The sequence below is a fragment of the Paraburkholderia sp. genome (genome assembly GCF_047605525.1).
GTDB lineage: Bacteria > Pseudomonadota > Gammaproteobacteria > Burkholderiales > Burkholderiaceae > Paraburkholderia.
Genome location: NZ_JASGFN010000007.1, coordinates 229,584 through 283,324, shown reverse-complemented (window position 1 = coordinate 283,324; position 53,741 = coordinate 229,584). Strand labels below are relative to the sequence as shown.

The window sequence follows — 53,741 nt, the reverse complement described above, 5'->3', positions numbered from 1 at the left end:
TAATCGTATGCGTGGTCGAGACGGGAATACCGAGCCACGACGCGGTAAACAGCGTGAGCGCGCCGCCCGACTCCGCGCAGAACCCGCCGACCGGCTTGAGCTTCGTGATCTTCTGACCCATCGTGCGCACGATACGCCAGCCGCCGAACAGCGTGCCCAGACCCATCGACAGATAGCAACCGCCGATCACCCACAGCGGCGGCGCGTCCGCGTTCAGCGACGCAAAACCGGTTGCGATCAGCAGCATCCAGATGATGCCGATGGTCTTCTGCGCGTCGTTGCCGCCGTGACCGAGGCTGTACAGTCCCGCGGACAGCAGTTGCAGACGGCGGAACCGGCGGTCGACCTTGCTCGGCGGCGTGCGGAAATACAGCCACGACACCAGCAGCATGAAAAACGACCCGAGCACGAAGCCGAGCAGCGGCGAAATGAAGATGAACGCGACGGTCTTCATCAGGCCGTCCCAGTTCAGCGAGCCCCAGCCCGATTTCGCGAGCGCCGCGCCCACGAGCCCGCCGATCAGCGCGTGCGACGAGCTGGACGGAATGCCGTAGTGCCATGTGATGATGTTCCACGCGATCGCGCCGACCAGCGCGCCGAAGATCACGTAATGGTCGACGATGTTGGGATCGATCGTGCCCTTACCCACCGTTGCGGCCACCTTCAGGTGGAACACGAAATAGGCGATAACGTTGAACGCCGCGGCGAACGCCACGGCCTGCTGCGGCTTCAGCACGCCGGTCGACACGACCGTGGCGATCGAATTCGCCGCGTCGTGAAAGCCGTTCATGAAATCGAACATCAACGCGATGGCGACCAGGCCGGCAACGACCCAGATAGCGAGTTGTATCGATTGCATTATGCGTTTTCCAGCACGATGCCTTCGATGATGTTCGCCACATCCTCACACTTGTCCGTGATCGTTTCGAGCAGTTCGTAAATCGCCTTGAGCTTGATCAGGACCTTGACGTCGTCTTCCTCGCGAAACAGCTTCGACATCGCCGCGCGCAGCACGCGGTCGGCCTCCGATTCGAGCCGGTCGATTTCCTCGCAGGCCTTCAGAATCTGGCTCGCCTGCTTCATGTCCGACAGCAGGCTCACGGCGAACTGCACGCGCTCGCAGGTCGCCGTGCAGATATGCGCGAGCTGGCTCGCCTCCGACGTGACGGACTGCACGTCGTACAGCGAAATAGCGGTGGCGACGTCCTCCATCAGGTCGAGGATGTCGTCCATTGTCGTGATCAGCTTGTGGATCTCGTCGCGGTCGAGCGGCGTGATGAAGGTCTTGTGCAGCAGGTCGATGGTTTCGTGCGTGAGCTTGTCCGCGGCCTTTTCGGCTTTCTGCACGTTTTGCTTGTGGGCTTCGGCGTCCTGCAGATTGTCGATCAGCAACTCGAGTTCGCGGCTCGCCGAGATAATGCACGTTGCGTGCGCATTGAAAATTTCAAAAAACTTGCCCTCGGTGGGCATGAATCGACCGAACATTGGGATCCTGGGAATGGGTCACGTGATGGCTGACATAAAACCGCCATATTGTACCGTCGTGTAACCGATGTCGCACTTGTGACAGCATCGTTACAACAAGTGGGCGACATTGCGTCGCCCTGTCGCCCGTCCGGGGTTGCGCCGGGGTGTGTCACTCGCCGCCGTAGAAATTCTGCGCGCCGGCAAAATTGTCGAACTTCGTGTATTGACCGTGGAACGTGAGCCGAACAGGTCCGATTGGACCATTCCGCTGCTTGCCGATGATGATTTCCGCGGTGCCTTTATCCGGGCTGTCCGGGTTGTAGACTTCGTCGCGATAGATGAACAGGATCACGTCGGCGTCCTGTTCGATAGCGCCCGATTCGCGCAGGTCCGACATGATCGGCCGCTTGTTCGGACGCTGCTCGAGTCCGCGATTGAGCTGCGACAACGCGATCACCGGCACGTCGAGTTCCTTGGCGAGACCCTTCAGCGAACGCGAGATTTCCGAGATTTCGGTCGCGCGATTCTCGCCCGACGACGAACCGCTCATCAACTGCAGATAGTCGATGATGATCAGGCCGAGCTTGCCGCACTGGCGCGACAGTCTGCGCGCGCGAGAGCGCAGTTCCATCGGGTTCAGACCGCCGGTTTCGTCGATGAATATCTGCGCCTCGCTCATTTTCTGCACCGCGTGCGTGAGCTTCGGCCAATCCTCGTCGGTCAGGCGCCCGGTTCGCATACGGTGCTGATCGAGCCGGCCGACCGAGCCGAGCATACGCATCGTGAGCTGCGTGCCGGGCATTTCCATCGAGAACACCGCGACCGGCAGCCCGTACTCCACCGCGACGTATTCGCCGATATTCATCGAAAACGCCGTCTTACCCATCGACGGACGGCCCGCGACGATGATCAACTCGCCGCCATGCATGCCCGAGGTCATGCGGTCCAGATCGACAAAGCCGGTGGGCGTGCCAGTCACGTCGCTCGGATTGGCGGTGTGATAGAGCGTGTCGATCCGCTCGACCACTTGCGTGAGCAGCGGCCCGATTTCGAGGAAGCCCTGGGTGCCGCGCGCGCCATCTTCGGCGATCGAAAATACCTTCGATTCGGCTTCGTCGAGCAGTTGCCGGACCTCCTTGCCTTGCGGGTTGAATGCGTCGGCGGAGATTTCGTCGGCGACGGAAACCAGCCGGCGCAGCACCGCGCGGTCGCGCACGATTTCCGCGTAGCGGCGGATATTGGCCGCGCTCGGCGTGTTCTGCGCGAGCGCGTTCAGGTACGCGAGACCGCCGACCTCTTCCGCCTTGCCCGAGGTGCCGAGCGCTTCGTAGACGGTCACCACGTCGGCCGGACGCGTGGCCGCGATCAGCTTGCCGATGTGCTCGAAGATGATGCGGTGATCGTAGCGGTAGAAGTCGCTTTGCGCGAGGAAATCGGCGATGCGGTCCCACGCCGCGTTGTCGAGCAGCAGGCCGCCCAGTACCGATTGCTCGGCCTCGATCGAATGCGGCGGGACTTTCAGCGACTCGAGCTGGGGATCTTTGGACGGTGCGTTCATGGAGGGGAATTATCGGGTAATCCGGCGGTCGCGGCGAGCGAAAAAACGGAAAAACGGGCGTAAAAAAAAGCAGGAGCCGGTCACCCGGCCCCTGCTATTCGCCAGCCAACGCGCTGGCTGATCCTACCTGATGCTGGTCGCGATTGGCTTAGACGTGCTCGCCGACCACCGCCACCGTCACATCGACGAGAACGTCGGTGTGCAGCGAAACCTGGACAGCGTGTTCGCCGACCGTCTTCAGCGGGCCTTCCGGCAGACGCACTTGCGCCTTTTCCACTGCGAAGCCCTGCTTGCCGAGCGCTTCGGCGATATCGGCATTCGTCACCGAGCCGAACAGACGGCCGTCGACGCCGGCCTTCTGGCTGATCTGAACCGTCTGGCCTGCGAGCTTTTCGCCCTGAGCCTGAGCAGTTGCCAGCTTTTCAGAGGCAATCTTTTCGAGTTCAGCGCGACGCACTTCGAATTCGGCAAGCGCTTCCTTCGTTGCACGGCGAGCTTTCTTGTTCGGGATCAGGAAGTTACGCGCGTAACCGTCCTTGACCTTCACGATATCGCCCAGGTTGCCCAGATTGACGACTTTTTCCAGAAGAATGATTTGCATTCGGATACTCCTTATCGCGTCGTCGGGTTAGGCCTTGTGCTGGTCGGTGTACGGCACCAGCGCGAGGAAACGCGCTCGCTTGATAGCCGTGTCCAGTTGGCGTTGATAGTGCGCCTTGGTACCCGTGAGACGTGCCGGCGTGATCTTGCCGTTCTCGCCGATGAAGTCCTTCAGCGTTTCGATGTCCTTGTAGTCGATGTATTCGACGCCAGCAGCCGTGAAACGGCAGAACTTCTTGCGCTTGAAGAGCGGGTTCTGTTGCTGACGACGCTTGTCGAATTTCTTACCAGTCGGGCGGGGCATGATTAGTCCTTTCCAATGTCCTGCAATGCTGTGATGTGAAATACCAGAGTTCGCGCGTTACGGTGCTTTTTCGCCAGAAAGCCTGTGAAGAGCGTTTCCACGCCCATCTGACAGCTTTCGAGCCTGCCGCTCACCTCGCCCGCCGCCACCGCCTGCATGGTGAGTTCGACCTGCCGGGCAATGCCCGCCTCGACGACTTCCGTGCGGTGGTGCAACGTGCAGCTTGCTATCGGAACGCCGGCGGGGGTATACCGCACCGGTTCGCGTTCGACGACGCTCGCCGTGAGTTGCAGCCGGTTCATGTACCTGTATGTAACGTCGTGTACGTGAGCGAAAAGCGACGCTGCGTATCTGGCAGCTTAAATAGTGTGTCTTAAGCCTGCGCTTCGGTCGGCTGGACGGCTGCCGACTTCTTGGCTTCTTCGCGCTGCACTTCCTTCATCATCGGCGAAGGACCGGTTTCGGCCTTCTTCATCTTGACGATGAGGTGACGCAGAACGGCGTCGTTGAACTTGAATGCGTGTTCCAGCTCGTCGAGCGTGGTCTGGTCGCATTCGATGTTCATGCAGACGTAGTGAGCCTTCGCGAGTTTCTCGATCATGTAGGCCAGTTGGCGGCGGCCCCAGTCTTCGACGCGGTGGATCTGACCACCGTGCGACGTGATCGTGCTCTTGTAACGCTCGATCATGGCGGGCACCTGCTCGCTTTGATCGGGATGCACGATAAAGACGATTTCGTAATGACGCATACACACTCCTTGTGGATTAAAGCCGCCCGGGCGTCGGAACCGGTGCGGCAAGTGAGAAGCCGGAGACTATAACGCGAATGGGGCCGGGTTGCAAGATATTCCGCCGATTCGATGCGGGAATCGGGTGTATTTTCAACGATTTAGGCCGCGATTAGCGGACGGAGCGGGCCTGGAAGCGCGTTGGCGAGACGCCGCGGCGGGTGCCGCATCTTGCGTGCGGGCCGCCGCCCCTCAACCGGCCTCCGTACGTTCGCTGCCGCCCCGCAGGCGCGCCTTCAGCGCCGTTTCGAGGCCGCTCAGCGCGTCGGGCGCGGCGTCCGTAATCGCCCACCAGGTCATGCCCTCCGCATCCCAGTGCGCGATCGAATAGCCGTCGTGCGCGAGCGCGGCGGGCACCGCGCCGTCGGTGCCGCGAGCGGCCCCGCCCGACGCGGTCTGCGGGAACACGTATACATCGATCACGTGCTTGCCATAGCGATACACGAGCACCGCGACCCGCTGATGCGCGAGGTAGTCGAGCCGGCCGCCCTGAAGGGCGAAACCGCTCGCAGCGAGATCCTCGACCGGCGGCGAATAATCGAGCCGGCCGTTGAACCACGGCTTGACCGTGTGCCGGTCGGTCGAAATCACGTCGATGTCGCGTCCCGATATCTGCGCCCGCACGTGACTTTCCACGAGTTCGTCGGTGAACGGCGTGAATTCGGCGGGACGCCGCAGATTCAGCGTGACCACCACCGCCACCGCGCACACCGCTATGACGAGTGCCGCGAGCCCGCCGCGCGCGGCCATGCGACCCGCGCCGCCGGTTGCAACCGGGCCGCCGAAGCCGCCTGAGCCGCCCGAGCCACTGAAACCACGCAGCCAACTGTCCAGCCACGTGGATAACCACGAGCCACGCCGCTGACGCCTGGGCGCCTTCGCCGCCAGATCCGGCCCCCCAGCGGCAGCGATCTCGCCAGCTTGCGCCGGTGCATCATTTCGAGCCACCGCCGCGGCGGACACCGCGGGCGCTTCGTCGAGCGTCGCGGGCAATCCGGCGACGATGCGGGCCCGCAACAGCTTCGGCGCCCGATGATACGGCGCCGCACGCAGCGCGCCGCTCAGCGCGCGCAGATTTTCGCTGGCGCGCCGGCAATCGTCGCAGCTCTCGATATGCTGCTGCACCCGGCGCGCATCCGGCGCCGGCAATTCATGATCGGCATTCGCATCGAGGAGCGGCCGTGCTTCGTTACAGTCCATCCGGCGTCTCCTGAGCAGGGTCGGCGGCAGCGCCGGGGATATTGAGTGGCCGGCCGTCCGCAAACGCCCGGAGCTGTGTGATCGTCGCAGTGGCGGGCACGCCGGTCGCGGCTGACGCGGGCGGCGCGGGCGGCGTCGAGGCCATCGACGGCGCAACCGATGCGGGTGGCGCGGACGGGACGAACAGCACGGCGGGTGCGGATCGCGTCGCGCCGTCGGAGCAGCCGGCGGCTTTATACGGCGCGGCGGGCTCCACGGACGGTCCAGCCGTCCCCAGCCCCCGCTCCGCCATCAGCAGCTCCGCCAACTTGCGCCGTCCGCGCGCAAGCCGCGACATCACCGTACCGATCGGCACATCGGCAACCACCGCGATCTCCCGATAACTCATCTCCTCGAGCTCACGCAGGATCAGCACTTCGCGATACTCGACCGGCAGGCGCGCCAGCGCGTCATGCACCTGCCGCGCATCTTCGTCGCGGATCAGGAGCATTTGCGGATCGTCGCCGCCCGCGCTCCAGCCGTCGAAGGTCGCCTCGTCCATCGTTTCGTCGAATTCGAGCATGTCGTGCGACGGCGCGCGCCGCCGCCATTCCGTGTACCAGGTGCGGCGCACGATCGCGAGCAGCCACGGCCGCGCGGACTCGCCGCGAAACGTATCGAAGAAACGGAACGCGCGCATGAACGCCTCCTGCACGACATCCTCGGCGTCGTTCGGATTGCCGCACAGCCAGCGCGCGAGGTTGTACGCGGCGTCGAGATGCGGCAGCGCCAGTTGCTGGAAGCGGCGGCTTCTTGCCGCGTCGGCATCGGGCTCGCCGCGCGCGCGGGCGGTGGCGTCTGAATCGGTCTGGACCACGTGGGCCCCTCCAAGGGCATGGCGGCTGCGTTGTGCGCCGGGTTGTGCGGTTCGCGCCTGTCGATCACGGCGCGCGGTCGTTCGTGACGCTCCTTTCACCGCATAACCGGCCATCTGCCGAGTTTATTCCCGCCTCCCACGCGGATTCGCACAAAAGATGAGGGCCGCCAGCTAGTACGACGCCTGGTTCCAGTAATCGCCGCTCGCGTACACCTCTTTCAGATAGTCGATGAAATAGCGCACCCTGGCCGGCACATAACGCTGCTGCGGATAGACCGCAAGGATGTCGTAGTCGGGCAGCGCGTAGTCGTCGAGGACGGTTTCGAGCTCGCCGCGCGCGAGTTGCTGCTGGATTTCCCACGTCGAGCGCCAGCCGAGCCCGAGCCCTTCGGAGACCCAGCGGTGCAGCAGTTCGCCGTCGTTGCAGTCGAGCGTGCCGCCCACCCGCACCGTGGCGAGCTTGCCGTTGCGGCGAAAGTACCAGCCACGGTTCTGCCCGCCCTGCAGATTGAACGCGAGACAGTTATGGGCGGGCAGATCCTCGAGCGTTTTCGGCTTGCCGTGGCGGCGAAAATACTCGGGCGTGCCGCATACGACGCGCCGGTTCGACGCGAGCTTCACCGCGACGAAATTCGGATCGACCGCCCCGCCGATGCGAATCGACAGGTCGTAGCCCTCGCGCACCAGATCGACGACCCGGTCGGTCAGGTTGAACGACATCTGCAATTCGGGCTTGTCGCGCAAAAACGCGGGCGCGAGCGGCGCGACGTGCTTGCGGCCGAACGCGGCCGGCGCCGATACGATCAGATGCCCGCTCACCGCGCGGCGTCCCGCGCTCAGTTCGTTTTCCGCCTGGTCCCATTCGGCGAGCAGACCCCGGCAGCGCTCGAGAAACGCGGCGCCGTCCTCGCTGACCACGAGCCGCCGCGTGGTGCGGTACATCAGCTTCACACCGAGGCGCTTTTCGAGCGCATCGATGCGCCGGCCGAGAATCACCGGCGACACGCCCTCTTCCAGCGCCGCCGCCGCGAGACTGCCCGCATCGGCGACCCGCACGAAGGTTTCGATCTGTTTGAAGCGATCCATATCCGTCTCCCGCCTGCCCTGGATTTTCTTTCGGGTCGGGGCGCCCGCCGCGCCACCTGCCATTCGATACTTTTTGTTTCGGAATAAGCGACCCGGACTGATCTTATCAAACCTTTCGCACAGGCCTAAAGTGTCCTCCAACAGACGTACTTTCCGACATTGAGGAGACATTCATGGCCAAGATGAGAGCCGTCGACGCTGCCGTTCTGGTGCTCGAAAAAGAAGGCATCGATACCGCGTTCGGGGTGCCCGGCGCCGCGATCAACCCGTTCTACTCGGCGCTGCGCAAGGCCGGTGGCATCGGCCACGTGCTCGCGCGCCACGTCGAGGGCGCGTCGCACATGGCCGAGGGCTACACGCGCGCCCGGCCGGGCAACATCGGCGTGTGTATCGGCACGTCGGGCCCCGCCGGCACCGACATGATCACCGGTTTGTACTCCGCCCAGGCCGACTCGATTCCTATTCTGGCTATCACGGGCCAGGCGCCGCGCGCGCGTCTTTACAAGGAAGACTTCCAGGCCGTCGACATCGAATCGATCGCGAAGCCCGTCACCAAGTGGGCGGTGACCGTGCGCGAGCCGGCGCTCGTGCCGCGCGTGTTCCAGCAGGCATTTCACCTGATGCGCTCGGGACGCCCGGGCCCGGTGCTGGTCGATCTGCCGATCGACGTGCAGCTCGCCGAAATCGAATTCGACATCGACACGTACGAGCCGCTGCCGGTCTACAAGCCGAAGGCGACCCGCAAGCAGATCGAAGCCGCGCTGACCCTGCTGAACGACGCCGAGCGTCCGCTGATCGTCTCCGGCGGCGGCGTGCTGAACGCATCCGCCGAAGAGCTGCTCGTGAAGTTCGCCGAAACCGTAGGCGTGCCGGTGATCCCCACGCTGATGTCGTGGGGCGCGATTCCCGACGACCATCCGTTGATGGCCGGCATGGTCGGCCTGCAGACGTCACACCGCTACGGCAACGCGACGATGCTCGCGTCGGATTTCGTGCTCGGCATCGGCAACCGCTGGGCGAACCGTCACACCGGCAGCATCGACGTCTATACGAAGGGCCGCAAGTTCGTGCACATCGATATCGAACCGACGCAGATCGGCCGTGTGTTCGGCCCGGATCTCGGCATCGTGTCGGATGCGAAGGCCGCGCTCGAACTGTTCGTCGAAGTGGCGAGCGAATGGAAGGCCGCGGGCAAGCTGAAGGATCGCGGTGCCTGGGTTGCCGACTGCCAGCAGCGCAAGCAGACGATGCTGCGCAAGACGCACTTCGACAACGTGCCGATGAAGCCGCAACGCGTCTATGAAGAGATGAACGAGGTGTTCGGCCGCGATACCTGCTACGTCAGCACGATCGGTCTGTCGCAGATCGCCGCCGCGCAATTCCTGCACGTGTACAAGGCGCGCAACTGGATCAACTGCGGCCAGGCCGGCCCGCTCGGCTGGACGATTCCGGCGGCGCTCGGCGTGCGCGCGGCCGATCCGCAACGGCCGATCGTCGCGCTGTCGGGCGACTACGACTTCCAGTTCATGATCGAAGAGCTCGCGGCCGGCGCGCAATTCAAGCTGCCATACGTGCATGTGGTCGTGAACAACTCGTACCTCGGGCTGATCCGCCAGGCGCAGCGCGCGTTCGAAATGGACTACTGCGTGCAGCTCGGCTTCGAGAACATCAACTCGCCGGAGACGAACGGCTACGGCGTCGACCACGTCGCGGTCGCCGAGGGTCTCGGCTGCAAGGCGATTCGCGTGTTCAAACCCGAGGAGTTGAAGCCCGCGTTGCAGAAAGCGCAATCGATGCTCGGCGAGTTCAACGTACCGGTGATCGTCGAAGTGATTCTCGAGCGCGTGACCAATATTTCGATGGGCACCGAGATCGACGCAATCAACGAGTTCGAGGAACTGGCCGCGAAGCGCGAGGACGCGCCGACCGCGATCAGTATGCTCGACTGAGCGTTGCCCGCTCACGGTATCCGCCGTATTCGCGACGCGTGCAACGCGCGAGGGCCGGGCTCATGCCCGCCGCCCTCGCGCCGTTGCCCGCGCGCACGCCATTCCCCTGACCGACCTGAGAGACAAAGCACCATGCCGAAATTCGCCGCCAATCTAACGATGCTGTTCAACGAAGTGCCGTTCCTCGACCGTTTCGCGGCAGCGGCCAGCGCGGGCTTTCATGCCGTTGAATTCCTGTTTCCGTATCCGTACGCGATCGCCGATCTCGACGAGCAGTTGCAGCGCCACCGGCTGAAGCTGGTGCTGCACAACCTGCCCGCGGGCAACTGGGAAGCGGGCGAGCGCGGCATCGCGTGTCTGCCGGATCGCGTCGCCGAGTTTCAGGATGGCGTCGGCCGCGCGATCGAATACGCGAGCGCGTTGAAGGTGCCGCAACTGAACTGCCTCGTCGGCATTCCGGGCGCGAACGTCGACGCCGACACCGCGCGCGCGACGATCGTCGACAACCTGCGCTTTGCCGCGGGCGAGCTGAAGAAGGCCGGCATCAAGCTGCTGGTCGAGCCGTGCAACTCGTACGACATTCCGGGCTTCGCGCTGAACCGCTCGCGCGACGGGCTCGACGTGATTCGCGCGGTCGGCTCGGACAATCTGTTCCTGCAATACGACATCTATCACATGCAGCGGATGGAAGGCGAACTCGCGGCGACGATCGAAAAGAACCTGCCGCAGATCGCGCACATCCAGCTCGCCGATAACCCGGGCCGGCACGAACCGGGCACCGGCGAAATCAACTATCCGTATCTGTTCGCGCTGCTCGATTCGCTCGGCTACGACGGCTACGTCGGCTGCGAATACAAGCCGCGCACGACGACCGAGGCTGGACTCGGCTGGGTGCAGAGCGTGGCGGGACAGCGGCGCGGCGCCGCGCATGCGGCGGCTTGATCCGGCGCCTCCCGCCGCCCCGCGCTTCATACCCGACACTCACCCATAACTCCTGGAGATTCACACACATGGCAAAGATCGGTTTCATCGGCCTCGGCATCATGGGCGCGCACATGGCGCGCAACCTCATCAAGGGCGGCCACTCGCTGTTCGTGAACGGCGCGTACCCGGTGCCGGACGACATCGCGAAGACCGCGAGCGTCGTCGCCAGTTCGACCGCGGTCGCGCAGGCGGCCGACATCGTCATCATCATGGTGCCGGACACGCCCGACGTCGCCAACGTGCTGTTCGCCGACGACGGCGTCGCCGCCGGTCTCACGAAGGGCAAGCTCGTGATCGACATGAGCTCGATCTCGCCGCTCGACACGCAGGCCTTCGCGAAGAAGATCAACGCGCTCGGCGTCGACTATCTCGATGCGCCGGTATCCGGCGGCGAAATCGGCGCGCGCGAAGCGTCGCTGACGATCATGGTCGGCGGTCCGGAACAGGCCTTCGCGCAGGCGAAGCCGCTCTTCGAGCTGATGGGCAAGAACATCTCGCTGATCGGCGACAACGGCGCGGGCCAGACCTGCAAGGTCGCGAACCAGATCATCGTCGCGCTGAACATCGAAGCGGTGGCCGAGGCGTTGCTGTTCGCGTCGCGCTCGGGCGCCGACCCGGAACGCGTGCGTCGCGCGCTGATGGGCGGCTTCGCGTCGTCGCGGATTCTCGAAGTGCACGGCGAGCGCATGACGAAGCGCACGTTCGATCCGGGCTTCCGTATCGAGCTGCATCAGAAGGACCTGAATCTCGCCCTCGACGGCGCGCGCAAGCTCGGCATCGCGCTGCCGCATACCGCGAGCGCGCAGCAGCTGTTCAGTGTCTGCGTGGCCAACGGCGGCAAGGCGTGGGATCACTCGGCAATGGTGCGCGCGCTGGAAATCATGGCGAACCATGAGGTCGCGCAGGCGCCGGGCGGTAAGGAAGCGAAGGCGGCTTGAGGTCCTGACGGTCGAGCTTGCGATGATTGCGGCTTCAGCGTGAGCCGCGTCACGGCAAGCACAGGTGGGGCGCCCGTTCGTCGCGCGGAGGATTGCGCGGCGCAACGGGCAAATCGTGCCGCTCTGGGCTGAGAGCGGCAAGTGGGGTCCGCAGCGGCACCCGGCGGCGCCGGGGAAGCCTTGGTCGGTCAGACGTCGTCGTCGGGTGTCCGGCTGTCGGATTCGTTTTGTCTTGCTTTGCTGGTTTCCCCTGCTTACCCGAAATCAGTACGTATCGAATACTTTCTGCAACGCAGCCGCGCCCGTCACCCCGGCCGCGAGCGCGAGCATCAGCAGCACCCGCGCCTTGTACGGATTCAGCGAACCCGCGCTGACGAACCCCAGCGCGTCGTCGGCCGCCGCGCCGTTGCGCATCAGATGCCCCGAACCCACGCGCGACGAACGCACCACCGCGACGCCGCGCGACGCGGCCTCGGCGAGCGCCTGTTGCAGCGACTGATGAATCGACCCGTTACCCGTCCCCGCGACGACGATGCCGCGCACGCCGGCCGCAACGAGCGCATCGACGGCGATGCGCGACACGCCCGCATAACTCGCGACGACTTCCACATGCGGCCACGCGGCATCGATCGAGAATTCGCTCGCGAGCGTATGCGGTCGAACCACACCGCGCTGGAATTCGACCCGGCCGTCCTGCACCCAGCCGAGCGCGCCGATCTCCGGCGACTGGAACGCATCGACCGCATAGGTGCTGGTCTTCACGACGTCGCGCGCGCTATGGACGCGGTTGTTGAAAGCGACCAGCACGCCCTGCCCGCGCGCGGCCCCATGTGCAGCCGCATGGGCCGCCACCGTCACCGCGTTCAGCAGGTTCAACGGACCGTCGGCCGACAGCGCCGACGCCGGGCGCATCGCCGCCGTCAGCACGACCGGCTTGTCCGACTTGACGGTCAGATGCAGCAGGTAGGCGGTTTCTTCGAGCGTGTCGGTGCCGTGCGTGACGACCACGCCGTCGACGTCATCGGTCGCGAGCAGCGTATTGATGCGTTGCGCGAGCGTGGTCCACAGCGGCAGCGCCATGTCCTTGCTGTCGATGCTGGCGACCTGCTCGGGCGCGATCCGCGCCACCGTCGATAACGCAGGGACCGCCGAGAGCAACTGGTCGACGCCGACGACGCCCGCCTGGTAGCCGGACGTGTCGGCCGCATCGGCGGCCGCGCCGGCGATCGTGCCGCCGGTCGCGAGCACGGCGATGCGCGGCAGCGCCGGCCTCGCGTTCTGGTTCTGGCCGGAAGGATTCGGAAGAGAAGAAGAGGTATTCATGGCGGCGATTGTAAGCGATGCACGACGCGCCGCCATGCGTGAAAACGCGCCCGCGGATTCACCCCGCGGGCGCGCAAAATTCAGGCGAAGGCTCGAGGTTCAAGCCGCGGGTTCAAGCCACCGGTTCAAGCCGCCTCGCGCAATTGCGCCGCGATATCGGCCTCGCTCAACTGCGGCGCGAACATCTCGATCAGCCGGTACGCGTACGCGCGCAGGAACGCACCACGGCGCAAGCCGACACGCGTCGTGCTCGCCTCGAACAGATGCTGCGTATCGAGCGCGACGAGTTCGGTGTCGCGCTTCGGATCGTAGGCCATCGCCGCCACCACGCCGATGCCCATGCCGAGCTCGACGTAAGTCTTGATCACGTCGGCATCGATCGCGGTCAGCACGACGTCGGGCAACGCCCCCGCCTTCGCGAACGCCTGGTCGATATGCGAGCGGCCCGTGAAGTCCTGATCGTAGGTGACGATCGGAAATTCGGCGATCTCGTCGAGCGTCAGATTCGAACGGCCCACGAGCGGGTGATCCTTCGGCACGACCACGACGTGATGCCACGAATAGCACGGGAACGTGACAATGTCGGGGAAACGGTCGAGCGCTTCGGTCGAGATACCGATGTCCGCCTCGCCGTTGATGATCATCTGCGCGATCTGCTGCGGGCTGCCCTGGCGCAGCGCCAGATGCACTTTCGGGAACACCGTGGTGAATTGCCGGACCACCTTCGGCAGCGCGTAGCGCGCCTGCGTGTGGGTGGTCGCGACGACCAGATGGCCGCTGTCCTGATCCGCGTACTGGCGCGCGACGCGGCGCAGATTCTCCGCGTCGAGCAGCATCCGCTCGATCAACTGGTGCACGGCCTTGCCCGGCTCGGTGAGACCCGTCAGCCGTTTGCCGCGGCGAATGAAAATGTCGACGCCGAGTTCGTCCTCGAGGTCCTTGATCTGCTTCGACACGCCCGACTGCGACGTATACAGCACGTTCGCGACTTCGGTCAGGTTCATGTTCTGCCGCACGGCTTCGCGCACGAAGCGCAATTGCTGGAAATTCATCGTTCTGTCTCCGGTTTCGCCAGAGTTGAGTTATTGAAGCCGTCGGGTCCGGCTGGAATGTCGATATCGCGACGGGCGGCTCGGGATGCCGCCCGCGTCCGTCATGGCGCCGGGAACACGCGCAACGCGCGCGGCACCGCGGTCACGCCGTCGCCGACCGCGAGTCGCAGATCGCGCCACGTCTCGCGATCGAGCTCGGCTTCGAGCAGATGGCCCTCGCGGCCTGCGAGTTCGACGCGCACCGAGCCGCCGAGCGTCACGACGCGCCGCACGTCGACGACGATGCCCTCGCGATGCCCGGCGGCCTGCGGATACAACTGCAGATCGTGCGGCCGCACATAGGCGAACGCCGGGCCGCTGAAGCCCGCGGTAAACGCCACCGGCAGCGCGGCGCCGTCGACGACGAAGCCGCCGGCATCGACGTTGCCGTGCAGCCGGTTCGCCGCGCCGAGAAACTCGTAGACGAACGGCGTCTGCGGATGGTCGTACACGTCCTGCGGACTGCCCACCTGCTCCACGTGGCCGCGATTCAATACGACGATGCGGTCGGCCACTTCGAGCGCTTCTTCCTGATCGTGCGTGACGAAGATCGTCGAGATATGCAGGTCGTCATGCAGACGCCGCAGCCAGCTACGCAATTCCTTGCGCACCTTCGCGTCGAGCGCGCCGAACGGTTCGTCGAGCAGCAGCACCTTCGGCTCGACGGCGAGCGCGCGAGCCAGCGCGATGCGCTGCCGCTGACCGCCCGACAGCTCCGACGGATAGCGCTGCGCGAGCCAGTCGAGCTGCACGAGCTTCAGCAGTTCATGCACCTTCTCGCGGATCACCGCGTCGGACGGCCGCTCCTTGTGCGGCTTCACGCGCAGGCCGAACGCGACGTTCTCGAACACCGTCATATGACGGAACAGCGCGTAATGCTGGAACACGAAGCCCACTTCGCGTTCGCGCGCGCCGACCGACGCGACGTCCTGGCCTTGCAGCTCGACCTGACCGCCGTCCGCGTATTCGAGGCCGGCGATCACGCGCAGCAACGTCGTCTTGCCGCAGCCCGACGGCCCGAGCAGCGCGACCAGCTCGCCCGGCGGAAAGTCGAGCGACACGTTGTCGAGCGCGACGAAGTCGCCGAAGCGCTTGTGCAGGTTACGAACGGTGATACCCATTTACAGCTCTCCTTGCTTGAGCGGGTGTCGCTGCGACGCAGGCGTGGCGTTGACGAAAAACGAGTGTGACGCGGATTGCGTCGTGACGGACCGGGAAGCGCCCGCTTGCGAAGCGCCTGCCGGCAGCGCCGGCCCCGCATACGCGGGCACCTCGCGGGCGGCCGACAGTTCCGCCGACATATGGCGCTCGGCCAGCAGCTTCAGCCCGAGCGTCACGAGCGCGAGCAGCGCCAACAGCGACGCCACCGCGAACGCGGCCGAGAAGTTGTATTCGTTGTAGAGAATTTCGACGTGCAGCGGCATCGTGTCGGTCTGGCCGCGAATATGTCCCGACACCACCGACACCGCGCCGAACTCGCCCATCGCGCGCGCATTGCACAGAATCACGCCGTACAGCAGGCCCCATTTGACGTTGGGCAGCGTGACGCGGCGGAAAATCTGCCAGCCGGACGCGCCGAGCACGTGCGCGGCTTCCTCTTCGTCGTTGCCTTGCGCCTGCATCAGCGGAATCAGCTCGCGCGCGACGAACGGGAACGTGACGAAGATCGTCGCGAGCACGATGCCCGGCACCGCGAAAATGATCTGCACGTTGTGATCCTGAAGCCACGGGCCGAACCAGCCCTGCGCGCCGAACATCAGCACGTAGATCAGACCGGAGATCACCGGCGACACCGAGAACGGCAGATCGATCAGCGTGGTCAGCAGCGCCTTGCCGCGAAATTCGAACTTCGCGATACACCACGACGCCACGAGACCGAACACGAGATTCAGCGGCACCGCGATCGCGGCGGTGATCAGCGTCAGTTTGATCGCCGACAGCGCGTCCGGATCGGCGAGCGCTTCGAAATAAAAACGCAGCCCTTTGTTCAGCGCCTGATAGAACACCGCGACGAGCGGCACCACCAGAAACAGCGCGAGAAACAGCAGCGCGACGCCGGTCAGCAGCCAGCGCACGGCGGGCTGTTCGCTGACCGGATCGGGGCGGCGCGTGGCGTTCGGCCGGGTCGCGGCGCGGCTCATTGCGCACCTCCGGGCACCGCGACATGCGTTGCCGCGAGCGGCGCCGGTCCCGCGCTGCCGCGGCTCGTGCGCCGTTGCAGATACCACTGCAGCGTATTGATCAACAGCAGCATCACGAACGACACGACCAGCATCACGACCGCGAGCGCCGTCGCGCCCGCGTAGTCGTACTGTTCGAGCTTCGTAATGATCAGCAGCGACGTGATTTCCGATTTCATCGGCACGTTGCCGGCGATAAAGATCACCGAGCCATATTCGCCGAGCGCGCGCGCGAACGCGAGCGCAAAACCCGTCAGCAGCGCCGGAAACACGGCCGGCAGCACGACGCGGCGGAACGTGAGCCAGCGCGATGCGCCGAGGCACGCGGCGGCCTCCTCCTGCTCGCGTTCGAACTCCTCGAGCACCGGCTGCACCGTGCGCACGACGAACGGCAAACCGATGAAGGTCAGCGCGACCAGCACGCCCGCCGGCGTAAACGCGATCCTGATGCCGAGCGGTTCGAGAAACTGGCCGATCCAGCCGTTGCCCGCATACACGGCCGCGAGCGAAATGCCGGCCACCGAGGTCGGCAGCGCGAACGGCAGATCGACCACCGCGTCGACGATGCGCTTGAACGGAAACGTGTAGCGCACCAGCACCCACGCGACGAGAAAGCCGAACACCGCGTTGATCAGCGCGCCGCCGAGTGCCGAGAAGAACGTCAGCCGATACGACGCGAGCACGCGTGGCGAGCTCACCGCGCGCACGAACTGCGCCCAGTCGAGCGTGGCGGTCTTCAGAAAGGTCGCCGCCAACGGAATCAGCACCACGAGGCTCAGATAAGCCACCGTGATGCCGAGTGTCAGGCCAAAGCCGGGCAACGCGCTCGGCTTGCGGAAGGTCAACGTGGTCATGCTGGATACCCGTTCATGGTTGAGGCTCGCGCGATTGTCGTGTTGCTGTGTGTTGCTCTGTGTTGTTGTCGTACTGCCGGCCGCCGGTGTCCCGTTAGCCGAAAGCGCGCCCATTGGGCGCGCCGTTTTACCTCTGCCCGTAGTGCAGGCCGCGGTTCTTACTGCGGCTGGTAGATCGAATCGAATACCCCGCCGTCCGCGAAATGCGTCTTCTGCGCGTTGGCCCAGCCGCCGAACGAATCGTCGATCGTGTACAGCTTCAGCTTCGGAAACTTCGCGGTCAGCTCGGCCGGCACCTTGTTCGAGCGCGGACGATAGAAGTTACGCGCGGCGATCTCCTGCCCCTCTTCGCTATAGAGGAAATTCAGATACGCCTCGGCGAGCTTGCGCGTGCCGTGTTTGTCGACCACCTTGTCGACCACCGCGACCGGCGGCTCGGCGAGAATGCTCACCGACGGCACGACGATCTCGAACTTGTCCGCGCCGAACTCCTTCTGCGACAGGAACGCCTCGTTCTCCCACGCGATCAGCACGTCGCCGATGCCGCGTTGCACGAAGCTCGTGGTCGCGCCGCGCGCGCCCGAGTCGAGCACGCCGGCGTTCCTGTAGAGCTTGCCGACGAACTCCTTCGCCTTCTGCGCATTGCCGCCCGGCTGATGCTCGGCGTAGGCCCACGCGGCCAGATAGTTCCAGCGCGCGCCACCGGAGGTCTTCGGATTCGGCGTCACGATCGATACGCCCGGCTTCACCAGATCGTCCCAATCCCTGATGTGTTTCGGATTGCCCTTGCGCACGAGGAACACGATCGTCGACGTGTACGGCGCGGCGTTGTCGGGCAGGCGCTTCTGCCAGTCCTTGTCGACGAGGCCCTTGTTCGCGAGCGCGTCGATGTCGTAGGCGAGCGCGAGCGTCACGACGTCGGCCTGCAGGCCATCGAGCACCGAACGCGCCTGCGCGCCCGAGCCGCCGTGCGACTGCTTGAAGGTGACCGTCTCGCCGGTCTTCGCCTTCCACTCCTTGCCGAATGCCTGATTGATGTCCTGGTACAGCTCGCGCGTCGGATCGTAGGAAACGTTCAGCAGCGTCGTGTCGGCGTGCGCCGCGCCGCTCGCGCCGAACAGGCCGAGCGCGCCCGCCGCGCCGACGGCGAACGCCGCGATGAGTTTCTTCGTCCGTGCCGCGAGCCCCGTATGCCGATGGTTCATGTCAACTTTTCTCCGCGTGATGATCCGCTGATGAGCGTCTGTGTTGTTTTGCGTCGCGGTCACGTGCACATGAGCGCCAAGCCGGAGGCCAGTCTATCGAAGCGCCTTCATCATTAAAAATAATGTTTCTTCATTTTTTAATACGCAAAAGTGGTAACGGCAGACGTGTCGGATGTTGCGGCGCCGAAACGGCTGCGATGACGTCCCTGAGCAACGCTGCGGCGTCCCGGTCGCGACGAACTTAAAGTAAAGCTTGAATTGAGCGGAATACTGTATAAAAATACAGTCACCTGTTCATACATACAGTGGCCATGACAAAACTCACCGCACGACAGCAGCAGGTTTTCGATCTGATCCGCCGCGCAATCGAGCGCACCGGTTTTCCGCCCACCCGCGCGGAAATTGCCGCCGAACTCGGCTTCAGCTCGGCCAATTCCGCGGAAGAGCATCTGCGTGCGCTGGCTCGCAAGGGCGTGATCGAACTCGCGGCCGGCGCGTCGCGCGGCATTCGCCTGCTGAGCGGTCAGGACGACGCGCCGCACCAGTTCACGCTGCCGCATGCAAGCCTGATGCAGCTGTCGCTGCCGCTGATCGGCCGGGTCGCGGCGGGCAGCCCGATCCTCGCGCAGGAACATATCTCGCAGCACTACGCGTGCGACCCCGCGCTGTTCTCGAGCAAGCCCGACTACCTGCTGAAGGTGCGCGGCCTGTCGATGCGCGACGCGGGCATTCTCGACGGCGATCTGCTCGCGGTGCAAAAGCGCAGCGAGGCGAAAGATGGCCAGATCATCATCGCGCGGCTCGGCGACGACGTCACGGTCAAGCGCCTGAAGCGCCGGCCGAACGGTATCGAGCTCATTGCCGAAAACCCCGATTACGACAACATCTTCGTGGAAACCGGCAGCGCGGATTTCGCGCTCGAAGGTGTCGCCGTCGGGCTGATCCGCCCGGGCGAGTTCTGATCCTCAGCGCTATCCCCCGAACCGCCCGCGCCGGTTTGTCCAACCGAAGCCGCATTCACGTCGCATCGCCTGGAGAGATTCATGGAACGCCTTGCCCGCCTGCTGCCTTTTCGCCAGTTCGGCCGTCTGCGCCATCTGCGCAAGCTCACGCCCTGTTCATTGACCGAAGCGCCCGCGGCACACACGCTGTCGCTGTTCGACGAGCCTGCGGAAACCACGGGGCTGCCGTCGTCGTTGCCGGCATTTGCACGCGTATCGCTGAACGCGGGTCTGAACATCGCTGAACCGGCGCGGCGTGCGCCGGTGCGGGTCTACCACGGACCGTCGCGGTTGATTATGGTCGGCACGCTCGACGCGGTATGCCGTATGATCGATCGTTGCATAGCCGACGAAGCCAACGTGCACGGCGCGGTGTTCGAAGCCTGAGCGAATTCCGGGCAAAGTTCTGATGCCCGCCTATTCATGTTGTATGGGATCGTTTCGACCTCGCCGTGGTCCACGTTAGATCACAACCGACCGGGGGGTCCCATTCGATGAAAGTTCAGAAACGCATGGCGCGGCGCATTCCGAAACGCATCCAGGGCAGCGCCACCCGGCCGCTGCTTATCACGCTGATCGTGGTCATCGTAATTGCCGCGCTGGGATTTGTTTATGCGTCGCCGTATATCGCGGTGAACAATCTCAAACGCGCGGCAGATGCGCGAGACGCGCAAACGGTCAATCAATACGTGGACTTTCCCGCGCTGCGCGATAGTCTCAAGCAGCAGGTGGCCGACATGCTGACGCGTCGGCTCGAAGCGGACAGCGGCAGCAAGATGGCCACCATCGGCGCGGTGATCGGCGTGACGCTGATCGGCCCGCTTGTCGATGCCTATGCGACACCAGACGGCGTTGCCGCCTTGCTGAACGGCATGCCGCCACGCGGCACGCCGGGCGAGCAGCCCGAGGCCCCGCCCGCCACCTCAGACACGGAAGCCCCCACGGCGCCGGCTGCGAATTCAGCGCCACCTGCCCGGCAAAGCACGGCCGGCTATCGCAGCCTCAACGAATTTGTCGTCACGTTCTGGCGTGGCGAAGGCAACGCGAATTACTCGGCGATCTTCCGGCGCGAAGGTCTGATTACGTGGAAGCTCGCCGCGATCAATCTGAACGAGTGAAGGGACAGTTGGGCGTGAAGGATGCGTGGCTGCCCCTCGACGGTCAGCCACGCCGACAGACAGGCACTCGATGTGTTGCAGCGAACCTGATGCACGCAGCGAACCGCGCGCATCAGGTGTCAACCGTCATGTCGATGCGTTACGCCTTCGTTTGAAATACACCTTCCGCTACGCCGCAGCCGCCTGCTGCTGTTCCTGCGCGGACGAGCAGGCCACCAGAATGCTGCACGAAATCCGGTCGAGCAGCGGCGTGTTGCCCGCCCCCATCCACCAGCGCGACAAACCGGTCCGGCAACGATGGCCGACCACCACGAGATCGACCTGCAGTTCATTGGCGAGGTTGGCGATTTCGTCGATCGGATGGCCGAAAGCAAAATGCCCTTGCGCATTCACGCCGCGCTCGGTCAGCCAGTTCACCCCTTCCTGCAGAATCTCGCGGGCGGTTTTTTCGAAACTGCCACAAGCCACGTCGGTCAGCAGGCCCGCGCTTTGCGCAATACTCGAACGCATGTCGACGACCGACAGCAGATGCGTTTCCGCCTTCAGATCCAACGCCAGATCGGCTCCGCAACGCAGCGCCTTGCGGCCTTCGCGCGAGCCGTCGTAGCACAACAGGATTTTCTGGTAGCTCGCCATAGTTTTCTCCGTTCGCGCGGGAAGCGCGGTCTGAATCAATCATGGTGCGCCGCAATTCGACTTGCAAGAGATGGAAAACGCTAAGTGCGGAGTCGGTGCAGGCTGATTCAACCTGCACAGGCATTGGGCAAAATCAGCCGCCTGCGCACACGGATGCGGCAGTGCAAAACATCGTCCTGGAACGCTGCCCCCGCCCTCGATGTTCCGCTGCCCCAAGCGTCGCACGCATTACGCGTTCCCGGACGTGCGCTCGCATCTGTGGCCGATACCCTAGAATAAGCAGCTTGCGCGGCCATGACGCCGTGCAGCCGTATCGCGTGCCTTATGCGTATTCTTCCGGAGCCTCGATCGATCCATGCCTGCCGCCCCCATCGAATTCCACCAGGTCAGGAAAAGCTACAGCGAAAAAACGGTCGTCGACGGTTTGTCATTCCATGTGAACGCCGGCGAATGCTTTGGTCTGCTCGGTCCCAACGGCGCGGGCAAAACTACGACGCTGCGCATGCTGCTCGGCATCGCGTCTCCGGACGCCGGCACGATCCGTCTGTGCGGCGAATCGATACCGGGCCGCGCACGCGTCGCGCGGGCACGCGTCGGCGTGGTGCCGCAGTTCGACAACCTCGATCCCGATTTCACGGTGCGCGAAAACCTGCTCGTGTTCGGCCGCTACTTCGGCCTGAGCGCCGCGCAATGCCGCGCGGCGGTGCCCGGTCTGCTCGAGTTCGCGCGCCTCGAAAGCAAGGCGGACGCACGCGTGGGCGAGTTGTCGGGCGGCATGAAGCGGCGCCTCACGCTCGCGCGCGCACTGGTCAACGATCCCGACGTGCTGATCATGGACGAGCCGACCACCGGGCTCGATCCGCAGGCACGCCATCTGATCTGGGAACGGCTACGCTCGCTGCTCGCGCGCGGCAAAACGATTCTGCTGACCACGCATTTCATGGAAGAGGCCGAGCGGCTCTGCCATCGGCTGTGCGTGATCGAGGAAGGACGCAAGATCGCCGAGGGCGCGCCGAACGAGCTGATCGCATCCGAAATCGGCTGCGACGTGATCGAGATCTATGGCCCCGATCCGTTTGCATTGCGCGACGAACTCGCGCCGCTCGTCGAGCGAAGCGAGATCAGCGGCGAGACACTGTTCTGCTATGTGAACGACGCGCAGCCCGTGCATGCGCGGCTCAAGCAGCGCGCCGGTCTGCGCTATCTGCATCGACCGGCGAATCTCGAGGATGTATTTCTGCGGCTGACCGGCCGTGAGATGCAGGACTGACCGCGGGCACGGGAACACGCATCGAGCCGGGAAATAGCTGAAAGACCCACGAGACAACAATGGACGCACGCACCTACGAAACCCACGACGGCACGCCGTCGGCACAGGAACCGTTTGCCGCCTTCCCCGCCAACGCGGTCAACTGGATTGCGGTGTGGCGCCGCAACTATCTGGTGTGGAAGAAGCTCGCGATCGCGTCGATGTTCGGCAACCTCGCCGATCCGATGATCTATCTGTTCGGCCTCGGATTCGGTCTCGGGCTGATGGTCGGGCACGTCGACGGTGTCTCGTACATCTCGTTTCTCGCGGCGGGCACGGTGGCGTCGAGCGTGATGATGTCGGCGAGTTTCGAGTCGATGTATTCGGGCTTTTCGCGCATGCACGTGCAGCGCACGTGGGAAGCGATCATGCATACCCCGCTTACGCTCGGCGACATCGTGCTCGGCGAGGTGATATGGGCGGCCAGCAAGTCGGTCTTGTCGGGCGCGGCGATCATGCTGGTGGCCGGCGCGCTCGGCTACGCGAATTTTCCGTCGATGCTGCTCGGGTTGCCGATCATCGTGCTGGCGGGTCTCGCGTTCGCGAGCCTCGCGATGGTCGTGACGGCGCTCGCGCCGTCGTACGACTTTTTCATGTTTTATCAGACGCTCGTACTCACGCCGATGCTGCTGCTTTCGGGCGTGTTCTTTCCTGCGTCGCAACTGCCCGCCACCGCGCAGGTCGCGACCGCGCTGCTGCCGCTCGCGCATGCGGTCGATCTGATGCGCCCGGTCATGCTCGGGCGGCCGCTCGATCATCTGCTGTTGCACGTGGGCGTGCTGGTTGCTTATGCGGTGGGCGGCTTCATCGTCTCGGCGATCCTGTTTCGCCGCAGGATGATGAAATAGGCCGAAGCGTCACACGCAAATCGCCGCAGGACAGCCACGACATAGCCGCGTGCGGGGCGCATCCTAGATGCGTCCCGCGCCAAACGGCGCTGCGTCGGTTCCTGCGATCAATCGTCGTCGTCAATCCTCGTCATCGGTCCAGGGAATCTCGACATCGGAGATGAACGCGACCGTCGCGAACGGGCCGCCCTCATGGCGCCCGATCTTGCCATCGGCGCGTTGCCACTCGACCCGGAATACGGTGCCCGGATCGTCCGCGATCAGCCGCACGGTGCGCACTTCATCCGGATCGGTATCCTCGACGGGACCATCGAGCGAAATCAGCAGCGCCTGCGGCCACAGTCCGTCGGCGGGATCGTAAATCTTGTCGCCATCGTGAATCAGCGTAAAGGCTTCCACGCCGATGGTCGCCGATGCATCGACGATCATTTTGGCGAGCGCACGCAACAACGCGGTCGCTCGCGCCGAGTTTGCCTGACGGATCGCCAGATCGCCGCGCGTAAGTGCCTGCTCGAGTTTTGGATTGGTTTTCTGTTGCGCCATTGTTGATGTCCTGGTCCTATCGCTCTGGTGTTGGCGGGCACGCCATCGGAATGACGCGCCACGCTTCTTTTTCTCGGTGAACCCTGCCGCTGGCGGGCATTGCAGCCACCCGGGCCGGGCCGCGCGAGCGCGGTTGTACTCTCATTGTTCCGCCGTTTTTCGTGATCGTTGTACGCGTGTTGCCGGGACGGTCATCCCCCACAGTGTAGGTCGTGATTCGGGTTCCGGGAGCACATTTGGCCCGTTGACGGTGTTGCTCGCCACTCTATTACGCATAGTTACGCATCGCGGTTGCGTGTCTTTCGAGCTTTGCCTTTCCGGCAACGCAAGCTTCGAAACACGATCATTGTGGCAAAAATGACGGGCTTCTAGAATCGTCCGCAGCGACATCCATCGAGATGGCATCGCATGACGGGCCAATACCGGCCGGCGCATCGGACACGCAAGCCGCTTGCGACCTCGTTCAAGCCATCGCCCCTCGAGCCCATCCCCGCATTGGAGGCACCCATGAGCCGCACCCAGGCGATCGACCACGCCACCCGGCATTTCGAATCCGGCGCCTTTCTCGCCGACCTGAACCGGCGCGTCGGTTTTCGCACCGAAAGCCAGGAAAGCGATCGCGGCGCACTGCTGCTGTCCTATCTGACCGACGAAATCACGCCGGAAGCGGAGCGCCTCGGCTTTAGCACGCGCATCGTCGACAACCCGGTGAACGGCTTCGGCCCGTTCCTGATCGCGAACCGCCATGAAGGCGAGCATCTGCCGACCGTGCTGATCTACGGTCACGGCGACGTCGTGCGCGGCTATGACAGCCAGTGGCGCGCGCCGCTCACGCCGTGGGCCGTGACGGTCGAAGGCGAGCGCTGGTTCGGCCGCGGCACCGCCGACAACAAGGGCCAGCACACGATCAACCTCGCCGCGCTCGCGAGCGTGCTCGCCGCGCGCGGCGGCAAGCTCGGCTTCAACACGAAGCTGCTGATCGAGATGGGCGAGGAAACCGGCTCGCCGGGGCTCGACGCAATCTGCCGCGCGCATCGCGACGAACTCGCCGCCGACGTGCTGATCGCCTCCGACGGCCCGCGGCTCGCCGCGCGCCGCCCGACCGTGTTCCTCGGCTCGCGCGGCGTCGTCAATTTCAGGCTGTCGTTGAACCTGCGCGACGGCGCGCATCATTCGGGCAACTGGGGCGGCCTGTTGCGCAACCCGGCGACGGTGCTCGCGAACGCGCTCGCGAGTCTCGTCGATGCGCGCGGCGCGATCGCGGTCGACGGTCTGCGTCCGCCGCCGATTCCCGAGGCCGTGCGCCGGGCGCTCGCCGACATCGTGGTCGGCGGCGGCCCGGGCGACCCCACCGTCGACGATAACTGGGGCGAGCCGGGTCTCACCGCGCCCGAGCGCGTATTCGGCTGGAACAGCTTCGAGGTGCTGGCCTTGAAGGCAGGCAATCCCGACAACCCGGTCAATGCGATTCCGCCGTCGGCGTTCGCGTATTGCCAGTTGCGCTTCGTCGTCGGCACCGATTGGGAAAACCTCGGCAAGTATCTGCGCGCGCATCTCGATGCTCATGGCTTTCAGCTCGTCGAGGTCGAGGTCGAACGCGGCGCGCCGGCCACGCGTCTGGACCCCGAGGATCCATGGGTCAAGTGGGCGATCGCGTCGCTCGAACAGACCACCGGCAAGAAGACCGCGGTGTTGCCGAATCTCGGCGGCACGCTGCCCAACGAGGTGTTTGCCGATACGCTCGGTCTGCCGACGATCTGGGTGCCGCATTCGTACCCGGCGTGTTCGCAGCACGCGCCGAACGAGCACCTGCTCGGCCCGGTCGTGCGCGAGGGGTTGCAGATGATGGCGGGATTGTTCTGGGATCTCGGCGAGAATTCGCCGTATGGGTCGGCAAAGCGGACGGCGAGTCCGCCGGATGCGGCGAAGGCCGTGGGCTGAATCGGGGCGGTGCCGCTTCCGGGGCGCGCGGGGCAGGCAGCCGCCCCGGCGCGAGCGCCGAGGCCACCTTCGATGGATCTCTCCAGCTTCACCCGAGCCCGTCACTCATACCTTCGCTTACGCACCCAGGCGGGCCAACTCACGGCGCCGGATTCGGCTGCAACTCGTGCAGCGCGTCGATCTCCGCCAGCACTTCCGGCGACAGCTTCACCTGCGCGCTCGCGATGTTTTCCTGTAACTGATCGAGCGATGTCGCGCCGATCAGATTGCTGGTGACGAATGGCCGGCTGTTGACGAACGCGAGCGCGAATTGCGCGGGCGACAGACCGTGACGCTTCGCGAGTTCGACATAACGCGTGGTCGCCTCCAAGGCCCGCGGCTTGCTATAGCGAGCGAAGCGTTCGAACAGCGTGATGCGAGCGCCGGCCGGACGCGCGCCGCCTTCGTACTTGCCCGACAGCCAGCCGAACGCGAGCGGCGAATACGCGAGCAGACCGACATTGTCGCGATGCGCGTATTCGGATAGACCCGCTTCATACGTGCGGTTCAACAGACTATACGGATTCTGGATGCTGACGATGCGCGGCAGGCCGAGCTTTTCCGCCGCGCGCAGGAACTGCGCGACGCCCCACGGCGTTTCGTTCGACACACCGACATGGCGCACCTTGCCCGCCTTCACGAATTCGGCGAGCACCGTGAGTGTTTCCTCGATCGGCACCGTGTAGGCGTCGTCGACCCACGGATACGAGTTGCGGCCGAACGTCATCGTGCTGCGATCCGGCCAGTGCAGTTGATACAGATCGACGTAGTCGGTCTGCAGACGCTCGAGGCTGCCGTTGAGCGCCTCCGTCAGATTCTTGCGGTCGAACTGGTTGCCCTCGCCGCGGATATGACGTGGATTGTGCGGCTGACGCGCCGGTCCGGCGATCTTCGTGGCGAGCACGATCTTCTCGCGCGCGCTCCCGTGCCGCGCGAGCCACGTGCCGATGTAGCGCTCGGTGGCGCCTTGCGTTTCCGCGCGCGGCGGCACAGGATACATTTCGGCGGTGTCGATCAGATTGACGCCGTGATCGAGCGCGTAGTCGATCTGCGCGTGCGCTTCCTGCTCGGTGTTCTGCTCGCCCCACGTCATGGTGCCGAGACCAATCAGGCTAACCTGCACGTCGGAGCCGCCGAGTCTGCGGTATTCCATCTAACTTGTCCTGTCGAATAGGTGAAGGAGAGCGCAGACGTTACCATGCCGGCGTAATGCCTGCAGCGGCGCTGGAAGGCGATGCTCCGGCGGTATCGCATTGCCCGTGTTTCGCGCCGGACACGATCCGCAAGACGCTGCGGAACAGGCTTCAAAACAGACTCCGAAACAGGCTTCGATTTTCCCGCCATGAATCCCGAACAACTCGAACTGCTGGTTACGCGCGTGATGCCCTACGGGAAATATAAAGGCCGCTTGATTGCCGACCTGCCCGGTCACTATCTAAACTGGTTTGCGAGCCAGGGCTTTCCGCCCGGCGAGATCGGCCGTCTGCTCGCGTTGATGCAGGAGATCGATCACAACGGTCTGAGGCCGCTGCTCGAGCCGTTACGCAAACCGCGTTGAGATCGTCGGGCGTCGTTCTGAAAGCCGCGCGAAGCGCTGCAAAGCCGGATGAAAGTTGCGACGCAGGCAAGCTGCAAGCAATGTAGGCTCGTACAAATTTATACAGTCTTTTTCTTGCGCGTCGCGAGCGCGTGGACTTTAATCCGCATAGGTCGCCGCGTTGTGAAACGGATCGTTCGCTGCTCTCTTCCGATCGATGCGTGCCGGCGCCGCACGAATTTCCGCCTCCGTAATTGCTCCGCCTGTCCATGCCTCAATTCAATCTGACTGCCCTGCTTGAATTTATCGGCCACGATCTGTCGCCGGTGCGCGCGGTCATCCTGTTCTTTGTGATCGGCTATGTGCTGGTCGGACTGCCTGTGCATTTCCGCCAGGGTGCAGTATCGCGCGACATCTGGGGCACCGCCGCCGGCGTGACGATGGCCGCGCTCTACGGGGCGTTCATCGTCGGCGTGTACCCGTTGCTGCATCACGCGGCTGTTCTCGCGCGTTGAATCCACCTATTGATTCGACATCGATGCCGCGTCGATGCCGCCTCGACCATCCAGGCGCGTTTCATCCTGGCGCGATGTCTTCGCCGACCGTGGTGGCCAGTGCCGGCCCGAGCGCGCTCAATAACGGCTCGAGCAATTCCGGACGCGGCTGCCAGCGCCGTATCGACGTCCGGTAAAGCGGACGGCGCACCTGCGCCGAACTGGCCGTGCTCACGCGCCGCGCCGTCTGGTGAAACGCGAGACAGCGTTCGTCCCATTCGAGCCCGCAATGCGCGAGCATGCGGCGCACGTTGGCCTCGAAATCGTCGACCAGTTCCTCATACTCGATCTCGATCATCACGCCCTCGGGCAGCACGCGTCGCCAGTGCGCCATCAACGTATCGTAAGCGCGGTAATAGCGGCCCAGCTCGCCGAGGTCGTAGCCGAACGGCACGTCGTGAAAAAGCCGCGAGAAAATCGACAGACAGGTCTGCAGCGGCGAGCGGCGGCTATGGATAAAGCGCGCATTCGGCAACGCCAGATGAATCAGGCCGAGATTGATGAAATTGAACGGGTATTTGTCGGTAAAACGCGCTGCCTGTACGTCGATTTCCTCCAGCACACGCCGCATCCGCCGCAGATAATCGATGCCGAGCGCGCTCCATTGCGCCGCGCCCGCTTCCCGCAACGCCTCGAGATCGATCCGCAACGGATCGCCGGCCTCGCGGCGAATACATCCGACGATCGCTTCACCGAACTCGGTGCGCTCACCCGCGCCGAAGACCCGCGGATGACTCGCGAGAATCTGCTCGATCAGCGTCGAACCGGACCGCGGCATGCCGACGATAAAAATCGGTGCCGCCGACGGATCGCCGAGACCGCGCGCGGCCGCGAGCGTGTCCGCACTGAACAGCGCCGGCAAACGCGCGAACAGACCCAGCGATTCTGCTTCGTCGTAGCGCATGCCGGCGCGGTACAGCGCATTACCTTTGAGCAGATGATCGAACGACGCATCGTGGCGGCCCACGCCGGAAAGCGCCGCGCCATACGCGAAGTGCAGTTCCGCCTGATCGGCCCGACCGAGCGAAGCGGCGTCGCCGGCGAGCCGCTCCAGTTGCGCGAACACGGGATCGTCGGCGGTCAGACGTTTCGTCTGCACGAAGTTGCGGTAATACAGCGGCACGCGCGGCGCGCCGTCGATCGCGCGCCGGTATGCGTCGTGCGCCTCGTCGAAACGGCCGAGCGCCTGCAGGCAGTTGCCCATGTTGTTGCTCGAGCCGTCGGCGTGCGGATTGAGGCGCGCCGCTTCGCGATACGCCTGCACCGCCGCCTCGAGCCGATGCATCTGCTCGAGCGTCCAGCCGAGTCCATGATGCGAATCCGCATTGTCGGGATTGCGCGCAATCGCTTCGCGATAACGGACTTCGGCTTCGGCAAAACGGTTCAGCGCGGCCAGCGTCGCGGCAACGCGCTCGTAGTGGATGGGGTCGGCGGGCTCGAGCGCGCACGCGGCTTCGAAACATTGCAGCGCGGCGTCGAGGTCGCCGCGCGCGATGCAGGCGTCGCCTTCGACGCGCCATTGCTCGGCGGTGACCGGCTGGGGATCGTGCTTCATTGACGGCCGTGGAAGGCTGGATGTGCGAGTACGCGCCGGGCGGCCTCGCGGGCGAGTACGTTCCTTGCGTCCAGCTTCAGCGCATTCGGCGCGAAGAGCCGGGCAGGCACGGACACCGGTCCGGATTCAAAGGCAATTTGTCTGAAATTGTCTGAACGGAAATTAGCAGCCGTGCCCTTCAATTCTGTTTCGGATCGTTAACCAACTGTTACCGCGCAGCCGTCTGGTAAGACGTGGGAAGATTGCGCGGGAAGGTTGAGCGTCGCGGCCTTCGATTGCCTTGCGGGAATCGCCGCCGCGCGCCGTCCGGCTCAGGCGGTAATGCGCGGACACAAATACCGCTGAACTCCGCTCTCCGCATTTTTTCTGATACTTATGCGAAGGAGACAATCGTGAGCAAGTTCATTGCGTCGATGGCGCTGCTGGCGGCGGCAGCGAGCCTCACCGGGTGCGCGGTCGCGCCGCCCGTGGGATACGACTATAGCTACGCGCAGCCCTACTATCCGTACGTGTATGGACCACCCTATGGGCCGGTGTACGGCACGGTCGGAATCTGGGGCGGCTTTGGCGGCCCGTGCTGCTATTACCACGGCGGTCACGGCTACTGGCATGGCGGTCATGGCGGCGGCTGGCACGGTGGTCATGGCGGATGGCACGGCGGCGGATATGGCGGCATGCATGGCGGCGGAAGTTCGTGGAGCAGCGGCGGCGGGATGGGGGGACATGGGCATTGAGGCGGCGGGGGCAGCCCGGCGCACCGTCGCGCTTACCGCGGCGGCATACCCCCTAGCGCTTTCCGGCCTTGCGGTAAAATTACGGTTTTGATTCAAGCCGTCCGGCCGTCCCATGTCCGCACCTCACACTCCCAGCCCACGCCGCGTTTCCGTCGCGCCGATGATGGACTGGACTGATCGTCATTGCCGCTCGCTGCACCGGATGATTTCGCGCCATACGTGGCTTTACACGGAAATGGTGACGACCGGTGCACTGCTGCATGGCGATGTGCCGCGTCACCTCGCTTTTACGCCCGATGAAGCACCGGTCGCGCTGCAACTCGGCGGCAGCGAGCCCGACGACCTTGCGCGTTCGGCGAAACTCGGCGAGCAGTGGGGTTATGACGAAATCAATCTGAACTGCGGCTGCCCGTCCGAGCGGGTGCAGCGCGGCGCATTCGGCGCATGTCTGATGAACGAGCCGCAACTCGTCGCCGATTGCGTGAAGGCGATGCGCGACGCGGTATCCGTGCCGGTGACGGTCAAGCACCGCATCGGCGTCGATGCGGTCGAGGAATACGGTTTCGTGCGCGATTTCGTCGGCACGATCGCCGATGCCGGCTGCAATGTCTTCATCGTTCACGCGCGCAACGCCATCCTGAAGGGTTTGAGCCCGAAGGAAAACCGCGAGATTCCGCCGCTCAAATACGATTACGCGTACCTGCTGAAGCGCGATTTCCCACACCTGGAAATCATCATCAACGGCGGCATCAAGACGCTCGACGAAGTAGAGAGGCACCTCCAGCACGTCGACGGTGTGATGCTCGGGCGCGAGGCTTATCACAATCCGTACGTGCTCGCCGACGTCGACGCGCGCTTCTACGGCTCGACCGCGACGCCGCTGACGCGCGAGCAGGTCGAAGCCACATTGATTGCGTATTGCGCCACCGAAATGGCGCGCGGCACCTATCTCGGCGCGATCACGCGACATGCGTTGGGTCTGTATCGTGGCGAAGCGGGCGCGCGTGGCTGGCGTCGCGTTCTGTCCGACAGCAAGCGGCTCGCCGCGCGCGATCTCGCTATTTTCGACGAAGCAAGACAGCATCTGCGCGAGCCGGTCGGAATTTCTGAATAAAGGGCTAGGCAAACCCGATTCTTGTTCGTATAATCTCGTTTCTTCGTCGGCGAGACAGGTTTTTCAAGCAAGTCAAGCGGATGTTAGTGGTGGCTGTAGCTCAGTTGGTAGAGTCCAGGATTGTGATTCCTGTCGTCGTGGGTTCGAGTCCCATCAGCCACCCCAGAGAAATTCAGGCAAAAGCCCAGTCCGTGTGACTGGGCTTTTTGCTTTCTGGAGTTCGTGCAGGCATTTGCCGTCAACGCGATGTGGTTTGAATGGTTGCTGCCTGGCTGCCTGGCTGGTTGGCTAAAGACTCGCCAAGCCCGGTCGCAGTCCGTCGCCGGTTGCACCGGTACTCCAATCATGGCGCGCATCTTCCCAAAAGTCATTCGGGTGAGGAAATGCGTGCGGTAGGTCACATATGGTTCTTTACATTCGATCTTTGGGTGCCCGTCTTTAATGGGTAGATTGTCGTAAGAAAGGCGACTACCTATTTAACGGAGAGCCATCATGCCGGTCGTCGGAGGAGTGGAAAAGAAAAATCGTCTGATTTCCTGGTTGACAGCTTGGGGCGGTGCCGCCTCATTGGTGATTTCGATTGGAACAGGTGTTTATACCTTTTACACGAACGAAATCAGGAAGCCAGCGGAGGAACGGTTATTGTCGTTCCAGACCCACATATCGAGTATTAACGCAGTAAACCAGGAAACTCAGGCAAAGGTACTGGCTACCACGGATCCCGCGCAGAAAATGGCGCTCATAAACGCTGCTAATAACCAGAAATACATCCTGGTAAATGAAGCAGAGCGAATCTTTTCGGAAATCAGTGATAAAAGCGAGATTAATCCGTACGACCTTTATGTGCTTGCCAGTGAGAACTCACAAATGGGCAGGTTCGACACAATGGATAAGTACATCGCATTAGCCGACCAGAACGCGAAGAATAGTGGGGATCCCGTGACTATTGCCGCGGTAATGGTTTGGAAAGGTAAGGCGGTGCTGGCAAGGATGGGGCCGTCAGGAATCGAAAAGGCGCGGAGTTATTTTGATCAGGCGCCAGCGGAGTTGGAACTGAGCAAAACTCCAGACATACATTTCCGGCTTGCCAGCTTGTACGGAGACATGGCGCTCATTGAAGCAGGAGTTGGCGATTGCGACAAGTCGAGACAAGACAAGAAAAAGTTTGACGACGAAATTGCTTTTGACCCACGCAATCCGGGGCATCAGAACCTGGCTCAGGTTACGCAAGGAATGCTCGCATCGCAGCAACGGTGTCCAATGCTGTGATCATTCGCTGAAGGCGAGCCGGACAGGAGCGGGACGCACCCCAAAAGGATTCAAAGCAGCAGAGTTTGCAAACGGCGTTGCGAGAAATCACAACGCCGTTTTTCTTTTGACGGGTCGTTTTACCTTATGCAGTTCTGATGCCCTTCCTTCTCTCTGCAAACTCATTCCGATCATCGCCCTTATTCCTCACCAATAGTTTGGTCAACAGGGCCAGACCACCGTCAAGCCGCGTTACACAGGGCTTTAACCGATTGTTTCCTTCCGGGGAACAGTAATTTCAGATTATCGGCACAAATTTTCGATAGTAGGGGTATACACTGCCTTCCATCGACGTTGCAGACACCTCCCCGGCTCCTGCGACGCCTCCCCTGAAATGCAGTCGAAACGTTATCGGAGTCCTACCATGAAGACCAAGTTCATCGCCGCCCTGCTGGTTGCCGCTTCTGCCTCGATCGCCGCTCCCGCTTTCGCAAGCGGCTATGGCCCGGCACCGTTCTATCGTCCGTCGGTTGGCGCGCCCGCTTCGCAACAAGGCCAGAGCGCACAGACGGTTGCTGCCGAGCAAGCCGGCAATGAATCGAATGCATATGGTGGCGTGAAGAGCGTGTCGTCGCAGTCGGGCACCCGCAGCGAACCCGTTTCGGGCCCGCAATCGGTGTTCTTCGGCCACTAAGCAGCTACTCAGCATCGTCGGATCCGCTGCCGCCAAAGGCAGCGATTAACGGGGCGCCGCGCATGCAGTATCGATGCCGGCGCCTCGTTGCGTTTACGGCTGTGTCTAACACGCGTTTTATCGAGCGTTTGCAGTTATTCCGCCGCGCCTGTTCCGTGTCGCTGATTAACTACTGCGCAAAACGAGTCCCTCTACGCCGCAAGCCCCGCATCGATCAATTCGCGAGCCGCTCGAAAGCCCGCCTCGGCCGCCGCATGCTCGGTAGACCACAAGCTGTCGATATGCACGAGTTGCCAGTCGACGACCGGTGAATCATTGCGCAACACCCGGAAATGCGCCTTGACGCCAGTTAGCACCTGTTCGACCGCGACCTCGATGTCGTAGTCGCCGTAGCGCTCCTGGTAATCGCCCATGTCGGGGCCCTTCGGCTCCATGCTCGCCTCCGTGGTATCGCTGATCGCAGGCAAGCAGCCACACCTGTCCGCACAGGGTCGCTACTGCTCACGACTCGCGTGCGACGTGCCGCTCCGCCATCCAGACCGCTGCCGTGCGCCGATCGGCGAATCGATCAGGACCAGTCGGGATCAACGGGATCAATCGCAATCGCCGGAAAGGTATTGCCGGCCGCTGCAGTTGATCTCGACCTCGCCGCTGCCCGCTTCGGCGACGAGACCGCTCGCCAGTAACTCCGCGATGACGGACTGTGCGAGTTCAGGCGCCGTCTGTCCGACGCCGACATCGTTCAGACGCCGCAACGCTTCGACTGCTTCGGGACTCAATGACTTCGACATGGTCGTCTCCGCCGGAATGCTCGATTCATCGTAGCAAGTTTCATCGACGGATGCAGGTACACGCTGGCCGCGAGCGTGCAATACGGATACGCAAGCTGGGAATTGGCGTTCGGAGCAGGCGTGGAATCGCACCTGACGCGGTACAGGAAGGAAAGCGGCAGCCGGAACACCGCATGCTACCGGCGAATTATCCGGACAGCCCCATGTCTACGCATGAAATACGGCGAAGCCGCAACGGCACGCGATATCGAAGGAGAACAGCATGAAGCCAGGTAGAGGGATAGCAAGCATCGGGACAGCAAGCATCGGGATAGCGAGCATCACGCTGGCGGCGACGCTTGCGAGCGGCGCGAGCGCTTTCGCACAAACGGCTCCCAGCGCGCCGCGGGACAGCCACTCCCCGATGGCGAGGCCCCCCGAAGCGGCGTCGGGCTCCGGCGGATCGAGCAATCCGGACAACATGCCGATCAAGCGTCCGGACAAGCCGACTCACGATCCGATGTCGCACGCGCCGCCCGCGAGCGCTGCGAACGCGAAGTAGCCGCGCGCGGCCTTCGCTTCAGGCAAGCCCGATCAGAGCCGCGCGATCGACACCTCGGTCGACTTCACGAGCGCGACCACTTCCGAGCCGACCTTCAGTTCGAGTTCGTCTACCGAGCGCGTCGTGATGACCGACGTGACGATGCCGAACGGCGTTTCCACATCGACTTCGGACACCACCGAGCCACGAATGATTTCCTTGATCTTGCCTTTGAACTGATTACGCACGTTGATGGCGGAAATACTCATTTGAGATAACTCCAGAAAAGCGTTTGAGGTTTGGTTTGAAAACAGAACAGAACGGATCGAATCAAATCGGTCAGGAAACTCACACGGCCCAGCGCACGTCGGTGGCCCGCGCAAGACGGCCTCGCCCGGGCACACCGTATCGGTCATGAGAACCATCGGGGTCATCGGCGCGATACGCCAACGCATCGTCATTCGGCACGGTTTTCAGCACGCGTTGCAGCACGTGTTCTTCGAGCGCGGCGAAGCCCGCCGATGCCCGCGCACGCGGACGCGCAAGCGCGACCGGCTGATCGAGCGCAATACGCCCTTCCTCGATGAGCAGAATCCGGTCGCCGAGCGCCACCGCTTCGTGCACGTCATGCGTGACGAGCAGCGCGGTGAAGCGATGTTCGCGCCATAGGCGCTCGATCAGCGCGTGCATTTCGATGCGCGTCAACGCATCGAGCGCGCCAAGTGGTTCATCGAGCAGCAGCAGTTGCGGACGATGCACGAGCGCCCGCGCGAGCGCGACGCGCTGACGCTGGCCGCCCGACAGTTGCGCGGGCCAGTCGTCCGCGCGCTCGAGCAGGCCGACTTCGGCGAGCACCGCGCGCGCATCGTCACGCGCGCCGCGGCCGAGACCGAGCATCACGTTCTGCAGCACGCTCTTCCACGGCAACAGACGCGCGTCCTGAAACATGATGCGGGTATCGAGCGGACCGCCGTCCCCGGCGCGTTTTTCGAGCACACCCGCACTCGCCTCTTCGAGACCCGCGACAAGCCGCAGCAAGGTCGACTTGCCGCAACCGCTGCGGCCGACGATCGCGACGAAACTGCCGCGCGCGATCGACAGATCGAAGCCGGACAGCACCTCACGCTCGCCGTAGCGCTTGCCGACGCCGCGCAATTGCACCGCGTAATCGTCTGCCTCGCGTACGTCGTTGCGCGTGAGCACGCCAGCGGGCTGGATCGCCGCGCCGCCGGCGCCCTGCTCCCGCGCGATCTCCCACGTCCGCTGCGGCGCATGATGTAACGCGGCCGCCCTGTCCCGCTCGACCTCCAATGCCTCGTTCGCATCGTGATCCGCGACCCGCGGCTGCGCGAGTTCAGCTTCCAGATCGCGGCCCGGGATCCCGCCGAACGTCGTCGATAACGTCGTTGCGCTCATGCTTTCGCTCCTCGCTGATAGGCCGGATGCCAGCGCAACGACACGCGCTCGAGGCTCTTCGCGAGCACGTCGGCGAGTTTGCCGAGCGCCGCGTACAGCAGAATGCCGACCACGACCACATCGGTTTGCAGGAATTCGCGCGCGTTCATCGTCATGTAGCCGATGCCCGACTGCGCGGAAATGGTCTCGGCGACGATCAGCGTGACCCACATCAGTCCGAACGCGAAACGCACGCCGACGAGAATCGACGGCAACGCACCCGGCAAAATCACGTGCCGGTACAACGCAAAACCCTTGACGCCATAGCTGCGCGCCATTTCGATCAGGTTCGCGTCGACCGAGCGGATGCCGTGAAACGTGTTCACGTAGACCGGGAAAAACACGCCTAGCGCGACGAGGAACACCTTCGCCTCCTCCTCGATACCGAACCACAGGATCACGAGCGGAATCATCGCGAGCGCGGGGATGTTGCGGATCATCTGCACGCTCGAATCGAGCGCGATTTCCGCGGGCCGGAACAGGCCGGTCGCAAGCCCGAGCACGAGGCCGATGCCTCCGCCGATCGCGAAGCCCGACACCGCGCGCCACGTGCTGACCCGCACGTCGGCCCACATTTCGCCGGACTGGATCAGCGACCACGCGGCCTTTACGACCGCGAGCGGTTCGGGCAGCACGCGCGTCGACAGCACGCCGCTGCGCGCGGCGATTTCCCACGCGAACAGAATCGCGAGCGGCACGAGCCACGGCAGCAGATGTTTGCCGGCGCGACGCAGCGCGCCGACATAGGCACCGGACGCGGCCTGCGCGTGCGCATGCGCCCCCGCGCTCAGAGCGGTTTGACTCATGATGGTTTTCTCCTTGTCTGTCGAACGTGATTCGAACGTGGTGCGTGCATCACGCAATGCGTGCGTCGCGCGCTCAACTCGCGCTCGCTGTCTTCGGCAGATAGTTGTTGCCGACGATCTCGCCGAACGGTCCCGACAGCGGTCCATGCGCGACCTTGTTGCGCCGTTGCGGCAGCAACGGAAACACGAGTTCGGCAAAGCGATACGATTCCTCGAGATGCGGATAGCCGGACAGAATGAATGTCTCGATACCGAGGTCCGCGTATTCCTTCATGAGCGCGGCCACCTGTTCCGGGTTGCCGACCAGCGCCGTGCCGGCGCCGCCGCGCACGAGCCCGACGCCCGCCCACAGATGCGGATAGACCTCGAGCTGTTCGCGCCCGCCACGCTTGCCGCCGTGCAGCGCGGCCATGCGGCGCTGCCCCTCCGAATCCATCTTCGCGAACGATGCCTGCGCGCGTGCGATCGTGTCGTCGTCGAGCTTGCTGATCAATTTGTCCGCCGCCGCCCACGCTTCTTCCTCGGTCTCGCGCACGATCACGTGCAGACGGATGCCGAAGCGGATCTGCCGGCCACGCGCCGCGGCGCGCGCGCGAATGTCGGCGATCTTCTTCGCGACCGCCGCGGGCGGCTCGCCCCAGGTCAGATACGTGTCGATGTGCTCGGCCGCGATGTCGTGCGCGGCCGCCGACGACCCGCCGAACCACAGCGGCGGATGCGGATCCTGCACCGGCGGATACAGCGCCTTGCCGCCTTCGGACCGCAGATGCCTGCCGTCGAAATCGATCGCGTCGTTGGTGTGCGACGCGGCGAGCAGCTTGCGCCAGATATGCAGGAATTCGTCGGTGATTTCGTAGCGTGTGTCGTGATCGACGAACACACCGTCGCCCGCGAGCTCGGCCGCGTCGCCGCCCGTCACGACGTTGATCAGCAGCCGTCCGTTCGATAGCCGGTCGAAAGTCGCCGCCATCCGCGCGGCGAGTCCCGGCGACGACAGTCCCGGGCGAATCGCGACGAGAAACTTCAGCCGCCGGGTCGCGGCGATCAGGCTCGACGCGACGACCCACGCGTCCTCGCATGAGCGCCCGGTTGGCAGCAGCACGCCTTCGTAGCCGAGCGTATCGGCGGCGACGGCGATCTGCCGGAAGTAATCGTAGTCGGCTGCGCGTGCGCCTTGGGACGTACCGAGATAGCGGCTATCGCCGTGAGTCGGAATGAACCAGAACACATTCATCTGTTGCTCCTGCCTGTTCTGAACGGAATAAACACGCGGCGCGCGATCGCCGCGCGCACGCCGGCCGCGCGCATCGAGCCGGCATCCGGCAATGCGCTGCGACGCATGAAAGGAATGGAAAAGCCGACGGTGAACCCGGGTCACCCGCGACCGGGTCGCGGCTATGCGCTCGATTAAACGGATGACGGCGACATTCGCGCCGTCTGCATGAGGAAACAGTCTATGGAGCGGTCCGCGGCTTTAGAACGATTTTTTTGAGCTTAGGATTTCCGCTTTCGTGATTAGCCCGGCGCTCGGGCATACAGGTGTTGCGCTTTATGCACGCGGCACCGGACGGCGCACCCCTGTCGATATAATGGCGCACGTTTTCCAATCATCCGGTACAGGTTATGCGAATTGCGCCGCCTGTACTTTGCGGGCGCAATGCATGCAAAAAATCATTCTGCCGTTTGTCGCCGGTTTTCTGGCTTCCCTGTTCTTCCACGAATCAACGCTGGCACTGATGCACGCCGCCGGCCTGATCGATCCCAGCGGTTTCTCGACCGCGCCGTTCCTGCCGCTCGGACTGCCTGAGTTCATCGCGAACGCGATCTGGAGCGCATGCTGGGCCGTGCTGATGGCATGGCTGCTGCGCGTCGCGCCGCATCGCCGCGCGCCGTGGGTGCCGGCCTTCGTGTTCGGCGGCATCGTGCTGACGGCGGCGAGCGTGTTCGTCGTCGATCCGCTGCGCGGCATCTGGCCGAGCGGCAATATGCTGCCGCGCCTCGCGGTCGGCTTCGCGGCAAACGCGATGTGGGGCTGGGGCGCGCTGGTGTTCATGCGCGCGTTCATGGCGAGCGAGGAAGAAGAGTAACGGCAGAGAGTAACGACAAGCGCTGGTTTGCCGCGCGTGGCAGCGAAGTCATGCGCCCCGCTCAAGGAAAGGCTCGATCAGAGCGAAGGCGTCGCCCTGACTGCTTCGCTTGCGCTCTTCAACCACGCAGATCGCGCAGCGGATGTTCGTTCGCCGGCCACGGGCTTTCGAACATCTTCTCGACCTCGGCGGCGCTCACGTCCTCGATACGCGCGAAACGCCAGCGCGGCGCATTGTCCTTGTCGATGATGCGCGCGCGAATCCCTTCCACCGTGTCGCCGAACAGAAAGCTCGAGCGCGTCAGATCGAGATCGACGCGCAGCACCTCCGCCATCGACCCTTCCGCGCGCGTCACCACCTCGAGCGATACCGCCATCGACAACGGCGAGCGCTCGCGCAACACCGCAATCGTCTGCTCGGCCCACTCCGACGCGTCGCCGCCGCGCTCGCGCGCCTGTTCGAGCGACGCGAGAATCCGCGCGACGTCCGGCAACGCGAAATGCCGGTCGATCAGCGTGCGCGCCTTCGCGAGCGCGCACTCCTCGGGGCGCGGCGCGACCTGATACGCCTGCGCCTCGCGCTCGATGCGCGCGACCACGTCCGCGCCGCGCTCGAACGATTCGCGGCGCAATGCGTCGATCAGTCCGGGCAACGCGTCGTCATCGATATAGACATCGGCGAGGCCCGCGTACAAGGCATCGGCCGCGCCGATCGTCTCGCCGGTCACCGCCAGATAGCGGCCGATCGCGCCGGGCGTGCGCGCGAGAAACCAGCTCGCGCCGACGTCGGGAAAGAGGCCGATACGCGTTTCGGGCATCGCCATCTTCGTCGATTGCGTGACGACGCGCAGGCCGCCGGTGCGATGCGCGCCCTGCGAAATGCCCATGCCGCCGCCCATCACGATGCCGCTCATCAACGCGATGTAGGGCTTCGGATAGGTAAAGATGGCGTGATTGAGGCGATATTCCCCGGTGAAAAACGTATCGCGCGTGTCCTGCTCGCCGCGTTGCGCCGCCTCGTACATCACGCGGATGTCGCCGCCCGCGCAGAACGCGCGCGCATGCGGGCTGCGCACCACGACCGCCAGTACCTCGGGGTCTTCGCGCCACCGGTCGAGCGCCGCCTGCATCGCGCGGATCATGCCGGTCGTCAGCGCGTTCAGCGCTTTCGGCCTCTCCAGTTCGATGAAGCCGATGCGGTTGGCTACGTGAGTCGCGATTTCGTCGCTGACGGCGGGCGGGGCGGAGGTGGACATGGAGAGCGGGCGCGGCGGCGCAGGGTGGCGTGGAACTGAACGTTATCACGGGCCCGCGTTTTTGCGCCTGCGGGTTGGCTCGGGGGTGGGGTCGCCGGGCGCTGTCGACTGTCCGGCCGCGGACTTCCCGGCGCGCGCCGTTGCGGCAGACGATGCGCCAGTTGCGCCCTGCCGCTGCGCGGCCTGCGGCGCGCCGAGCCATGCGTCGAGCGTCACACCCACCACGATATCGAGCGGCGCGCTCGGGAACACCGGACACGTCAGGTTCAGCGCGACGATGCCATGCAGGCCCGCCCACAACGCCTCGGCCCAAACGGCCGGATCCATCGACGCGACCGAAGCCGACAGGCGCCCCGCCGCCCTGAGTTCGTCGAGCGCGTCGATCATGATGTGCAGCGCGGCGGTGCCGGGGTCATCGTCGGCCTGGGCGGCGGCGTTGCCCATTTCATCGCCTGCTTCGCTACTGCCCGCTCCAGCCGCCGCGGCCGCATGCCCGTTGCCCTTCTCCTTGCGCGAAGCGCCCACCGCGCCGCCCAGCGCCGCGCCGGTATAGCTCGGGTCCTCCATGAAGATCAGCCGGTAGGTCTGCGGATGCTCGACGCCGAACGCGACGTAGGCGCGGCCGAGCGCCTTGAGCCGTTCGGCCGGATCGGCGATCCGCGCGAGCGGCACGAAAGTCTCGAGCAGTTGCGCGTAGCCCTCCTCGCACAATGCCCGCGCAATCTCGTCACGGCTCGCGAAATGCAGATACAGCGTGGCGGGCGAGTATTCGATCGCATCGGCAATCTTGCGCATCGACAGCGCGGCAAAGCCTTCGCGCATCACGATGCGCCGCGCGGCATCGAGGATGCGTTCGCGCAGCGCCTGCTTCTGGCGGTTTTTTCGTTCGGCGATTCCCATGCCCCGAATTCTCAGATTGACAAACTGAAAAGTCAAATTAAACTGAACACTGTTTACTGAACATCGTTCAGTAAATTTTCATCTGTCATTTCGAAATCACGAATGTCATGCGGCGGCAGCGCCGCCATCTGCGGGAGTCGTCATGCAAGCCATGGGAAAGGTCGGTTTATTCGGGGCCGCGGGCGCGGCCGGTCAAAGCATCGCGGCGGCGTTAAGCGCCGCGGGTCGGGACTACCGGGCGATCGGCCGCTCGCGCGAGCCGCTGCAACGTGCTTTCGGTCACGATCCGCACGCGGAAATCGTCACGTGGAATCCCGACGATCCCGCCTCGATCCGCGCGGCGGCAGCCGGTCTGCAGACGGTGATCTACCTCGTCGGCGTACCTTACGACCAGTTTGCCCAGCATCCGCCGCTGATGGAGAAAACGCTGGCCGGTGTGACGGCGGCGGGCGTCGAACGCTTCATTCTGATCGGCACCGTGTATCCGTACGGCCGGGCGCGCGCCAATCCGGTCCGCGAAGATCATCCGCGCGAGCCGCACACGTTCAAGGGCCGCATGCGGCTCGAGCAGGAAAAGCTCGTGCTGGCCGCGCACGGCCGGCAGGGCCTGTCGACACTGGTGCTGCGGTTGCCCGACTTCTACGGACCTGGCATCGAGCGCAGCCTGCTGCACGGCGTATTCGTCGGAGCCGCGACCGGCAAGCGCGCGCAGATGGTCGGTCCCGTCGACGTGCCGCACGAATTCATTTATCTGCCGGATATCGGCCCGGTGGTCGAGACGCTCACGCGCACGCCGGACGCTTATGGACGCTGGTGGCATCTCGCGGGCGCCGGCACGATCACGCAGCGCGAAGTGGCGAGGCAAGCCTACGCGCTCGCGGGTCGCGAGCCGCAATTGACGGTGGCCGGCAAGGGCATGCTGCGCGTGCTCGGGCTTTTCAGCCCGCTGATGCGGGAACTCGTGGAGATGAACTATCTGATGACGGAGCCCCTCGTGCTCGACGATTCGGCGCTGACGGCACTGATCGAGCCGATTGTGAAAACGTCGTATGAGGAAGGGATCAGGCGGAGTTTTGAGGCCGCACGCGACGCGGCATCGATATCGGTAGCGGCGCGCGGCGCGAACTAGCGACAGGCCGCTGAAGATGCGTTGGCGGGGTCGATGCGCGGAACGAAACCGGCCTGAGGGTATTCCAGGCATCGCGCTTCAGGCAAGCGTTTCAGGCAAGTGCGCCGGCTAGCCCGCCATCTGTCCCGGCGGAAAGTGGCCGCTCTTGAGCAGCACGGGTGTGCCGTTGCTGATCTGCAGATGCTCGCGCGCGACGGCCTCGATGCGCGGGCGGCCGGCATCGAACGCGCGCAGCCAGCCCTCGAGGTTCTCGCTGCAGGCGCCGAAATGATCCTCGAGCGCTTCGACCGAGATCGCGCACGGCACCGGTTCGCCGTCCACCAGCGCGGGAAAGACAACGGTCAGATTGGCGTCGCGGTAAGCAGGCGCCTCTGCGGGAAAACGGATTTCCATGGTCGCCTCATCAGAAAGTTCAGGCGGGACGCCGGCACCGGCGAAAATCGGTTGTCGGTCACTGGGCCCGCGCAGGCCCCGCTATGGTACTCGCGGCGCCAGATCACGGTCCAGCGCGCGGCGGGGCCTGTCTGGCGCGCTGCACGCGGTACGCGCGGTACGTGTCGGCAGCATCGCCTGTTTTTCACACGCCGTTTCGCGTCGCCAGCCAGCATGGGCAGTCACGCGTGGCCCCTGAAAGCCGCCACCCCTCTCACTGCCCATCCAGCAAACGGTCGACGTAATCGCGCGCCGCCTGTTCGATAAACGTAAGCGCCTCCTCTTCGCTGCCGAAGCGCTGCTCATCACCGAGTTCCAGCAGTCTTTCCATCCGGTGGGGATCGTCCGGGCCGAGTTCGGCGAGACTCACCGAGCCGACGTAAGTGCTGCCCGCATGGCCGGGCGCGTCGCCGGCCGCGCTCGACGTGCTGCCCACCGGCACGAGGCGCGCGGTGGCGCTGATGTAATAGCCGCGATAAGGGCCACTGACCCGTTCAGCCATCTTCGTCCTCCAGTTTCCGGTTGATGAGATGGCATCAGTTGAAATGACGCCGCCTTTTTCGCGCGCCACACGTTCCGTTCCGCAGCCGGCTGCCGACTGGAACAACGCCGGGCTTCTCCGGTCCACATGCGGCCGTGCGCCGCTCCTTCGGACGCGCTCACGAACGCAACGCGCGCCTCTCCCACTCATCCGCCGCGGGGAATTCACACCATAACGATATGGCGCTCCGCGACGCAATAAGTTCTGCGCGACAGGCAATCGTCCCGCGACCCCGCACTTATCCGGCTCGCGCCAGTCGAACAGCCACGATCGGTATGCTCCGTGCTACCCCACCGATACTCTTCACGATGCGATTTCGAGATCAGCGAGCGCAATATGGGAAAATATTTTCTGCAAAATCACGAACTGCCTGAGCCGGATGCGGCGAACAGATGGTTTGCCTACGCCGAAAACAACGGCATCGACATTCCAAAAGCGATCAGCATCTGGGAAGACGCGGCCACCGAAAGCGGCACCGAAGCGAGGCGGCTCGTCAGCGCGGCGGGCATTACGATCGAAACGCCCTAGCTCGCGGCTGCCGTCCTCCGGATCCGCGACGCACGCCGGCCCGGCAGGCCACATCCATCCGAATGAAAGGAAACATCACGATGCATTTCACGACGCAACCGCGGCGCGCCGGCCGACTCCACCGCCTCAGATCAAGCGCCGCGCTTGCCCTCGTGCGTCGCGCGTCGCTGTCGGCTGCTCTGCCCGCAGCGTTGCTGCTCGCCGCGGGCCTCGGCGGCTGCGCGTCGTCGAACACCACCTCGCTGATCAATCTGCCGAACGGCCAGACCGGCTTCGCGGTCAATTGCAGCGGCGCCGACGCCGCTTCGAGCTGGGCTTCGTGCTACGTGCAGGCCGGCAAAGCGTGCGGCGCGACCGGCTACGAGATCGTGTCGAAGGACAACGACGAAGGCGGCCCCGCCGGCGGCAGCGTGACGAACGTCGTGTCGGCGAACGTGAAAAACCGCTCGATGATCGTGCGCTGCAAGTAAGTTCATCGCACGGCGGCGGCCGCGACCGCGGCCGGGCAAGCGTTCAATGCGCCTGCATCTTCGAAAAGAGGTTCAGCACCGCGACGCCGGCGACGATCAGCCCGAGCCCGATGATCGCCGGCACGTCGGGCACCTGGCGGTAGAGCACCAGCGCGACGAGCGTAATCAGCACGATGCCCGCGCCGGACCATATCGCGTAGACGATGCCGACCGGAATGCTCCTGAGCGTCAGCGACAGGCAATAGAAAGCAATGCCGTAGCCGAGCACGACGATCGCCGATGGCAGCAGCCGAGAAAAGCCATCCGACGCCCGCATCGCGGAGGTCGCGATCACTTCGGCGACGATTGCGATGGCGAGCAGCGCATAGGGAGGCACACGCATCGCGTCAGACCTTCGCGAGCGCGAGCTTGCCGTAGTCGTGGCCGAGATGCGCGCACAGCGCTTCGACGACGAACTCATGATCGGCGCGCTGCGGCAGGCCGGACACCGTGATCGAGCCGATCACACCCGCGCCCGCCACCGTCAACGGAAACGCGCCGCCATGCGACGCGTATTCGTTCGTGGGCAGACCGTGCCTGTCGGCGAGCGTCGCGCCCGCGAGCTGCATTTTCAGACCGATCGCATAAGAGCTGCGGCGAAAGTGCGCGACCGTATTGCCCTTGCGGCGCGCCCAATCGACGTTGTCCGGTGTCGCGCTGTCGAGCAGGCTGAAAAAGAGCGGCTGGCCGAACGTGCGCACGTCGATCGCGGCGGCGATGCCGCGGGCTTTCGCGACCTCGTGCAGATAGGCGCCGATTTGCCACGCGCGATCGGCATCGAAGCGGGGAAACACGAGGGCTTTTTCCTGAGCGGCAATCACCTGCAGATCGTGAGCGATATCCATGGAATTCGAAGCGGGATCAGAGAATTGAAGCGCTCGCCGTTGTGAAGGCATGGCGAGCGGCGTGGAGAGTCTGAATTCTAGCGCAGCATCTGAGCGCGGCTTTCCGATACCCGACGCGGCACAGGCTACGTCGCGAACAGGCGGGTGGGCGTGAGTGTGAAGCACTGCTGTGAAGCCAATCCTTACGTGGCTATTGCGTCGCCTGTCGGACTGTTCTATAATTTTCTCTTCGACGGACGCGGGGTGGAGCAGTCTGGCAGCTCGTCGGGCTCATAACCCGAAGGTCGTAGGTTCAAATCCTACCCCCGCAACCAACGAATCATCGAAGGGTTACAACGCATTGGCGTGTAACCCTTTTTTGTTTTCCACGGCCACTTTTCTCACACTAGGTCCCGGACGAAAAAAAAGCGCGTCAAATAAATGGCGCGCCAAGACTACGAGGCAATGTACAAGAGAGAAAAGATGACTGCAGTGGATCCAAGGAGCTTCCATTGCAACCATCGGAATCGATGCTAGCAGCGGATCCGGAAATCGACTGTCAACCAATGTCAGACTCCGAACCACGCTGGGCCACGCCGAACCGGCACTAGCGCGCACACCGTCTCATTGCGTCTCAGTAATGCCTCGCCCCGGTGATAAACTCCTATCACCCTTTCTCGTCCCCATTCCGATGAAATTCTGTTCTGTCTGCGGCCACGGCGTCAGTCTGGGCATTCCGCCGGGCGACAATCGCGAGCGCTTCGTATGCCCCAGTTGCGGCACGGTGCATTACCAGAATCCGCGCAACGTGGTCGGCACCGTCCCCGTGTGGGACGACAAGGTGCTGCTGTGCCGCCGCGCGATCGAGCCGCGCTACGGCTACTGGACGCTGCCCGCCGGCTTCATGGAAATGGGAGAGACGACGGCCGAGGCCGCGTCGCGCGAAACGCTCGAAGAAGCTGGCGCGCGCGTCGAGGTGCAGAACCTGTTCTCGCTGCTCAACGTGCCGCACGTGCATCAGGTGCATCTGTTCTATATGGCGCGGCTGCTCGATCTCGACATCGCCGCCGGCGAGGAGAGCCTCGAGGTGAAGCTCTTCGAGGAAGGCGACATTCCGTGGGACGAGATCGCGTTTCCGACCGTCGGCCAGACGCTGCGTTTCTTTTTCGCCGACCGCGCGGCCGGCAGCTTCGGCCTGCATACCGGTGATATCTTCCGCTCGCTGCGCGAAGGCTGAGCGGCGGCACGCATGGTCCCCTGGCTCGGAGCCGACGATCCGTTTCCGCCCGTCGAGCGCGCACTCGGTGCGTCGAGCGGCGCGCCGGGCCTGCTCGCGGCAAGCGGCGACCTGCTGCCGTCACGTCTCATCGATGCTTACCGGCGCGGCATCTTTCCGTGGTATTCGGATGGCCAGCCCGTGTTGTGGTGGAGCCCCGACCCGCGCATGATCCTGCGCCCCGCCGAATTCAAGCTGTCGCCGTCGCTGCGCAAGACACTCAAACGCGTGTTGCGCGACGACGCGTGGGAAATCCGCGTCGACCACGATTTCGCCGCCGTGATGCGCGCGTGCGCGCAGGCGCCGCGTCGGGGCCAGCGCGGCACATGGATTACCGCGGATGTCGTCGACGCGTATTCGTCGCTGCACCGGATGGGCGATGCGCACAGCATCGAAACCTGGTTCGAGGGCAAGCGCGTGGGTGGTTTATATGGCGTGTCGCTCGGCCGGATGTTCTTCGGCGAATCGATGTATGCGGAGCTCACCGATGCGTCGAAAATAGCGCTTTCCGCACTGGTCGGGCACTTGCGACGTTACGAAATAGAAATGATAGACTGCCAGCAGAACACGTCGCATCTGGCGTCGCTGGGCGGGCGCGAGATAGCGCGCAAGGCGTTCGTCGCGCATGTTCGCGCGTCTGTCGGCGCACCGGCCATTCCGTGGCGCTTCGACAAGACCGCCTTGTTCGAGGTCGTCGCGCGGGCGGCGTAGAAAGAATCAGGCCGAATCCGGGTCTGCCGCCTATTGCCCGCCGCCCGCCGGGCCGCGGGTCGTCAACCGCCAGGCGCGCCGGGTTTGCATTACCAGAGACGCTTCGAGAGCTGCCAACGTGACTCATCCCAACGAGCTGCCTCTTTCTCCGCTTTCCGCGCTGCAATTTTATGCAACGGCGCCCTACCCCTGCAGTTATCTGGACGGCCGCATCGCGCGCTCGCAGGTCGCCACACCCAGTCATCTCATCAATTCGGACGTCTACACGGACCTCGTGAAAGCGGGCTTCCGGCGCTCGGGCGTCTTCACGTATCGCCCTTATTGTGACGGTTGCCGCGCGTGCGTGCCGGTGCGCGTGCCGGTCGAGCGCTTCGAGCCGAACCGCACGCAGCGGCGCGTATGGAAAAAACACGGCGGGCTGATCGCGACGGTCGCGCCGCTTCACTACGACGAAGAGCACTACGCGCTGTACATGCGCTATCAGTCCGCGCGTCACGCGGGCGGCGGCATGGATCGCGACAGCCGCGATCAGTACGAGCAGTTCCTGCTGCAAAGCCGGATCAATTCACGGCTCGTCGAGTTCCGCGAGACGCCGCCGGAGCAGTTCGATGCGCGGGTCGACGCACGCCCGGACACGCCGGACACGCCGGGCGCGCTGCGCATGATCAGCATGATCGACATTCTCGGCGACGGGCTCTCGTCGGTGTACACGTTCTTCGAACCGAACCTGCCGCACGCGAGTTTCGGCACCTACAACATCTACTGGCAGATCGAGCAGGCGCGCAGTCTGAACCTGCCGTACGTGTACCTCGGTTACTGGATTCGCGAGAGTCCGAAGATGGCGTACAAGGCGAATTTCCGTCCGCTGGAGGGATTTATCGACGGTGCGTGGCGCGTGCTCGATCCGGCGAGCATCGACCTGCCGCCGGTCGATTTCGCGATGCACGGACGACGCGGGCCGCTCAAGCCGTAAGCAGTCGGGGCAGTTCGCGGGCGCGTGGTGCCGTCCATTGCCGCTCACCACTCACCACTGACCGCTCACTCACTGCCTCCGGGCCCGGCCGCCGCGTCCGGTCTCATCGATGCCTAAAGCCAGTAAAATAACGGGTTCCCATTTTCCGGCCGTCCGGCTTCATCCCGTGCTCAGCTCCCTTTATCCGCTCATTCGCGCCCAACTCTTTCGCATGGACGCGGAAGACGCTCATCACCTGACCTTGCGCGTGCTCGGCGCCGCCGGCCGCACCGGCCTCGCCCGCGCGCTCGCGGCGCGCGTGCCGGATTCGCCGCGCACCGTGATGGGCCTCACGTTCCGCAATCCGGTCGGGCTCGCGGCGGGTCTCGACAAGGACGGCGCGTGCATCGACGGGCTCGCCGCGCTCGGCTTCGGCTTCATCGAAGTCGGCACGGTGACGCCGCGCGCGCAGCCGGGCAATCCGCGCCCGCGCATGTTCCGGCTGCCGCAAGCCAACGCGGTGATCAACCGGATGGGCTTCAACAACGCCGGCGTCGACCAGTTCGTGAAGAACGTGCAGGCCGCGCGCTATCGCGGCATCCTCGGTCTGAACATCGGCAAGAACGCCGACACGCCGATCGAGCGCGCCGCCGACGACTATCTGTACTGCCTCGAACGCGTGTACCCGTTCGCGAGCTACGTGACGGTCAACATCTCGTCGCCGAACACGAAGAACCTGCGCCAGTTGCAAGGCGCCGACGAACTCGACGCGCTGCTCGCCGCGCTGAAAGACAAGCAGCAGCGTCTCGCCGACATGCACGGCAAGCTCGTGCCGCTCGCGCTGAAGATCGCGCCGGATCTCGACGACGAGCAGATCGGGTCGATCGCGGGCACCCTGCTGCGCCATCAGTTCGAAGGCGTGATCGCGACCAACACGACGCTGTCGCGCACGGCCGTCACCGGCATGCAGTACAGCGACGAGGCGGGCGGCCTGTCGGGCAGGCCGGTGTTCGACGCATCGAACGAAGTGATCCACAAGCTGCGCGCCGAAGTCGGCGACGCGGTGCCGATCATCGGCGTCGGCGGCATTTTCTCGGGCGAGGACGCGCGCGCGAAGCTCGCGGCCGGCGCGTCGCTGGTGCAGCTCTATACCGGTTTCATCTACCGCGGCCCGGCGCTCGTCGCCGAATGCGCGCAGGCGCTGCGCTGACGCAAGCCCCGTCGGCGCCTCGGCCGCGCCAGTAATATAGACATAAACAAACGATATTTTGGTTTCGATAGTCTCGTTTGTTATGCTTGCGCCCGTTAAAACGCCGGACGAACCAAAAGGAACACGATGAAATTTGGCCTGTTGAAAAAGCTCCTCGCCGTTGCGCTGATCGGCGCGTCGTTCACCGCCGTCGCCGCGCACGCGGAAGACCTGCTCGACCAGGTCAGGCAGCGCGGCACGCTGCGCATCGGCCTCGAAGGCACCTTCCCCCCGTTCGATTCGAAAGCGCCGTCGGGCGAGCTGGTCGGCTATGACGTCGACATCGCCAAGGCCGTCGCGGCCAAACTCGGCGTGAAGCCGGAGTTCGTCACGACCGAGTGGAGCGGCATCATTGCCGGTCTGCAGGCGGGCAAGTTCGACGTGATCGTCAACCAGGTCGGCATCACCGACGCGCGCAAGCAGACGCTCGACTTTTCGCCGGCCTACACGTACTCGGCCGCGCAACTGATCCAGCGCAAGGACGACACGCGCCAGTTCAACTCGCTCGAAGACCTGAAGGGCAAGAAGCTCGGCGTCGGTCTCGGCACGAACTACATGGACATGGCGAAGTCGGTGCCGGGCATCGACGTGAAGACCTATCCGGGCGCGCCCGAATACCTGCGCGATCTGGCCGCCGGCCGGCTCGACGCGGCGCTCAACGACCGTCTGATGCTCGCCTACCTGCTGAAGAACTCGCAGTTGCCGCTGCGCACCGGCGCGAACGTCGGCGCGGGCACCCCGACGGGCATTCCGTTCAAAAAGGGCAACCCGAAGTTCGCGCAGGCGATCGACGACGCGATGACCCAGCTCGAAGCGGACGGCACCTTCACGAAGATCTCGGAGAAGTGGTTCGGCATCGACGTCAGCAAGCCGGTCAAGTAATTCCCGCGTCATGAAACGAAGGGCGGCATCGTCATGCGATGCCGCCCTTGCTGTTTTTGTGGCATTAAAATCACGCGTCACGGTATACCCCAACCTGAGTCGCGCGGGCCGCGCTATAGCGCGCGCCAAAGTTTATGATGTGCGCTTTGCGCGCCAACCAGAACAACGCCCATGTCCATCACTTCCCTGCTGATCCAATCGCTGCCGGTGCTCGCGCAGGGCGCCCTGCTGACGATCAAGTTCGCGATCCTGTCGATGATCTTCGGCCTGATCGGCGGCGCCGTGCTCGCGCTGATGGGCATCAGCCATAGCCGCCCGCTGAACTGGATCGCGCGCGTCTATGTGAGCGTGATGCGCGGCACGCCGCTGCTCGTGCAGATCTTCGTGATTTACTACGGGCTACCGAGCTTCGGCATCTCGCTCGACCCGACGCCGGCCGGCGTGATCGCGTTGTCGGCGAACGTCGCCGCGTATCTGTCGGAGAGCATGCGCGGCGCGATTCTCGGCATTCACCAGGGCCAGTGGCTCGCGTCGTACAGCCTCGGGCTGTCACGCCGTCAGACGCTGCGCTACGTGATCGCGCCGCAGGCGCTGCGCATCGCCGTGCCGAGCCTGTCGAACAGCCTGATCAGCCTGATCAAGGACACCTCGCTCGTGTCCGTCATCACCGTGACCGAGCTTTTGCGCAGCGCGCAGGAAATGATCGCGTCGACCTATCAGCCGCTGCCGCTTTATCTGGCCGCCGCGGCCGTCTACTGGGTGCTGTGCCAGGTGCTCGAATGGGCGCAGCGCTGGTATGAGCGGCGTCTGTCGCTGCCGACGCGGCACTGAGCGCCACGCGTTGCCTGCGCGCCCTGCCGCATTCGCCCACGGACCGGCTCACCCGTTCGCCGGCTCATCGTCCCACTCACTCGCCCGCGAATTTCACTCCGAGCGCCGCGCGCGCCGCATCGGCCATCGCGATCATCCGCAGCGACGTGTCGTGCGGCATCAGCGGACTCTCGAGCTGCCCCGCGCGGATCAGCTCGCAGAAGTGCGCGGTCTCGTAGTTCAGGCCGCCGCCTTCGAACGGCTCGTCGAGCTCGACGACGCGGCCGTCGGCGTAACGGATCGTCGCGCGCGACGGGTTCCACCACGGCTCGTGCAGTGTCACGTGCCCACCGCCGGCCATCAGTAGCGCATCGCCCTTGCCGTGCAGATCGAGTCCGCAGAATAGCTGCGCGAAGCCGCGCTCGTGCTGGCTATTCAGACTCGCGAACGTATCGACGCCGGTCGCGCCGAGCCGGCCGAACGTCTGCACGTCGCGCGGCGCGCCGAGCCAGTCCACCGCGAGAAACATTTCGTAGATGCCGATATCGAGCAGCGCGCCGCCCGCATGCTCGAACGACAGCGACGGATGATCGGCCGGCACGCCCGGCACCGAGCAGCCCGCGCGCACGAAGCCGACCTCGCCGATCGGCTCGTTGGCCAGATGCTCGCGCAACTTTCGGTAGAGCGGATAGAACGATGGCTTCATCGCTTCCATGAAGAGCCGTTGCGAGTCGCGCGCGGCCGCGAGCACGCGCTCGAGTTGCGGCCGGTTGACCGTGGCGGGTTTTTCGCACAGCACATGCAGGCCGGCTTGCAGCGCGGCGATCGCGTAGCCGGCGTGGCTGTCCTGAAGCGTGGCGATATAGAGCGCGTCGATGCCGCTCGCGAGCAGCGCGTCGAAGTTCGCGCAGACGGTGCCGCCGAATTCGTCGGCGAAGGCCCGCGCCGATTCCGCGCGACGCGACCAGAGCGCGTCGAGCCGCGCGTGCAGCACATGGGCCAGCCCCTGCGCGAAGCGGCGCGCGATCCTGCCGGTGCCGACGATCCCCCAGCGGATCACGCCGGGCGCCGCCGGTTGTCGATGGGTTGCGTCGTGGGTTGTTTCGGAGATTGCTTCGGGCGTCGTCGCCGTCGTATCTGTCATCGTGTCGTCGCAGGTCCATGCGGTTCGGAAGAGCCGCTATTGTCGCGCATGCCGCCCTTCTCACGCACGCGAGGCGCTGGACATCGACAATCAACATCGCGGCATCACCCGACGCAAGGTCCTGCTCAACACCGGCAAGCCGCACTCGCGGCGATGTACTCACCGACACGCGCCCGCGCCCGCATGCGCTCGCGGACCTTCACACGCGCGCCGGCGGCTCCGCCGAAAACCTGCCGCCGAGCTCCTCGGCGGTGTCGTCGATCAACGCGAGCGAGGCGACTTCCGCTTCCTTCGGATCGCGCCGCTCGATCGCCTCGACCACGCGCTGATGCGAGTTGACCGCGCGCTCCCACATCCCGTCCTTGTCGTGCATGATCGGATTCACGGTCGACAGCGCGCCGCGGATGATCGCCGCCATCTGTTTAAAGAACTGATTGCCGCTCGCGATCACGATCCGCGTATGGAACAGTTCGTCGGCATCCTGATAGCCGGGCTCGCCCGGACGGATCAAGCTGAACGCCTCGAATGCCTCGCGAATCGCCACGATGTCGGCGGCGCCGCCGCGCGCGGCTGCCTGCGCCGACGCGCGCGGTTCGATCAGGATGCGGAACTCGATCACGTCGCGCAGGAACATCGGATCAGGCTTCGCGCGAAAACGCCAGTTCACGACGTCCTCGTCGATCATGCGCCAGTCGCTCATCGGCCGGATGCGCGTGCCGATCTTCGGCCGCACGTCGAGCATGTCGCGCGCGAGCAGCATCGACAGCGCCTCGCGCATCACCGTGCGGCTCACGTCGAATTCCTTCGACAGCACGTCCTGCGGCGGCAGTATCGCGCCGTACTTTTCCTCGACGATGCCGGTGACAAGCCCGTCCATCACTTTGCTCACCAGCGAGCGATCCTTGTTTGCCTGTTCCATGACATCTCCCCGAAGCGGTGTTAACCCCGCGTAGCCTGTTGATTGAAGGGCCCGTACGCATTTATGCATATCGTATTTATCCAATACGTTGCTTGGTTCGAAACGGATCCGCCAGTTGGGACACTTCCTGACAGGGTTATCCCTCTGAAGAATTGTTTCGTTCATGTAACGCGGCATGTTTCGATGGGCACCACGCCTGCCTGTCAAGCGTGCCTGCGTTGCGCAGTTTGCATAGTGCGAATACGCACGTTGGGAGACGATTTGTCTGATTTGCACGGACGCGTCGGCGCGGGCGCGTGCGGTGCGCGCTGAATAGCGCGCGAGAAACGCATGGAACGGCGGTCCACGGCATGCGCGGGCGGCACCAGACGCCCACCCCGCATCAAAGCAGCTCGAACGTATCGACGTACGCCACGTCGTCGCGCATGCGGCGCCGCGGCCCGAAGCGTGACTGGCTGCTGTGTCCCTGGCGCGTGAGTCCGATGAACGGCACGCCGTGTTCGAGGTACGGCCCTTCGGTCTTGCGAAAACCGAACTGTTCGTAGAAGCCGCGCAGGCCGACGGGCGCACAGACGCGCGCGGCGCGTCCCGGCCAGCGTTCGGCGAGCGCGGCGAGCACGCGCTCGATCAGTTGCTCGGCGGTGCCGTCGCCGCGCCGCAGCGGGCTCGTCAGCACCTTGTCGATCAGGACTTCCGGATCTTCCGCGTCGCCGGGTTGCACCCGCGCATACGCAAGAATAGGCATAGGCCGTGCCATGTCCTCGGCCG

At 64.3% G+C, this 53,741-nt stretch carries 61 protein-coding genes and 2 tRNA genes (2 of these 63 cut by a window edge); 28 read left to right on the top strand and 35 right to left on the bottom strand.

Annotation, left to right across the window (positions count from 1 at the left end; translation table 11 throughout):
• The 10 genes from QM685_RS13110 to QM685_RS13065 form a co-directional block, all read right to left on the bottom strand.
• On the bottom strand, nt 1-859 hold the 5' portion of the coding sequence (locus QM685_RS13110) for an inorganic phosphate transporter (protein WP_415116474.1). 152 nt of this gene lie to the left of the window's left edge; 859 of the gene's 1,011 nt are visible here — the first part of the coding sequence; the start codon lies at nt 857-859; its stop codon lies beyond the left edge, outside the window.
• Nucleotides 859-1,485, bottom strand: a complete 627-nt coding sequence (locus QM685_RS13105) for a DUF47 domain-containing protein (protein WP_415116472.1) — start codon at nt 1,483-1,485, stop codon at nt 859-861. Before QM685_RS13105 ends, QM685_RS13110 begins: the two co-directional genes overlap by 1 nt.
• A 151-nt stretch (nt 1,486-1,636) precedes the next feature.
• The gene (locus QM685_RS13100; RefSeq protein WP_415116470.1) at nt 1,637-3,025 is read right to left on the bottom strand and encodes a replicative DNA helicase; all 1,389 of its coding nucleotides are present in this window, start codon (nt 3,023-3,025) and stop codon (nt 1,637-1,639) included.
• A 148-nt stretch (nt 3,026-3,173) separates the two neighbouring features.
• Nucleotides 3,174-3,626 (bottom strand): 50S ribosomal protein L9, encoded by a 453-nt coding sequence (gene rplI, locus QM685_RS13095; RefSeq protein WP_415116468.1) that lies wholly within the window; start codon nt 3,624-3,626, stop codon nt 3,174-3,176.
• Between the two features lie 27 nt (nt 3,627-3,653).
• On the bottom strand, nt 3,654-3,929 hold the full coding sequence (gene rpsR, locus QM685_RS13090; protein ID WP_013588504.1) for a 30S ribosomal protein S18: 276 nt from the start codon (nt 3,927-3,929) through the stop codon (nt 3,654-3,656).
• A gap of 2 nt (nt 3,930-3,931) precedes the next feature.
• On the bottom strand, nt 3,932-4,231 hold the full coding sequence (priB, locus tag QM685_RS13085; RefSeq protein ID WP_415116465.1) for a primosomal replication protein N: 300 nt from the start codon (nt 4,229-4,231) through the stop codon (nt 3,932-3,934).
• Between the two features lie 71 nt (nt 4,232-4,302).
• Nucleotides 4,303-4,677 carry a 30S ribosomal protein S6 gene (rpsF, locus tag QM685_RS13080; RefSeq protein ID WP_415116463.1) on the bottom strand — a complete coding sequence of 125 codons (375 nt, stop codon included), beginning with the start codon at nt 4,675-4,677 and terminating at the stop codon, nt 4,303-4,305.
• Nucleotides 4,678-4,908: 231 nt separating this feature from the next.
• A complete protein-coding gene (locus tag QM685_RS13075; RefSeq protein ID WP_415116461.1) occupies nt 4,909-5,916 on the bottom strand; it encodes an anti-sigma factor family protein in 1,008 nt (335 codons plus the stop codon).
• Nucleotides 5,906-6,772: an RNA polymerase sigma factor gene (locus QM685_RS13070; RefSeq protein ID WP_415116459.1), complete on the bottom strand. Its 867-nt coding sequence runs from the start codon at nt 6,770-6,772 to the stop codon at nt 5,906-5,908. The genes QM685_RS13075 and QM685_RS13070 overlap by 11 nt, the downstream gene beginning before the upstream one ends.
• A 171-nt stretch (nt 6,773-6,943) precedes the next feature.
• Nucleotides 6,944-7,858 carry a LysR substrate-binding domain-containing protein gene (locus tag QM685_RS13065; RefSeq protein ID WP_415116457.1) on the bottom strand — a complete coding sequence of 305 codons (915 nt, stop codon included), beginning with the start codon at nt 7,856-7,858 and terminating at the stop codon, nt 6,944-6,946.
• 173 nt (nt 7,859-8,031) lie between these two features.
• Here QM685_RS13065 and gcl point away from each other — a divergent pair, with 173 nt between their 5' ends.
• The 3 genes from gcl (at nt 8,032) to QM685_RS13050 (ending at nt 11,729) form a co-directional block, all read left to right on the top strand.
• Nucleotides 8,032-9,807 carry a glyoxylate carboligase gene (gene gcl / locus QM685_RS13060; RefSeq protein ID WP_415116455.1) on the top strand — a complete coding sequence of 592 codons (1,776 nt, stop codon included), beginning with the start codon at nt 8,032-8,034 and terminating at the stop codon, nt 9,805-9,807.
• A gap of 132 nt (nt 9,808-9,939) precedes the next feature.
• Nucleotides 9,940-10,749, top strand: coding sequence for a 2-oxo-tetronate isomerase (otnI, locus tag QM685_RS13055; RefSeq protein ID WP_415116453.1), 810 nt, complete (start codon nt 9,940-9,942; stop codon nt 10,747-10,749).
• A 68-nt stretch (nt 10,750-10,817) separates the two neighbouring features.
• On the top strand, nt 10,818-11,729 hold the full coding sequence (locus tag QM685_RS13050) for a 2-hydroxy-3-oxopropionate reductase (RefSeq protein ID WP_415116451.1): 912 nt from the start codon (nt 10,818-10,820) through the stop codon (nt 11,727-11,729).
• A gap of 264 nt (nt 11,730-11,993) precedes the next feature.
• Here the strand turns inward: QM685_RS13050 and QM685_RS13045 are convergent, their stop codons facing one another.
• From QM685_RS13045 to QM685_RS13020, 6 genes are all read right to left on the bottom strand, one after another.
• On the bottom strand, nt 11,994-13,052 hold the full coding sequence (locus QM685_RS13045) for an asparaginase (protein ID WP_415116449.1): 1,059 nt from the start codon (nt 13,050-13,052) through the stop codon (nt 11,994-11,996).
• 125 nt (nt 13,053-13,177) lie between these two features.
• Nucleotides 13,178-14,104 carry a CysB family HTH-type transcriptional regulator gene (locus QM685_RS13040; protein ID WP_415116447.1) on the bottom strand — a complete coding sequence of 309 codons (927 nt, stop codon included), beginning with the start codon at nt 14,102-14,104 and terminating at the stop codon, nt 13,178-13,180.
• Between the two features lie 101 nt (nt 14,105-14,205).
• A complete protein-coding gene (locus QM685_RS13035) occupies nt 14,206-15,264 on the bottom strand; it encodes a sulfate/molybdate ABC transporter ATP-binding protein (protein WP_415116445.1) in 1,059 nt (352 codons plus the stop codon).
• Complete coding sequence (gene cysW / locus QM685_RS13030; protein ID WP_415116443.1) at nt 15,265-16,284, bottom strand: sulfate ABC transporter permease subunit CysW; 1,020 nt, start codon at nt 16,282-16,284, stop codon at nt 15,265-15,267. It abuts the gene before it with no gap.
• A complete protein-coding gene (gene cysT / locus QM685_RS13025) occupies nt 16,281-17,177 on the bottom strand; it encodes a sulfate ABC transporter permease subunit CysT (RefSeq protein WP_415116441.1) in 897 nt (298 codons plus the stop codon). Before cysT ends, cysW begins: the two co-directional genes overlap by 4 nt.
• A gap of 158 nt (nt 17,178-17,335) precedes the next feature.
• Nucleotides 17,336-18,382 (bottom strand): sulfate ABC transporter substrate-binding protein, encoded by a 1,047-nt coding sequence (locus tag QM685_RS13020; RefSeq protein ID WP_415116439.1) that lies wholly within the window; start codon nt 18,380-18,382, stop codon nt 17,336-17,338.
• Nucleotides 18,383-18,693: 311 nt separating this feature from the next.
• Between QM685_RS13020 and lexA the strand changes: the two genes are divergently transcribed.
• The 3 genes from lexA to QM685_RS13005 all read left to right on the top strand — a co-directional run bounded on the left by lexA (nt 18,694) and on the right by QM685_RS13005 (nt 20,501).
• Nucleotides 18,694-19,344: a transcriptional repressor LexA gene (lexA, locus tag QM685_RS13015; protein ID WP_415116437.1), complete on the top strand. Its 651-nt coding sequence runs from the start codon at nt 18,694-18,696 to the stop codon at nt 19,342-19,344.
• A gap of 81 nt (nt 19,345-19,425) precedes the next feature.
• Nucleotides 19,426-19,770, top strand: a complete 345-nt coding sequence (locus QM685_RS13010) for a hypothetical protein (RefSeq protein WP_415116435.1) — start codon at nt 19,426-19,428, stop codon at nt 19,768-19,770.
• 107 nt (nt 19,771-19,877) lie between these two features.
• The gene (locus QM685_RS13005) at nt 19,878-20,501 is read left to right on the top strand and encodes a DUF2939 domain-containing protein (RefSeq protein ID WP_415116433.1); all 624 of its coding nucleotides are present in this window, start codon (nt 19,878-19,880) and stop codon (nt 20,499-20,501) included.
• Nucleotides 20,502-20,669: 168 nt separating this feature from the next.
• On the opposite strand, the gene QM685_RS13000 is transcribed toward QM685_RS13005, so the two are convergent.
• Nucleotides 20,670-21,137, bottom strand: a complete 468-nt coding sequence (locus QM685_RS13000; RefSeq protein WP_415116431.1) for a universal stress protein — start codon at nt 21,135-21,137, stop codon at nt 20,670-20,672.
• Nucleotides 21,138-21,492: 355 nt separating this feature from the next.
• Between QM685_RS13000 and nodI the strand changes: the two genes are divergently transcribed.
• Together nodI and QM685_RS12990 are read left to right on the top strand one after the other, a co-directional pair.
• Nucleotides 21,493-22,407, top strand: coding sequence for a nodulation factor ABC transporter ATP-binding protein NodI (gene nodI, locus QM685_RS12995; protein WP_415116429.1), 915 nt, complete (start codon nt 21,493-21,495; stop codon nt 22,405-22,407).
• A gap of 59 nt (nt 22,408-22,466) precedes the next feature.
• Nucleotides 22,467-23,294 carry an ABC transporter permease gene (locus QM685_RS12990; RefSeq protein WP_415116427.1) on the top strand — a complete coding sequence of 276 codons (828 nt, stop codon included), beginning with the start codon at nt 22,467-22,469 and terminating at the stop codon, nt 23,292-23,294.
• Nucleotides 23,295-23,414: 120 nt separating this feature from the next.
• On the opposite strand, the gene QM685_RS12985 is transcribed toward QM685_RS12990, so the two are convergent.
• Nucleotides 23,415-23,837, bottom strand: a complete 423-nt coding sequence (locus QM685_RS12985; protein WP_415116425.1) for a hypothetical protein — start codon at nt 23,835-23,837, stop codon at nt 23,415-23,417.
• 507 nt (nt 23,838-24,344) lie between these two features.
• Between QM685_RS12985 and QM685_RS12980 the strand changes: the two genes are divergently transcribed.
• Nucleotides 24,345-25,778: a M20 family metallopeptidase gene (locus tag QM685_RS12980; protein ID WP_415116423.1), complete on the top strand. Its 1,434-nt coding sequence runs from the start codon at nt 24,345-24,347 to the stop codon at nt 25,776-25,778.
• Between the two features lie 139 nt (nt 25,779-25,917).
• Here the strand turns inward: QM685_RS12980 and QM685_RS12975 are convergent, their stop codons facing one another.
• A complete protein-coding gene (locus tag QM685_RS12975; RefSeq protein ID WP_415116421.1) occupies nt 25,918-26,970 on the bottom strand; it encodes an NADP(H)-dependent aldo-keto reductase in 1,053 nt (350 codons plus the stop codon).
• Nucleotides 26,971-27,159: 189 nt separating this feature from the next.
• Here QM685_RS12975 and QM685_RS12970 point away from each other — a divergent pair, with 189 nt between their 5' ends.
• Nucleotides 27,160-27,375 carry a DUF3820 family protein gene (locus tag QM685_RS12970; protein WP_415116419.1) on the top strand — a complete coding sequence of 72 codons (216 nt, stop codon included), beginning with the start codon at nt 27,160-27,162 and terminating at the stop codon, nt 27,373-27,375.
• Nucleotides 27,376-27,623: 248 nt separating this feature from the next.
• Nucleotides 27,624-27,869, top strand: coding sequence for a hypothetical protein (locus QM685_RS12965; protein WP_415116417.1), 246 nt, complete (start codon nt 27,624-27,626; stop codon nt 27,867-27,869).
• A gap of 61 nt (nt 27,870-27,930) precedes the next feature.
• Here QM685_RS12965 and QM685_RS12960 read toward each other — a convergent pair whose 3' ends face one another.
• On the bottom strand, nt 27,931-29,463 hold the full coding sequence (locus QM685_RS12960; protein WP_415116415.1) for a tetratricopeptide repeat-containing sulfotransferase family protein: 1,533 nt from the start codon (nt 29,461-29,463) through the stop codon (nt 27,931-27,933).
• 392 nt (nt 29,464-29,855) lie between these two features.
• On the opposite strand from QM685_RS12960, the gene QM685_RS12955 reads away from it, so the two are divergent.
• The 5 genes from QM685_RS12955 (at nt 29,856) to QM685_RS12935 (ending at nt 33,253) form a co-directional block, all read left to right on the top strand.
• A complete protein-coding gene (locus QM685_RS12955) occupies nt 29,856-30,197 on the top strand; it encodes a hypothetical protein (RefSeq protein ID WP_415116413.1) in 342 nt (113 codons plus the stop codon).
• A gap of 112 nt (nt 30,198-30,309) precedes the next feature.
• On the top strand, nt 30,310-31,311 hold the full coding sequence (gene dusA, locus QM685_RS12950) for a tRNA dihydrouridine(20/20a) synthase DusA (protein WP_415116411.1): 1,002 nt from the start codon (nt 30,310-30,312) through the stop codon (nt 31,309-31,311).
• An 89-nt stretch (nt 31,312-31,400) separates the two neighbouring features.
• A tRNA-His gene (locus QM685_RS12945) sits at nt 31,401-31,476 on the top strand.
• 327 nt (nt 31,477-31,803) lie between these two features.
• Nucleotides 31,804-32,580 carry a hypothetical protein gene (locus QM685_RS12940; protein WP_415116409.1) on the top strand — a complete coding sequence of 259 codons (777 nt, stop codon included), beginning with the start codon at nt 31,804-31,806 and terminating at the stop codon, nt 32,578-32,580.
• 403 nt (nt 32,581-32,983) lie between these two features.
• Complete coding sequence (locus tag QM685_RS12935; RefSeq protein ID WP_415116407.1) at nt 32,984-33,253, top strand: hypothetical protein; 270 nt, start codon at nt 32,984-32,986, stop codon at nt 33,251-33,253.
• Between the two features lie 191 nt (nt 33,254-33,444).
• Here the strand turns inward: QM685_RS12935 and QM685_RS12930 are convergent, their stop codons facing one another.
• Both QM685_RS12930 and QM685_RS12925 read right to left on the bottom strand, forming a co-directional pair.
• The gene (locus QM685_RS12930; RefSeq protein ID WP_415116405.1) at nt 33,445-33,687 is read right to left on the bottom strand and encodes a DUF6566 family protein; all 243 of its coding nucleotides are present in this window, start codon (nt 33,685-33,687) and stop codon (nt 33,445-33,447) included.
• A 159-nt stretch (nt 33,688-33,846) separates the two neighbouring features.
• The gene (locus tag QM685_RS12925; protein WP_415116403.1) at nt 33,847-34,044 is read right to left on the bottom strand and encodes a hypothetical protein; all 198 of its coding nucleotides are present in this window, start codon (nt 34,042-34,044) and stop codon (nt 33,847-33,849) included.
• 262 nt (nt 34,045-34,306) lie between these two features.
• Between QM685_RS12925 and QM685_RS12920 the strand changes: the two genes are divergently transcribed.
• Nucleotides 34,307-34,585 (top strand): hypothetical protein, encoded by a 279-nt coding sequence (locus tag QM685_RS12920; RefSeq protein ID WP_415116401.1) that lies wholly within the window; start codon nt 34,307-34,309, stop codon nt 34,583-34,585.
• Nucleotides 34,586-34,617: 32 nt separating this feature from the next.
• Here the strand turns inward: QM685_RS12920 and QM685_RS12915 are convergent, their stop codons facing one another.
• The 4 genes from QM685_RS12915 to ssuD form a co-directional block, all read right to left on the bottom strand.
• Nucleotides 34,618-34,833: a TOBE domain-containing protein gene (locus QM685_RS12915; RefSeq protein ID WP_074763818.1), complete on the bottom strand. Its 216-nt coding sequence runs from the start codon at nt 34,831-34,833 to the stop codon at nt 34,618-34,620.
• Between the two features lie 79 nt (nt 34,834-34,912).
• On the bottom strand, nt 34,913-35,980 hold the full coding sequence (locus QM685_RS12910; RefSeq protein WP_415116399.1) for an ATP-binding cassette domain-containing protein: 1,068 nt from the start codon (nt 35,978-35,980) through the stop codon (nt 34,913-34,915).
• Nucleotides 35,977-36,825, bottom strand: coding sequence for an aliphatic sulfonate ABC transporter permease SsuC (gene ssuC / locus QM685_RS12905; protein WP_415116397.1), 849 nt, complete (start codon nt 36,823-36,825; stop codon nt 35,977-35,979). The genes QM685_RS12910 and ssuC overlap by 4 nt, the downstream gene beginning before the upstream one ends.
• A 73-nt stretch (nt 36,826-36,898) precedes the next feature.
• A complete protein-coding gene (gene ssuD, locus QM685_RS12900) occupies nt 36,899-38,059 on the bottom strand; it encodes an FMNH2-dependent alkanesulfonate monooxygenase (RefSeq protein ID WP_415116395.1) in 1,161 nt (386 codons plus the stop codon).
• Nucleotides 38,060-38,486: 427 nt separating this feature from the next.
• Here ssuD and QM685_RS12895 point away from each other — a divergent pair, with 427 nt between their 5' ends.
• Entirely contained in the window at nt 38,487-38,912 is a 426-nt protein-coding gene (locus QM685_RS12895; RefSeq protein ID WP_415116393.1) for a hypothetical protein, read from the top strand.
• 118 nt (nt 38,913-39,030) lie between these two features.
• On the opposite strand, the gene QM685_RS12890 is transcribed toward QM685_RS12895, so the two are convergent.
• Nucleotides 39,031-40,167: an enoyl-CoA hydratase/isomerase family protein gene (locus tag QM685_RS12890; protein ID WP_415116391.1), complete on the bottom strand. Its 1,137-nt coding sequence runs from the start codon at nt 40,165-40,167 to the stop codon at nt 39,031-39,033.
• 45 nt (nt 40,168-40,212) lie between these two features.
• Nucleotides 40,213-41,067: a TetR/AcrR family transcriptional regulator gene (locus QM685_RS12885; protein ID WP_415116389.1), complete on the bottom strand. Its 855-nt coding sequence runs from the start codon at nt 41,065-41,067 to the stop codon at nt 40,213-40,215.
• Nucleotides 41,068-41,209: 142 nt separating this feature from the next.
• Here QM685_RS12885 and QM685_RS12880 point away from each other — a divergent pair, with 142 nt between their 5' ends.
• Entirely contained in the window at nt 41,210-42,196 is a 987-nt protein-coding gene (locus QM685_RS12880; RefSeq protein WP_415116387.1) for an NAD-dependent epimerase/dehydratase family protein, read from the top strand.
• Between the two features lie 108 nt (nt 42,197-42,304).
• Here the strand turns inward: QM685_RS12880 and QM685_RS12875 are convergent, their stop codons facing one another.
• A complete protein-coding gene (locus QM685_RS12875) occupies nt 42,305-42,589 on the bottom strand; it encodes a DUF1488 domain-containing protein (RefSeq protein ID WP_415116385.1) in 285 nt (94 codons plus the stop codon).
• A 253-nt stretch (nt 42,590-42,842) separates the two neighbouring features.
• A complete protein-coding gene (locus tag QM685_RS12870) occupies nt 42,843-43,130 on the bottom strand; it encodes a hypothetical protein (protein WP_415116383.1) in 288 nt (95 codons plus the stop codon).
• Nucleotides 43,131-43,505: 375 nt separating this feature from the next.
• Here QM685_RS12870 and QM685_RS12865 point away from each other — a divergent pair, with 375 nt between their 5' ends.
• Nucleotides 43,506-43,697, top strand: coding sequence for a hypothetical protein (locus QM685_RS12865; RefSeq protein WP_415116381.1), 192 nt, complete (start codon nt 43,506-43,508; stop codon nt 43,695-43,697).
• Between the two features lie 80 nt (nt 43,698-43,777).
• Entirely contained in the window at nt 43,778-44,167 is a 390-nt protein-coding gene (locus tag QM685_RS12860) for a hypothetical protein (protein WP_415116379.1), read from the top strand.
• 43 nt (nt 44,168-44,210) lie between these two features.
• On the opposite strand, the gene QM685_RS12855 is transcribed toward QM685_RS12860, so the two are convergent.
• Nucleotides 44,211-44,543, bottom strand: a complete 333-nt coding sequence (locus QM685_RS12855) for a DMT family transporter (protein ID WP_415116524.1) — start codon at nt 44,541-44,543, stop codon at nt 44,211-44,213.
• A gap of 10 nt (nt 44,544-44,553) precedes the next feature.
• On the bottom strand, nt 44,554-45,051 hold the full coding sequence (locus tag QM685_RS12850; RefSeq protein ID WP_415116377.1) for a heme-degrading domain-containing protein: 498 nt from the start codon (nt 45,049-45,051) through the stop codon (nt 44,554-44,556).
• Between the two features lie 237 nt (nt 45,052-45,288).
• On the opposite strand from QM685_RS12850, the gene QM685_RS12845 reads away from it, so the two are divergent.
• The 7 genes from QM685_RS12845 (at nt 45,289) to QM685_RS12815 (ending at nt 50,931) form a co-directional block, all read left to right on the top strand.
• A tRNA-Met gene (locus tag QM685_RS12845) sits at nt 45,289-45,365 on the top strand.
• Between the two features lie 356 nt (nt 45,366-45,721).
• Nucleotides 45,722-46,267, top strand: a complete 546-nt coding sequence (locus QM685_RS12840) for an NUDIX hydrolase (RefSeq protein ID WP_415116375.1) — start codon at nt 45,722-45,724, stop codon at nt 46,265-46,267.
• Nucleotides 46,268-46,279: 12 nt separating this feature from the next.
• Nucleotides 46,280-47,017 (top strand): leucyl/phenylalanyl-tRNA--protein transferase, encoded by a 738-nt coding sequence (aat, locus tag QM685_RS12835; RefSeq protein WP_415116373.1) that lies wholly within the window; start codon nt 46,280-46,282, stop codon nt 47,015-47,017.
• 118 nt (nt 47,018-47,135) lie between these two features.
• Nucleotides 47,136-47,990, top strand: coding sequence for an arginyltransferase (locus tag QM685_RS12830; RefSeq protein WP_415116371.1), 855 nt, complete (start codon nt 47,136-47,138; stop codon nt 47,988-47,990).
• A 109-nt stretch (nt 47,991-48,099) separates the two neighbouring features.
• Nucleotides 48,100-49,179 (top strand): quinone-dependent dihydroorotate dehydrogenase, encoded by a 1,080-nt coding sequence (locus QM685_RS12825; protein ID WP_415116369.1) that lies wholly within the window; start codon nt 48,100-48,102, stop codon nt 49,177-49,179.
• A 126-nt stretch (nt 49,180-49,305) separates the two neighbouring features.
• Nucleotides 49,306-50,100 carry a cystine ABC transporter substrate-binding protein gene (locus tag QM685_RS12820; protein WP_415116367.1) on the top strand — a complete coding sequence of 265 codons (795 nt, stop codon included), beginning with the start codon at nt 49,306-49,308 and terminating at the stop codon, nt 50,098-50,100.
• Nucleotides 50,101-50,271: 171 nt separating this feature from the next.
• Nucleotides 50,272-50,931 (top strand): amino acid ABC transporter permease, encoded by a 660-nt coding sequence (locus QM685_RS12815; RefSeq protein WP_415116365.1) that lies wholly within the window; start codon nt 50,272-50,274, stop codon nt 50,929-50,931.
• A gap of 76 nt (nt 50,932-51,007) precedes the next feature.
• Here QM685_RS12815 and QM685_RS12810 read toward each other — a convergent pair whose 3' ends face one another.
• From QM685_RS12810 to QM685_RS12800, 3 genes are all read right to left on the bottom strand, one after another.
• Entirely contained in the window at nt 51,008-52,054 is a 1,047-nt protein-coding gene (locus QM685_RS12810; protein ID WP_415116363.1) for a Gfo/Idh/MocA family protein, read from the bottom strand.
• Between the two features lie 199 nt (nt 52,055-52,253).
• Nucleotides 52,254-52,973, bottom strand: a complete 720-nt coding sequence (locus QM685_RS12805; protein WP_415116361.1) for a FadR/GntR family transcriptional regulator — start codon at nt 52,971-52,973, stop codon at nt 52,254-52,256.
• Between the two features lie 382 nt (nt 52,974-53,355).
• A protein-coding gene (locus QM685_RS12800) for a GNAT family N-acetyltransferase (RefSeq protein WP_415116359.1) crosses the window boundary here: on the bottom strand, nt 53,356-53,741 show its 3' portion. Its footprint extends 148 nt past the window's final position; only the last 386 of its 534 coding nucleotides appear in the window; its start codon lies beyond the right edge, outside the window; it ends in the stop codon at nt 53,356-53,358.

What these genes read in the sequence shown, in the direction of transcription:
- ssuC (WP_415116397.1), bottom strand. Translation starts at nt 36,825, where the DNA reads ATGAGTCAAACCGCTCTGAGCGCGGGGGCGCATGCGCACGCGCAGGCC.
- rplI (WP_415116468.1), bottom strand. Translation starts at nt 3,626, where the DNA reads ATGCAAATCATTCTTCTGGAAAAAGTCGTCAATCTGGGCAACCTGGGC.
- QM685_RS13045 (WP_415116449.1), bottom strand. Translation starts at nt 13,052, where the DNA reads ATGAATACCTCTTCTTCTCTTCCGAATCCTTCCGGCCAGAACCAGAAC.
- QM685_RS12860 (WP_415116379.1), top strand. Translation starts at nt 43,778, where the DNA reads ATGCATTTCACGACGCAACCGCGGCGCGCCGGCCGACTCCACCGCCTC.
- cysW (WP_415116443.1), bottom strand. Translation starts at nt 16,284, where the DNA reads ATGAGCCGCGCCGCGACCCGGCCGAACGCCACGCGCCGCCCCGATCCG.
- QM685_RS13005 (WP_415116433.1), top strand. Translation starts at nt 19,878, where the DNA reads ATGAAAGTTCAGAAACGCATGGCGCGGCGCATTCCGAAACGCATCCAG.
- rpsF (WP_415116463.1), bottom strand. Translation starts at nt 4,677, where the DNA reads ATGCGTCATTACGAAATCGTCTTTATCGTGCATCCCGATCAAAGCGAG.
- QM685_RS12890 (WP_415116391.1), bottom strand. Translation starts at nt 40,167, where the DNA reads ATGTCCACCTCCGCCCCGCCCGCCGTCAGCGACGAAATCGCGACTCAC.
- QM685_RS12895 (WP_415116393.1), top strand. Translation starts at nt 38,487, where the DNA reads ATGCAAAAAATCATTCTGCCGTTTGTCGCCGGTTTTCTGGCTTCCCTG.
- QM685_RS12930 (WP_415116405.1), bottom strand. Translation starts at nt 33,687, where the DNA reads ATGGAGCCGAAGGGCCCCGACATGGGCGATTACCAGGAGCGCTACGGC.
- QM685_RS12970 (WP_415116419.1), top strand. Translation starts at nt 27,160, where the DNA reads ATGAATCCCGAACAACTCGAACTGCTGGTTACGCGCGTGATGCCCTAC.
- QM685_RS12815 (WP_415116365.1), top strand. Translation starts at nt 50,272, where the DNA reads ATGTCCATCACTTCCCTGCTGATCCAATCGCTGCCGGTGCTCGCGCAG.
- QM685_RS12865 (WP_415116381.1), top strand. Translation starts at nt 43,506, where the DNA reads ATGGGAAAATATTTTCTGCAAAATCACGAACTGCCTGAGCCGGATGCG.
- QM685_RS12880 (WP_415116387.1), top strand. Translation starts at nt 41,210, where the DNA reads ATGCAAGCCATGGGAAAGGTCGGTTTATTCGGGGCCGCGGGCGCGGCC.
- QM685_RS12825 (WP_415116369.1), top strand. Translation starts at nt 48,100, where the DNA reads ATGCCTAAAGCCAGTAAAATAACGGGTTCCCATTTTCCGGCCGTCCGG.
- QM685_RS12805 (WP_415116361.1), bottom strand. Translation starts at nt 52,973, where the DNA reads ATGGAACAGGCAAACAAGGATCGCTCGCTGGTGAGCAAAGTGATGGAC.
- QM685_RS12810 (WP_415116363.1), bottom strand. Translation starts at nt 52,054, where the DNA reads ATGACAGATACGACGGCGACGACGCCCGAAGCAATCTCCGAAACAACC.
- QM685_RS13040 (WP_415116447.1), bottom strand. Translation starts at nt 14,104, where the DNA reads ATGAATTTCCAGCAATTGCGCTTCGTGCGCGAAGCCGTGCGGCAGAAC.
- QM685_RS12820 (WP_415116367.1), top strand. Translation starts at nt 49,306, where the DNA reads ATGAAATTTGGCCTGTTGAAAAAGCTCCTCGCCGTTGCGCTGATCGGC.
- QM685_RS12870 (WP_415116383.1), bottom strand. Translation starts at nt 43,130, where the DNA reads ATGGCTGAACGGGTCAGTGGCCCTTATCGCGGCTATTACATCAGCGCC.
- ssuD (WP_415116395.1), bottom strand. Translation starts at nt 38,059, where the DNA reads ATGAATGTGTTCTGGTTCATTCCGACTCACGGCGATAGCCGCTATCTC.
- QM685_RS13075 (WP_415116461.1), bottom strand. Translation starts at nt 5,916, where the DNA reads ATGGACTGTAACGAAGCACGGCCGCTCCTCGATGCGAATGCCGATCAT.
- QM685_RS13065 (WP_415116457.1), bottom strand. Translation starts at nt 7,858, where the DNA reads ATGGATCGCTTCAAACAGATCGAAACCTTCGTGCGGGTCGCCGATGCG.
- dusA (WP_415116411.1), top strand. Translation starts at nt 30,310, where the DNA reads ATGTCCGCACCTCACACTCCCAGCCCACGCCGCGTTTCCGTCGCGCCG.
- QM685_RS13105 (WP_415116472.1), bottom strand. Translation starts at nt 1,485, where the DNA reads ATGTTCGGTCGATTCATGCCCACCGAGGGCAAGTTTTTTGAAATTTTC.
- nodI (WP_415116429.1), top strand. Translation starts at nt 21,493, where the DNA reads ATGCCTGCCGCCCCCATCGAATTCCACCAGGTCAGGAAAAGCTACAGC.
- QM685_RS13010 (WP_415116435.1), top strand. Translation starts at nt 19,426, where the DNA reads ATGGAACGCCTTGCCCGCCTGCTGCCTTTTCGCCAGTTCGGCCGTCTG.
- QM685_RS12965 (WP_415116417.1), top strand. Translation starts at nt 27,624, where the DNA reads ATGCCTCAATTCAATCTGACTGCCCTGCTTGAATTTATCGGCCACGAT.
- QM685_RS12910 (WP_415116399.1), bottom strand. Translation starts at nt 35,980, where the DNA reads ATGAGCGCAACGACGTTATCGACGACGTTCGGCGGGATCCCGGGCCGC.
- QM685_RS12975 (WP_415116421.1), bottom strand. Translation starts at nt 26,970, where the DNA reads ATGGAATACCGCAGACTCGGCGGCTCCGACGTGCAGGTTAGCCTGATT.
- QM685_RS13000 (WP_415116431.1), bottom strand. Translation starts at nt 21,137, where the DNA reads ATGGCGAGCTACCAGAAAATCCTGTTGTGCTACGACGGCTCGCGCGAA.
- QM685_RS12850 (WP_415116377.1), bottom strand. Translation starts at nt 45,051, where the DNA reads ATGGATATCGCTCACGATCTGCAGGTGATTGCCGCTCAGGAAAAAGCC.
- gcl (WP_415116455.1), top strand. Translation starts at nt 8,032, where the DNA reads ATGGCCAAGATGAGAGCCGTCGACGCTGCCGTTCTGGTGCTCGAAAAA.
- priB (WP_415116465.1), bottom strand. Translation starts at nt 4,231, where the DNA reads ATGAACCGGCTGCAACTCACGGCGAGCGTCGTCGAACGCGAACCGGTG.
- aat (WP_415116373.1), top strand. Translation starts at nt 46,280, where the DNA reads ATGGTCCCCTGGCTCGGAGCCGACGATCCGTTTCCGCCCGTCGAGCGC.
- QM685_RS12990 (WP_415116427.1), top strand. Translation starts at nt 22,467, where the DNA reads ATGGACGCACGCACCTACGAAACCCACGACGGCACGCCGTCGGCACAG.
- cysT (WP_415116441.1), bottom strand. Translation starts at nt 17,177, where the DNA reads ATGACCACGTTGACCTTCCGCAAGCCGAGCGCGTTGCCCGGCTTTGGC.
- QM685_RS13020 (WP_415116439.1), bottom strand. Translation starts at nt 18,382, where the DNA reads ATGAACCATCGGCATACGGGGCTCGCGGCACGGACGAAGAAACTCATC.
- QM685_RS12960 (WP_415116415.1), bottom strand. Translation starts at nt 29,463, where the DNA reads ATGAAGCACGATCCCCAGCCGGTCACCGCCGAGCAATGGCGCGTCGAA.
- QM685_RS12940 (WP_415116409.1), top strand. Translation starts at nt 31,804, where the DNA reads ATGCCGGTCGTCGGAGGAGTGGAAAAGAAAAATCGTCTGATTTCCTGG.
- QM685_RS13100 (WP_415116470.1), bottom strand. Translation starts at nt 3,025, where the DNA reads ATGAACGCACCGTCCAAAGATCCCCAGCTCGAGTCGCTGAAAGTCCCG.
- QM685_RS12925 (WP_415116403.1), bottom strand. Translation starts at nt 34,044, where the DNA reads ATGTCGAAGTCATTGAGTCCCGAAGCAGTCGAAGCGTTGCGGCGTCTG.
- lexA (WP_415116437.1), top strand. Translation starts at nt 18,694, where the DNA reads ATGACAAAACTCACCGCACGACAGCAGCAGGTTTTCGATCTGATCCGC.
- QM685_RS12915 (WP_074763818.1), bottom strand. Translation starts at nt 34,833, where the DNA reads ATGAGTATTTCCGCCATCAACGTGCGTAATCAGTTCAAAGGCAAGATC.
- QM685_RS12875 (WP_415116385.1), bottom strand. Translation starts at nt 42,589, where the DNA reads ATGGAAATCCGTTTTCCCGCAGAGGCGCCTGCTTACCGCGACGCCAAT.
- QM685_RS12885 (WP_415116389.1), bottom strand. Translation starts at nt 41,067, where the DNA reads ATGGGAATCGCCGAACGAAAAAACCGCCAGAAGCAGGCGCTGCGCGAA.
- QM685_RS13035 (WP_415116445.1), bottom strand. Translation starts at nt 15,264, where the DNA reads ATGGGTATCACCGTTCGTAACCTGCACAAGCGCTTCGGCGACTTCGTC.
- QM685_RS13050 (WP_415116451.1), top strand. Translation starts at nt 10,818, where the DNA reads ATGGCAAAGATCGGTTTCATCGGCCTCGGCATCATGGGCGCGCACATG.
- QM685_RS12980 (WP_415116423.1), top strand. Translation starts at nt 24,345, where the DNA reads ATGAGCCGCACCCAGGCGATCGACCACGCCACCCGGCATTTCGAATCC.
- QM685_RS12840 (WP_415116375.1), top strand. Translation starts at nt 45,722, where the DNA reads ATGAAATTCTGTTCTGTCTGCGGCCACGGCGTCAGTCTGGGCATTCCG.
- QM685_RS12920 (WP_415116401.1), top strand. Translation starts at nt 34,307, where the DNA reads ATGAAGCCAGGTAGAGGGATAGCAAGCATCGGGACAGCAAGCATCGGG.
- rpsR (WP_013588504.1), bottom strand. Translation starts at nt 3,929, where the DNA reads ATGCCCCGCCCGACTGGTAAGAAATTCGACAAGCGTCGTCAGCAACAG.
- QM685_RS12985 (WP_415116425.1), bottom strand. Translation starts at nt 23,837, where the DNA reads ATGGCGCAACAGAAAACCAATCCAAAACTCGAGCAGGCACTTACGCGC.
- QM685_RS12935 (WP_415116407.1), top strand. Translation starts at nt 32,984, where the DNA reads ATGAAGACCAAGTTCATCGCCGCCCTGCTGGTTGCCGCTTCTGCCTCG.
- otnI (WP_415116453.1), top strand. Translation starts at nt 9,940, where the DNA reads ATGCCGAAATTCGCCGCCAATCTAACGATGCTGTTCAACGAAGTGCCG.